Raw genomic sequence first — 54,454 nt, forward strand, 5'->3', positions numbered from 1 at the left:
GACGACTCCACCAGACCGGCCTGGCCACCGGCTGAGCCGGGCCGGGCTTCGCCCGGCCGACACCGACAGGGACAACTCAAATCGCGACAGCCACCTGGGCCGAAGCCCATCATTGGCTCGCCTGGGCCGCCGGCGGCAGCACTGACCTCGACAACGCCGCCCTCCTCTGCAGCCATCACCACCACCGCGCCCACGACCCGGCATACGCCCACGAACGCCTTCCCAATGGCGATGTCCGGTTCACCAGACGCACCTAGGCCGACCGGTCAGAGCCAGCCCACCAACACACTCCCCGACCCGGCGCGTCTGCCCCACCAAAACCGGTCGAGTCGGCGTGTCTGCCCCACCAAGAGCCGTCGGGTCGGCGCAACTGTCCCGATTCTGGCCGCAGGTCCGGCGGGCACATGCGCCGACTCGACACGAACGCGTGGAGCAACGGTGTCGCGACCGACCTTCAACGCCTTCCCGCCCTGCTCCCATCACACCACGGCGCCCATGACCCTGCGTACGTCCACGAACGCCTACCAACGGCGACATCCGGTTCACAGACGCAGATGGTGGCGCGTCCCAGAAGTGGGACTCGGGCACAGACCGTGCGGACGTGGGCGCGGAGCCGGGGCGGGCTACGCCCGGGTCGCTCCAGCATCCCGGGTGCCCGACGACGGTGAACGCCGGCGGCCGACGACCTCACGGCACCGGCAGGACCGTGCGGTCCCAGGTCGTGTTCACGATGATCGCCGCCGACGCGTAGAGCGCCACGAGGGCGTCCAGGATCAGTACGTAGCCGGCGGTCCGGCCGAGACCGGCGCTGCCGAGGAACGACCCGAAGGCCGCCAGGTAGAAGACCCCGGCCAGGAGCACGAAGATGACGATCGTGGTGGTGTTGGTGCGCAGCGCCGCCAGCAGCATGTAGGTCGTGAACAGCGCCCAGGCCAGCAGGAACATCCCGGTGATTGCGGCCCCGCCTGCGGTCACCATCGGGCCGTAGAACTGCACCAGCAGCGCGTAGGAGAGCCAGAACCCGGCGTACGCGGTGAACACCAGGGCCGGGAACGTCTCGCCACGCCGGAAGTGGACCAGGCCGGCCACGAGTTCGGTCGCGAAGCCCAGAGCCAGCGCGAGGGGCAGGACAGCGGGCAGGGCGGCCGCGTCCACGATCCCCGACATCACGGTCGCCAGGACGAGCGCCGAGATCCCGAAGCTGGCCAGTCCGAGCGGGAACGGGTCGCCCCACGTCGTCGGTGCGGTGCCTGGCATGCTCTCTACTGCATCGATGGATGTGTTCGTCATCGGTTCCTCCAAGGGGTTCAACCGTCGTCCGGCTGGGCCACGGTTCTCACAAAGTAGTGACGCACGACACACCGACGGACCCGCCGAGCGGGCGGTAGCGCACCTGCCCGCGGGTAGCCCTCCAGCGCGGTTGCGTGCGGCCGACGGACAGGTCGGACCGGGCCTTGACCAGGCCTGACGCGGCGCCGGGAGGACGACGGCTCGTCCGCGTCGCCGACGGACAGGTCGCTACCCGGAGAGGCGCGATCAGCGGTCGGTGTCGATGATGAGCCAGCCACCGTGGTGCTCGACGACCCGGTGCGGGTGTCCCGAGGCCGCGCCCCAGGCGGCGAGGTCGTCCAGCGACACCGTCCGGACGTGTCCCCAGGTCTCGTCGGGCTCGTCCTCGAGGGGTACGGCGATCACGACCCGGCGGCGCGCGACCCGGATCGCCTCGGCGACCGCCCGGTCTCCGGGGCCTGGCTCGATGTGCTCGAGCAGGTGGATCAGCAGCACGTTGTCGGCGGCGCCGTCGACCCACGGCAGCCGGGTGGCGTCGGCGGGGCGTGTGCTCAGCGGCACCTCCAGCCGGGTCGCGGCGGAGCTCAGCAGCGCGACGGTGCCGGCGGAGAGGTCGGAGGCGGTCACGTCCCGTCCCGCGGAGGCCAGTCGCAGCGAGAGGAAGCCGAAGCAGCAGCCGACCTCGAGGACCGAGCCTGGGGCCAGCTGCTGCTCGACGAAGCGGTAGACGGGGGCGTACTCGGCGATGGTGCCGTGGGCGACGGCCTCCGGCCCGGGCCGGTGCAACGCCTGCTCCACGTGCCGCAGGGTGTTGCGGTAGAACGCCGCCCAGGCCTGCTCCGGCTCGGGTGCGCTGCTGACCACGACACCGGTGAAGAGCCGCTCGAACAGGTCCGGACCACGCAGCCACCCCGGCTGGAAGAGCTCCTCGGCCAGGAGCCCGGAGAGGTCGTCATCGATCTGCTCCGCCCGCAGGCAGTGGACCAGGTGGACCTGGTGGCCCTCGCGGTGCACGTCGAAGTGGCGGGTGCGGATCGTCCCGAGATGGCGCCGCGGGCGCGGACCCCGCCAGGCCGTGACGCTGACGACCTCGTCGCGGTAGACGCCCGCCTCGGGCCCGGGTCGCAGCGCGTCGATCACGGCCAGCTCGCCGGGCGGGACGGTCATCGGCCGACCGACATCGTCTGGGTGACGTTGTCCAGCCCGCGCAGGTTGCGGACGACCTGGACCTTGTCGCACCACTCGGCGTACTCCGGCAGGTCGCAGCCACCGAGCGCCCACGAGTAGCGCGGCTCCGGGGTCAGCCAGATCGTCGACCGGGCGCGCCGGGTGAGCTCCTCGAAGGCGGCGAAGCCCGGATCCTTGCCGTTGCCGCGGCCGTCGCCGAGGATCACCAGCGTGGTCCGCCGGTTCACGGCCGAGCCGAACTGCTCGAGGAACTGCTCGAACGAGGAGCCGTAGTCGGAGTCCGCGTCCACGTCGAGCACCCCGCCGGCCGGCAGGCCGGACAGCACCAGGGACAGGGCGTCCTCGATCCGGTGCTCGGCGAACAGGTCGGTGATCTCGACCAGGTCCTTCACGAACGCGAAGGAGCGGACGGAGGTGGCCACCGACTGCAGGCTGTGCAGCAGGTGCAGCGTGAAGCGGGCGGTGGAGCGTACGGACAGGGAGACGTCGCAGAGCACGAGCAGCCGTGGCCGGTCGTGCGCCTTCGCGACGGTGACCGGGCGGAACGGCACCCCGTCGTACTTCATGTTGGTGCGCATCGTGCGGCGACCGTCGACGATGCCGCGGGCGGCGACCGTACGCCGCGGGCGCGGGGCTCCGTGGAGCTTCCTGAGCAGTCGTCGCAACGACTCCTCCAGTGCGGCACGGTCGTGCTCGGCCACGGTCTCGGCCTGCGCCGCCTGGATCTCGCGCGACTCGATCTCGCGCCCCATGCTCATCAGCCGCTCGAGGTGGTCGCGGATCCGCTCGGGAAGCGTCGCCAGCCACGGGGCCAGCGCATTGCGCAGCTCCGCGAGGGCTGCAAGGGCATCGTCGTCGTCGATGCCGCCGTCGGGCTCGCGTTCCTCGAGCCAGCTCAGCAGCGCGATCTCCTCCTGCACCGACAGCTCGGTGTCGAGCTGCATCCCGGCATCGCGGATCAGCTCGCCCGGGTTGCCCGGGTTGTGCATCCGGCTGGTCGAGAGCTGGACCCGCGCGGCCTCCCCGGGGCTCGACTTCGGGTCGTTGGAGAGGACGATCTCGTCGGTCAGCGCGGCGATGTCGATCTTGTTGGCCTCCTGGTGGAGGTTGTAGCGCTGCGCCATGTCCTCGGGCTTGAAGTACTCCTTGATGTCGTCCGGCTTGCCGTGGCTGTGCCCGTCCTCCGGCACCTCGCCCGGCTCCTCGGAGAGCGTGAAGTCGGTCAGCTGCCCGTCGTCGGAGAGGTCGTCGTGGGTGTGCCCGTGCTCGTCCTCCTCCTCGACGACCGGCCGCAGCCCGAAGAACCGGTCGAAGACCAGGTCGAAGGTGGCCAGGTCGCGGCGGTCCTTGACCAGGCTCGCGGTCAGCGCGGCGTGGAGCAGGTGGCGCTGCTCGAGCACTCCGGGCTGTGCGACCGCGTGCATCGCGTCGATCACCTCGGCGGTGCTCACGCGTACGCCGTAGAGCCGGAGCAGCCGGATGAAGCGGTGCAGTGCGGTCTCCATGTCGGGCCTCGATCCCGCCTCAGACCGGACGCTTGCGGGTCGACGGGAACGCCCGGGTGCCCTGGCTCGTGGACACCGCAGGTGCCGTACGCGGCCCGGTGCCGCCGGCGCCGCCGTAGTAGCCCGCGTTGTGCCGCCCGGGCTGGTCCTTCGCCTTCCGCTCGGCGCGGCCGTCGACATCGTCATCGCTCGGGTCGGCAGCCGGGGTGTGGGAGTGCCCGTGACCATGCCCGTGACCATGGCCGTGCAGGTGGTCGGGCACCTCGGCGTTCGGGTCGACCAGCCGCGGCAGCGCGTCCATCACCCGCTTCAGGTCGCGCTCGTACTTCACCACCACGTTGAGCGTCGTGGAGAGCACATCGGCGGTGAGCTCCTCGACGCCGAGCACGGCGAGCGTACGAGCCCAGTCGACGGTCTCGGAGATGCTGGGCGCCTTGCGCAGCTCCAGCTCGCGGATGCCCCGGACGATGTCGACCAGCCGCGCGGCCAGCGAGTCGGCGAGCCCGGTCTCCTTGGACCGGATGATCTCCAGCTCGCGGGCCGCGTCGGGGTAGTCGAGGAAGAGGTGCAGGCAGCGGCGCTTGAGCGCGGCGGAGAGATCGCGGGTGTTGTTCGAGGTCAGGACGACGTACGGCATCGTCTTGGCGGTCACCGTGCCGACCTCGGGGATGGAGATCTGGAACTCCGCGAGCAGCTCGAGCAGCACCGCCTCGAGGGCCTCGTCGGCCCGGTCGACCTCGTCGATGAGGAGCACCACCGGGGTGTCGGAGTCGATCGCCTCGAGCAGCGGCCGGGCGGCGAGGAAGCGTTGGGAGAAGAACACCGAGTCCTGCTTGGCGATCCGCTCGACGGCCTCGTTGAGGTCCGCGGCGTCCTCGACGACCTGGCCGATCTTCTCGCGCAGGATCTGGGTGTAGAGCAGCTGCTTGCCGTAGTCCCACTCGTAGAGCGCCTTGGTCTCGTCCTGGCCCTCGTAGCACTGCAGCCGGATCAGGCGCCGTCCGGTCGCGGTGGCGAGGCTCTCCGCCAGCTGGGTCTTGCCGACGCCCGCCGGGCCCTCGAGCAGGACCGGCTTCTCCAGCCGGGTCTGCAGGAACACCGTGGTGGCGAGCCGGTCGTCGGCGAGGTAGCCGCACGCCGCCAGCTGGGCGCGGGTGTCCTCGACGTCGGTGAAGCCCTGGGTCGGTTCGGTGGTGGTCGACACGTGCACTCCTCGAGGTGGTGGGTGGGGCCGAGGTGGCGGACCCGGTCACCCCGGGCCCGCCACGCTCGTCTGATCAGCTGGGATCGATCAGCCGAGCAGGTCGTCCAGATCGCCGTTCAGGCAGTGGTCGACCACCGGACGGACGGTCTCGAACGTGCACTCCTTGGCGTTGCCCGGCGTGCAGGCGTCACCGAGGACGTGGTTGGTGATCCGGTCGACGTCCGCGGCGTCGCCGACGATCGTCGGGGCGTTCTCGTAGTAGGCGGTCGGCCCCTGGCCGAGCCGGTTCTTCGAGTACGTGTCCTTCGTGACGTCCACGAAGCGCTCGGTGATGCCGACGTCGCGCAGCAGCCGGATGGCGGCGGCGAGCGCCGCGTCGGCGGCCTGCACGTCGGTCATCCCGTGGGTGTCGACGCCCATCGCGCGGGCGATGTCGGCGAACCGCTTGTAGTGCGTGGGCATGTTGAACGCCCAGACCCGCGGCAGCGCGATCGCGTTGTTGAGGCCGTGGTGGGTGTCGTAGAAGGCGCTCACCGCGTGGCTGATCGAGTGGATGATGCCGAGGCCGCCGGAGTTGAACGCCTGGGCGGCGATGTACTGGGCGTACATCATCCCCTCACGGCCGCCGAGGTCCGTGCCGTTCCAGACCGCCTGGCGCAGGTTCTCCGAGGTCAGCTTGATCGCGTGCAGCGCGTTGCCGAGCGAGGGCTGGAAGTTGATCCGGGAGACGTACGGCTCGCTGGCGTGCGCCAGCACGTCGAAGCCGCACTGCGCGGTGTAGTCGACCGGGCAGTCGTAGTAGAGCACCGGGTCGTCGATCGCCAGGCTGGCCACCGAGGCGTCGTCGAAGGCGACGTACTTGTGCGGGTTGTCGGGGTCGGTGGTGGTGTCGGTGATGACGTACGCCCAAGACGTCTCCGAACCGGTGCCGGCCGTGGTCGAGACCGCGATGTGCGGCGGGTTCTTCGGGTTCTCGGACATGTTGAAGCCCTCGAACTCGTTGACGTTGCGGCCGTCGTGGGCGACCGAGATGCGCGCGCCCTTGCAGGCGTCGTGCGACGAGCCGCCGCCGATGGAGACGAACGAGTCGCACTCGTTCTCCTGGTAGAGCTTCACCGAGTCCATGACGTTGTAGTCCTTGGGGTTGGACTCGACCTTGTCGTACACGACGACCTCGAGGCCGTGGTACTTCATCGACTCGACGATCTTGTTGACGATGTCCGTGCCGCGCAGGCCGGACGTCATCACCAGGGTCTTGCGGAAGCCCATCTTGAGGGCCTCGGGACCGATCATCTCGTGGGCGCCGGGGCCCATGAGAGCACGGGGGAACGGGTGGAACTCCTTGATGGGGAAGGGCTTGAGTAGTTCGTCGACCTGCATGGCAAACCTCCGTTGGTGTGTGACGCTCAGCACATTAGGTACGGCGAAAGGGCCGCGAACAGGCGAGGAACGGGAAACAGCCCGGCCCGGGAGGGGCCTACCTACCCGTTGGGAGAGGTGCCTCCCTGGCCGGTCTTCTGGCCGGTCTTCTGGCCGGTCTTCTGGACGGGTCGGCGCGGCAGCAGACAGGTCACCGAACGGGCTCTGAACGCGCCTGCCCAGAGCCCTGCGCCGTACGCCATGTCGTCCAGCCGCCGGGCCAGCGGCCGGTATCTCGTGCCGGGGTTGTCGACCTGGGCAACGACCACGTCGACGACCAGGGAAGCCGCCAGGGCACGCCGGACGAGCTTGCTGTGCGGGGCCAAGAGCAGCGTCAGCGGCCACCAGTGCCGCAGCAGCAGCGCGGCCTTCTGGCGGACCGTCCAGCCGAGGCCCTGGGCGCAGAGCTGGACCGCGAGCCGGTCCCGTCCGGGGGTCTCGGGCAGTCGTCTTCGCAGCGAGAGCGTGCCGTAGGCGATCCCGGCGGCGGCCACCGGAAGCGACCACCGGCGGTGCACCATCAGCGCCGCCGCGGTGACCGCCATGCTCGCCGTCATCACCGCCGGTGCACCCTTGCGGCCGTGCCGCACCGCGAGGTCGGCGCCACCGGTGCCGTAGAGGTACTTCCGGCCCAACCAGCCGCTGACGGTGGTGCGGGTGTCGTGCCAGGCCACCTGCTCGGGGTCGTAACGGACCACCTCGCCGGCCTCGACCAGCCGCCAGACGAGGTCGACGTCCTCGCCCACCCGCATCGACTCCTCGAAACCGTCCCCGAGCCGGGACGTGCGGCCCACCAGGCAGGCGCTGGGCAGCCAGCCCACCGCGGCGCCGGGGCGTACGACGCAGGCCCGGGTGCCGAGCGCGAGGGAGGAGTCGTCCTCGTCGAAGCGCTCGAACCAGCGCGGGGCCCGGCTCCGGGCACGGCTGCGGACCAGCGGCGCCACCAGCGCGACGTGGCTGTCGGCGAAGTGGCGGGAGAGTGCCAGGAGCGTGCTCGCCTCGACCGTGACGTCGGAGTCGACGAAGGCGACGTAGGGGGTGCGCACCGCCCGCAGGCCCGCGTTGCGGGCGCCGGCCGGGCCGAGGTTCTCCGGCAGCCGGATGATGCGCGCCCCGTGGCGGCGGGCCACCTTCTCGACCGCATCGGGATCGTGGGAGTCGTCGTCGACGACGATGCGTTCGAGACCGGCCAACGGGCCGAGAGCACGGTCGAGCTGGTCGGGCCGGTCACGAACCGGGATCACGACGGTGAGCGCGGCCGGGTCCACCCCGGGGCCGCTGAGCACGGGATCGGCCAGGTTGCCGTCGACGAGCCTGGCCGCGAGCGCCTCGGTGGCCGCGTCGACCACCGTGATCTCGCCGTCGTCGAGACGGGCCAGTGCGGCGTCGGTGAGCCGGACGGCACGCAGCGGCGAACCACCGACCAGCAGCCGCCGGTCGATGCGGCGTACGTCCTCCCGGACTCGGACCCGGAAGCCGATCGGGAATCTCACCCCACTGCCACGCCGCCGGGAACCAGCACGTCCATGGTGGTCTGCTCGATCATCAGGGCGAGCGCCTCGGCTCCCTCCTCCGCCGTGGCGCCCGTCGGGTCGCCGAGGACGCCGTTGGCCGAGACCGCCGCGACACCGCCGGCCCGCATCGCCGGGAGGATCTCGGCGAGCGGCCGGGTGTCGCCGGGCTCGGCCAGCGCCAGGCGGACCGACTCCGGGCGCAGATGCAGCATCAGCGACGTCTCGGTGCGGCCCGCGTGCAGGTCGAACTCCTCGGTGCGGCACGGCAGCCAGCACGCCGACTGCCCCTCGAAGGCGAGCTGGTTGACCGCGCTGGTCAGCGCGGCCGCGTTGCCCCCGTGGCCGTTGACGAGCACCACCCGTTCGGCCCAGGTGCGGGCCGAACGGACGAGCTCGACCACGACCAGGTGGAGCGCATCGCTGCCGATCGACACGGTGCCGGCGAAGGACTGGTGCTCGCCGCTCGAGCCGATCGCGATCGGTGGCGCCACCCAAGCGGGGGCACCCTGCTCCGCGAGCCGCTCGGCCACCCCCTGCGTGACCGCCGTCGCGATGGTGGTGTCGGTGTCGAAGGGCAGGTGCGGCCCGTGCTGCTCCAGCGATCCGACGGGCACCAGCAGGACCGTGCCCCGGTTCACCTGCGGCCAGGTGGCATCAGCCAGCGTGTACATGGAAGCCGTCCGGGACGAGCAGGTGCTCCGGCCGCAGCTCGGCGACCGACCCGAGCGCGAGCCCGCGCAGCGCCGAGTCGATGCCGCCGCTGAGCACGTCGAGGACGTTCTCGACCCCGGCCTGGCCGTTGGCTGCCAGCCCCCACAGGTAAGCCCGGCCGATCAGCACCGCCTTCGCCCCGAGCGCGAGCGCCTTGACGACGTCGGAGCCGCGGCGTACGCCTCCGTCCATCACCACGTCGACCTGGTCGCCGACGCGGTCGGCGATCGGCTTGACCATCCGGATCGCGGCCGGGGTGCCGTCGAGGTTGTTCCCGCCGTGGTTGGACACCGAGATGCCCGCGACCCCGGCATCGACCGCGCGGAGCGCGTCGTCGACCCGGCTCACGCCCTTCAGCACGAACGGCGTGCCACTGATCTGGTGCCACTGCTCACGCATCCAGGCGACGTCGTCCCAGGTCGGCGGTGGGGTGGTCATCCACTCGTAGTAGGCACCGAAGAACGTCGGCGCGGTCCCGCCCGGTGGGGCGAGGTTGGGTGCGGTCAGGTCCGGGAAGGAGCCCGTACGCCCGAACTGCCACGCCCACCGGGGCCGGGCCGCCACCTGCGGCGCCAGCCGCATCATCGTGCGCAGATCGACCTTCTCCGGGATCTCGGGGCTGCCCCAGTCGCGGCCGATCGAGAACGACCAGTCGAGGGTCGCGATCAGTCCCTGGGCGCCGGCGGCATGGGCGCGCTGCATGCGCTGGACGATGGTGTCGCGGTCGCCGGTCCAGTACATCTGGAAGAACGTGGTCGCGCCCGTCGCCGTGACCTCCTCCACCGACCGCGAGGCGAAGTTGGAAAGCCCCATGATGGTGCCCCGGGCAGCGGCTGCCCGGGCGACCGCGACCTCGCCGTCGGGATCGACGGCCTGGACCCCGGTGGGGCTGATCAGCACCGGCAGCGGGACGGAGTGGCCGAACACGGTCGTGCCCAGGTCGCGCTTGGCGTGCTGTCCGACGACATGGGGCGCCCAGCCGAGCTCGGCGAAGGCGGCCTGGTTGTCGGTCATGCTCTGCCCGCGCTCGGAGCCGGCGACCAGGGCGCCGTAGACCGGTTTCGGCAGCCGGCGGCGGGCTCGTTCCTGAGCCACCGCGACCGACTCGAACCACGGGTTCTTCTTCCAGGGGTTCTCGAGCTTCACGACAGGTCACCTCCGGCGAGCGGGTCTTCGTTGCAGGCCGAGACGGGGCGCCGCCTGGTGGCCCCGAGATTGAGCAGCACCGGTGCGTTGCGGCTGGCCTGGCTGCGGGAGTGGTCCTTGCTCGCCTGCGGGACGAGCCGGTCGCCGGCGAGCGCCGTCTCGCCGTAGCCCTGGACGCACTCCGGGTCGGGGCCGTCCAGCGGCAGCCCGGTGAAGAACTTGGCGGCCATGCAGCCGCCGCGGCAGGCGTCGAAGTGCTGGCACTTCGTGCAGGCGCCACCGGTCTGCGGCGAACGCAGCTCGGTGAACAGCGGCGAGGACCGCCACACCTCGCCGAAGCCGCCCTCGCCGAGCAGGTTGCCGGCCAGGAACTGGTCGTGGATCGCGAACGGGCAGGCGTAGACGTCGCCGATCGGGTCGATCAGGCACACCACCCGCCCGGCGCCGCACAGGTTGAGACCCGGCAGGGACTCGCCGTAGGCGGCCAGGTGGAAGAAGGAGTCGCCGGTGAGGACGTCCTCGCCGTGCGCCATCAGCCAGTCGTAGAGCTCGCGCTGCTGCTCAGGCAGCGGGTGCAGCTCGTCCCAGACGTCGGCGCCGCGGCCCGAAGGACGCAGCCGGGTGAGGCGCAGGGTGGCGCCGTACTCGTCGGCGATGGCCTTGAAGTCGTCGAGCTGGCCGATGTTCTCCCGGGTGCAGACCACGGAGATCTTGGCGTCGGAGAAGCCCGCGTCGCGAAGGTTCCTCAACGCGAGCAGCGCGGTGTCGTACGAACCCGCTCCGCGGACCCGGTCGTTGACCTCCGCCGTCGCGCCGTCCAGGGAGATCTGTACGTCGACATAGTCGGTCGAGGCCAGGAACGCGGCCCGCTCGGGAGTGATCCGGAAGCCGTTGGTGGAGAACTTCACGCCGACCTGGTGGTCAACGGCGTACTCCACGAGCTCCCAGAAGTCGGGGCGGATCGTCGGCTCCCCGCCGCCGATGTTCACGTAGAAGATCTGCATGCGCTGCAGCTCGTCGATGACGGCCTTGCACTGCTCGGTGCTGAGCTCGCGCGGGTCGCGCCGGCCCGAGCTCGAGAGGCAATGGGCGCACTCGAGGTTGCAGGCGTACGTCAGCTCCCAGGTCAGGCAGATCGGGGCGTCGAGGCCGAACTCGAACTGTTCGACGAGACTGCCGCCTTCGGGACGGCCCTGGGGAGTGCTGGGGCGTTCAGGTGCGATGGTCACGCTGCCTCCTGGTGGCGGGGGCGGATCATGTCGGTCTCGGCGAGGGCGCGGAGCGCCGCTGCGTACGCGTCGTGCTGCTCGGGCGGGATGCCGGCCGCGTCGAGCGCGCTGCCGAGACGGGGGTGCTGCTCGAGGAGCCGGACCACCTCGACCAGCTCCGGACGCTTCAGGAAGGTCAGCTTCCGGTTGCCGAAGTGGTAGGCGAGGGCCCCGAAGGGCTCGGGACGCAGCGCCACCGAGGGCGAGAGTGTCCACGGCTCCTCGAGCATGCGGTCGGACATCAGTAGACGCCGCACATTCCGTCGATCGAGACCTCCTCGATGAGGTCCTCGGTGGCGACGTCGCTGGCGATGTCGACCGGGTTCGACTCGTTCTGGGGTTCCATCTGCTGCTCCTCTCACGTTGTGACCGTTCGCACGTTAGTGACGGCGTGAGCGGAGCAACCTCCCCGATCGGAGAGTCTTGCGGGCAGGATCAGAGAGGCGATCAGCCCGCGGCGTACGCGATGACCTGCTGACCGATCGTCGAGAGCCGGCCCTCCTCGACCACCAGCTCCCAGCCGTGCCCCACCTCCGCGGGCACGAACTCCGAGGACGTCGCCTCCGCCAGCGCCTGGGCGGCGTCGGCCTCCTCGGCCCCGTCGGTGTCCTCGGAGATCGCGATCAGGCCCGGGGTCGTGATCGTGTCGGCGACCGAGGCCAGGTCGACCCCGGCCCAGGTCGACGGTCCCGACAGGTCGACCCAGCCGTCGACCTCCACGCCGGCGGCCACGGCCCGCACGGTCTGGCTGCCGCCCATGGAGGCGCCGACCAGCACGACCGGGACGTCCGGCCACTGCTTCTCGACCTCGCTCAGCACGGCCCGCACCTGCGGCACCGGGTCGTCAGGATCCTCGATCCCGCAGTCGGCACCGCCGTAGCCGCACTGGTCGTACGAGATGCCGGCGACTCCCTGGAGAGCGGCCAGGATCGCGAAGTCCCCCCACCCGCAGCGGTTGCCGTCGGTCTGGTGGAGCATCACCAGCACCGCCGACGGCTTCCGGCCGTCGGGCGGCCAGAACCGGATCGCCGGGAGCTCGAGCCCCTGCGCCGAGACCTGCATCGGCTCCACCCCGGCGTCGGTCTTCGGCAGGAAGCAGCTGCCGAGCTCACCGGTGATGTAGGGACCGTCCGTCGGCAGCACGGGACCCGACTCCTTCGCCGTCCCGTTCGCTGTCCCGTTCTCCGCCCCGCACCCGGCCAGCAGCATCCCGGCGACCGCTATGCCGGCCGCTACGCCCTTCAGGCTCCTCATATGTCAATATTGACATATGGCAGATCCGGGCGCAGCCACTTCCAACCTCGCCTTCGCGATCCTCGGCCTGCTGGCCAGACGGGCGAGCACCGGCTACGAGGTCGCACAGCGGATGCGTCAGCCGATCGGTTACTTCTGGACCGCCCGCCACTCGCAGATCTACCCGGAGCTGAACCGCCTCGATGCCGCCGGGCTGGTCGAGCACGAGGTCATCGACGGAGCCGGCCCGCGACCGACGAAGCGATACCGGACCACCGCGGCCGGGCAGGACGCACTGGCCGCCTGGGTCGTCGGCGACCTCGAGCCGCAGCCCGTCCGTGACCTCGAGGTTCTCCGGCTGTGGTCCGTCTGGACCGTGGACCCCGCCGCCGCCGACGACCTGGTCGGCCGGCTGGAAGCGGCTCATCGAGGCGCCCTCGACCGTTACCTCGAGGAGCTGGCCGAGATCTCCGACGAGCCGGGGGCCCGCGACCCCTCCAACCCGCTGTTCGCCAGCCGGATCACGCTCGAAGGCGGCATCCGGTCGCAGCGTACGGCCTTGGAGTGGTGTGCCTGGATGCGCGCGGAGTTCGCGTCCGCCGAGCGACAGGGGTAGCCGCGCGCATCCCGGCGAAGCTCAGGCCGAGACCGTGCGCAGCGCGATGATCGCCACCGAGACGACCGCGAGGACGGCCGCCGGAGCGATCCCGGGTTCCCGCACGCGCAGGTGCGCGATGACCGCGCCGAGAAAGTACAGCGTCGTGCCGATCGCAGCCGCGACGCCGAGCGGCCACCAGAACAGGCCGATGATCAGCCCGGCCGCGCCGGCGATCTCGAGCAGCGCCAGGATCGGCACGATCCGGGTGGCGCCGACCTTCTCCATAGCCTCGGCCAGGGCGGGGTTGCGGCTCAACTTTCCGTACGCCGAGAACAGCAGCAGCAGGGCGAACAGGATGCTCAGGACGAGCGTGGCGATGAACATGGTGGGTCTCCTAGATGATCCGGACTGATGTCTCCGGTATAGAAAGCGGGGAGTAGTCCCCGGTATTCCCAGGACCGTCGTAGGCTGGCGCCATGGGGTGCCCGAAGGATCACGACGAACACCCAGACCGACCCCCGGCTCGACCCCGTCGGCCGGCTCGGGCCGAGCGGCGCGACAGCATCCGCAACCGTGAGCGGATCATCGCGGCAGCTCAGGCCGTCTTCCAGCGCGACGGGATCCACGCGCCGCTCGACCACATCGCGGCCGAGGCCGGCGTCGGCTCCGGCACCCTCTATCGGCACTTCCCCGACCGCCTCGATCTATGGGCGTCGGTCCTCACCGAGCCCCTGCAGGCTCATCTCGCCACCGCCCAGGCGGCCTTGGCCGCCGACGACCCATGGGACGGCCTGGTCGCCTATCTCACCTCCAGCTGCGAACTGGAGGCCGCCACCTCCGGCTACCTGAACCTGATGTCCACCCACTTCGAGGGCGGCTCCGAACTCGCCCTCCTGCGTACGGAGATCCAGCGGGCCACCGAGGCCGTGGTGCTCCGCGCGGTGGACGCCGGCGTGGTCCGCTCCGACCTGGTGCCCGAGGACCTGCTCTTCGTCATCCTCTCGCACAGCAAGGTCGTCGAGGTGACCGGAGCCGCCGCTCCCGAGGCCTGGCGGCGCAACCTGGCCTTCTACCTCGACGCGTTCCGCCCCGAGGGCGCCCACCTGATCGATGTCCCGCCGCTCACCCCGCGCCAGGTCCTGCTCAGCATGCTGGTCCCGAGCGCCCGGTCACGGCGTCGCGGCCGGGCGACCTAGAGGGACACGAGGAACCGCTCCAGCAGGCGGCGCTCCTGCGCTTCGTCGTCACCGGGCTCGGTGAGGAACGACAGGATGATGCGCAGGACCCAGTCGGCGAGGTCGGGATCCTCCTCGTCGGAGGCGAGGAAGGCCTCCGCGGACCCACGGATGATCGGGGAGTCGCGGAGCACCTCGCGCAGAAGGGTGCTGTCCCCGGCGTACCAGGCGGCGAGGTGGGGCCGCTCGCGCACGGCCGCGAGGCAGGCGAGGACGGCCTCGACGACGCGGCGGCGGGGGTCGGTCACATCGGCCGCGACCTGGGCGACCTGCTTGGTGATCAGCCGCGCCTCGCGGTGGGCGAAGGCGTGGATCAGGGCCTGCCGGTTCTCGAAGTAGCGATAGAGCGTCGCCCGGGAGCAGCCGGCCGCGCGGGCGACCTCGTCCATGCCGGGCTTGTCGACACCGCGCTCCACGAAGAGCGCGCCCGCGGCGTCCAGGATCCGCTCGGCGGCGAGCTCGGTGCGCTCCGTCTCCAACCAGCTCATCCGGTCACCTCGACGCGGAGACTGACGGGCCTGCGTACGTAGCTCCCCGGCGCCCACGCCAGGGAGCCGTGGTCGACGGTGAAGGACGGCATCCGGGTGAGTATCTCGGTGAGGGTCACCCGGCCCATCATCCGGGCCGCTGCGGCACCCAGGCAGTGATGCGCGCCGTGGGCGAAGGTCAGGATCTGCCGGGGACTCCGGGTGACGTCGAGCTCCTCGGCGTCGGCACCGAAGGCGCGGGGGTCGCGGTTGGCCGCTGCGTAGCAGAGCAGCACCTTCTTCCCGGCGGGAATGGTGACCCCGTGGAGCGTGACGTCGCGGGTGGTCGTGCGAGCGAGGCCCTGGACGGGCGAGGTGAGCCGCAGCAGCTCCTCGACGGCGGCCGGGACGTCGTGCCGCGCGAGCTCGCGCTGGTCGGGCCGGTCCGCCAGCAGCGGCAGGCCGCCACCCAGCAGCCCGGTCGTCGTGTCGTTGCCGCCGGCGACCATCGTGAAGGCGAACGCGAGCACCCGCAGCAACCCGGCGTCGTCGTCGGCCTCTCCGGCGGCGACGAGGTGGGAGACGGTGTCGTCGCCGGGCTCCCGGCGGCGTCGGTCGATCAGGGCGGCGAAGTAGCCCATGAGCTCGGCGGCGGCACCGGCTCCGATGCTCTCGTCCTGGGCCGCGTTGGCCGCGACGATCGCGTCGGTCCACACGTCGAAGCACGCCCAGTCCTCCTCGGGAACGCCGAGATAGTGCGCCACGACCATGCTCGGCAGCGGCTTGAACAGCTCCTCGACGATGTCACCGCCACCGACCGCCCTGATCGCGTCGACGCGCTCGATGACGAACCGGGTGACCCGTGGCGTCACGTCCTCGACCTGCTTGGGCGTGAACCCACGGTTCACCAGCTTCCGGAAGGCGGTGTGGGCCGGCGGATCGGTCATCACCATCGGCGGGTTGTCGGCGAGCCCGAGCCGGTCGAGCTCGTCGCGGGCCGTGGTCAGCCCTCCGGACGAGCTGAACGTCTCGTGGTCGCGCACCGCAGCGTAGACGTCGTCATGCCTGGTCAGGACCCAGTAGTCACCTCGCGCGACGTGGTGGACCGGGTCGTGCTCGCGCAGCGCGGCGTACATCGGCCAGGGGTCGGCCCAGGAGGGCCCGGTCGGAGGAACGTACGCGGCGATCCCGTGAGACACATCTCGTGACATGTCTCACAGAATCAACACTTCGGATCAGTTTGTCAACGGTGGCGTCCCGGCGAGCGCGACGCCGTGGCGCTGGTTCACGGAGAGGATCGCCTCCATCGAGTCCTCGACCGGGCGGTCCGCCGGGACGGAGCTGGCGAAGTCGGCGAAGAACCGGCCGGCGGCGTTGCCGGTGGCGATCGCGAGGAACCGGGCGGAGTCCCCGACGACCTCGAAGGTGCTCGGCGTACCCGCGGGGAAGATCACCATGCCGCCCGGCTCCACGTCGTAGCGCGCACCGTCGACGAAGGCGGTGACCCGCCCCTCGAGCAGGTACAGGACGCCGGTCCACGGCGAGACGTGCGGGGGCGCCGGGGGCGCGGCCGGTGCGACGACCTCGAAGACCTCGAACGCTCCGAAGCTGTCCTTGACGGCGGTCTTCGCGATGTGATCGCCGTCGATCATCACGTAGTGCTGGCCCTCTCCGGGCGGGATGTGGGTGGTGCTCATGGCTCCTCCTTCGGTTGGGTGCCTCTCAGCATCCGCCGCGGGAGCAGGCACGGCGCGAGTAGTGCGCTACTCGACTCCGAGGACGTCCGTCAGCGCGGCCCGCTCGGAGACGCCGAGCTTGTGACCGGCCCGGTAGAGGTGCCCCTCGACGGTCCGCACCGACAGGGTCAGCCGGGCGGCGATGTCCTTGTTCGACAGGCCGCGGGCGGCCAGCGCGGCGATCTCGCGCTCGCGGACGGTCAGCGGCAACGGCCGGGCGGCGACCCCGAGCGCCAGTGTGCGTGCGCCGGACCTCTCGGCCAGCTTCTCGGCGACCGCCGCCGCCGTCAGGGCCGAGCCCTGCCGTCCTGCGCGGCGCCGCACCTCGGCGGCCTGCGCCGCGGCATCGCCCGCGGCGACGAGATCGCGGAGCCGTTCCCAGGCGTACGCCGCCCGGAGCAACGCGTCACCGTCCTCCCCGGCCCACGCCCTGGCGTGGGCCAGCGCCGCCTCGGCACGGGGGCCGAGCCCGGCGAGCGAGGCCAGGCGACGCATTGCCGTCGCGGTCGCACCGCCGAGCTGGACCGCGGTCTGCCAGGCGAGGACCTCGTACGCAGGCGAGCCCGCCTCCCGGGCCAGCTCGGCCGCGGCGACCGCGTGACCGACCGCCTCGGTCGTCGCCCCCTCCGCGGCCGCACCCCACGCCAGCGCGAGCAGGTCGTCGGGCAGGTAGAGCTGGTACGCCGGATGGTGCCCGGCAGCGACGCCGGCCAGAAGCGGGGCGGCCTCCGCCGGTCGACCGGCCTGGGCGAGGGCGGTGGCGAGCAACGTACGGCACCGGAAGCCGAACTCGTGGCCAGACCCCTCGAACCCCGCCCATGCCTCCCGCAGCGGGAGCAGCGCGTCGCGTACGCGGCCACCAGCGAGTGCGGCGTGACCTGCGACGACGAGGCCCATCAGCCGAGCCGGCCCGGGCAAGTCGGCCGACGCCGCGCGCATCCGCCGGGCCAGGTCGGCGCCTCGGTCCGGGGTGCCGGCGAGGCGATGGCCGAGCACCTGGAAGTCGGCCAGACCGAAGCCGGGGATGACGGTCGGCACCCGGTCGGCGGTCAGCCCGCCCACGACCGCGGCTTCGTCGAGGAGCTCGCGCTCGCCGGTGACGGCGGCCACCGCGGAGGCGGCGCTGGCGACCAGGATGCCGGCCAGGTCGTCGGGAAGGTCGCTCCGCAGCAGCTGCGGAGCGCGATCGAGGACAGCTGCGAACTCGCCGCCGGCAACATCCAGGACGAGCGACATGGCAGTGACATGCGCCGGTGCCGCCCCGGTCGCCTCGGCTGCGGCCAACGCCCGACCGGCCTCCTCGGGGCGACCCATCGTGAAGAGCAGATTGCCGGCGCGGTGCAGCTGCACCAGCGCGAGCGTCCCGGGATCCGGCGCGCCGGCGACGACGTCCGCGTGGATCGCCTCGGCCTCCTCGCCGCGACTGAGCCAGGAGAGCGCGGCGGCATGCACCACCCGCGCGCCGAGGTCACCGGTGGCAGCCGCCGCACGGGCCAGCCGCTCGGCCAGCGGCAGGTCGTACATCCGGGTCGCCGCCTCCGCGGCCCGGAGGAACAGTGCCGGCTCCGGCGGCAGGTCGGAGTCGAGGGTGAGCACGGCGCGTGGGATCGGGTGGGGATCGGGGTCCAGGGTCTGCGCCACCCGGCCGCGGAGACGACGTGCGCGCAGGGTGCCCATCGCGGCGCGGCGTACCTCGCCGTAGAGGGGGTGCGCGAGCCGCGCGACCACGCCGTCGGTACGCACCAGCCCGCGGTCCTCCGCCTCCTCGAGATCCTCCGCCGAGGTCAGCGCGGACAGCGTCGGGACCGCCACCGGCTCGGCCAGGGCGACCACGTCGACGACGTCCCGCACCCCGGCCGGGAGGTCCCCGATCTCCCGATCCAGCAGGCTCGCGAGCTCCGGCGAGATCGCCGGCTCGCTGGTCCAGCGCCAGATCCCGGACGCCGCGGTGAAGCGTCCCGCAGACACCTCGCCGGCCAGCAGGTGCCGCAGGAACAGCGGGCTGCCCTGGGTCAACGTCCACAGCCGATGCGCGGAGGCGGTGTCGACCGGGCCGCCGAGCACCCGGGCGATCAGCCGGGTGCTCTCCTCCGCCTCCAGCGGCGCCAGCTCCAGGCGGGGGAGATGGTCGTCCTTCCACAACGACGTCACGATGTCGGGCGCGGTCTCCCCGGTACGCAGCGTGATCAGCACCGGCGCCAGCCGCCGCGCCACCACCCGGTGCACCACGATCGCGGAGTGCTCGTCCAGCAGGTGGGCGTCGTCGACGGCCAGCACGAGCGGGAGCTGCCGGGCGAGCTGGTCCAGCGCCCTGCCGATCGTCTCGGCCGCCTCCCCGGGCGGCACGTCGAGCAGGCCGGCGAACGCGCCCAGGGGGAACGGGCGGGCGGCCGTGCTGCCCTGGGCGAGGACCACGGTCTCGCCGCGGCGTACGGAACCGGTCAGGGCCTCACGGGCGAGCCGGGTCTTCCCCACCCCCGCCGGACCCACAACGATGACGCCCGCCGCACCGGGCCGGATCGCCGTCGCCACCTTGCGCAGCTCGTCGTCCCGCCCGGTCAGCGGCCACGGCCGCTCCATGGCATGAGGCTAGCGACCCGGTTCCCCGCGCGCATCACTCAAAATGCGGGCATCCCGGCGGCCCGGAACGTCTGCATGCGAATGACGCGGCGTCAGAGTCCCGACGGCTCGGTCTCGTACTCGGGCTCGTGGGGTGGCGCTTCGTGGTGGAGCGGCCGCAGCGCGCTGGTGTGCTCCAGCCAGATCAGCGCGTCGTACCTCTGGCCCATCACGGTGGATACGTAGTTCCCGGTCTCGCTCCGGGGTTCGTAGACCACTCCGATGGCACGGTGCCCGCGCGGAACAGCGAGCCAGTGACCGCCGCGGTCCTCGGGGAAGATCAGGCAGGCCGGCTGACCGAGCGTGCGGTGCAGGAGATCCTCGTGGCTGCCCGGAATCGCCGCGGGGACGTCGAACACGACCTCGGGCTCACCCCACCCGGACGCCGCCAGGACCGTCCCCCGGTGTGCGGCGAACCCGACGAGGGCCACACCGTCGCGGGCATGACGCTCTCTGAGCAGCTGTCCCACGTTGACCATCCCGGCACGTGCCATGTCGGTGGCCCGGGCATCTCCGATGTGGGTGTTGTGCTCCCACAGCAGCCCCTTGGCCTCTGGTCCGAGGTGGTGGGCGATCCGCGCGGCTGTGCTCGCCATGTGGTGGTCACGGATGTTCCAGGACATCCGGTCGCCGCGGACCATGGTCCGGTAGTAGCGCTCGGCGTTCGCGGCGACCTCGGCGTTCTGCCACGCGTCGAACGCGCCTTCGTCGTCCGGCAGACCGGGCACGACGGTGCGCCGGCGGACCGCTGCGAGCGCGGCCACGACCTCGTCCTCGCACGATTCCGGGACCAGGCGCGTAGCCCACGCGTACTGATGTGGGTCCTCGCGGTAGGGCACAAAGCACTGCCAGGCCTGAAGGGCTTGCTCCACGGCTGCCGGGGCGTGCTCGTACAGCCAGGCGATGAGCTCGCGCAGGGAGTCCCACAGCGAGTAGAGGTCGAGCCCGTAGAACCCGACCCGTCGCTCCCTTGGCCGGGCGAGATTCCAGGCACGCAACCAGTCCAGGAAGTCGGCGACGTCGCTGTTGGCCCACATCCAGGTCGGCCAGCGCTCGAACCCGGCCAGGACCTGCGAGGCCGTGAGGTCGGGACCGGTCATGCCGCGAACCCAGCGGTTGATCCGCCAGCAGTCCGGCCAGTCGCCCTCCACCCCGATCCAGGTGAAGCCCTTCTCCTCGATCAGCCGGCGACTCAGCTCCGCCCGCCACCGGTAGAAGTCGTGGGTGCCGTGCGACGCCTCACCCAGGCACGCGAAGCGCATCGGACCCAGACGCTCGACCAGCGGGTCGAGATCGGACAGTCCCCTCAGCGGAAGCGCCAGATCCCGAATCTGCGTCCGAGCCTCACCGTCGACCGACTCGCTCATCGGGTGGCCGCCCGTGTCGTCCTGCGGCGGTCGTCCGCCGTGAGGTGGTGGCGGAACCAGTCCCGGGCGAGCAGAGCGGCCTCCGCCAAGGCACCCGGTTCCTCGAACAGATGCGTCGCGTCGGGTACGACGCTGACGCGGCTCGGACCAGCCAGTCCCGCGGCCGCCTCTTCGTTGAGCTTCAGGACCGTGGTGTCGGCGCCACCGACGATCAGCAAGGTCGGCGCCGTCACCGACCCCAGCCGCGGCGCGGCGAGATCGGGCCGCCCGCCACGAGACACCACGGCGGCGATGCCCAGATTCGAGTCGGCTGCGGCCCACAGAGCCGCGCCGGCCCCGGTGCTGGCGCCGAAGAGACCGACCGAGGCCCCGACTGCGTCCGGTCGGCGCCGGACCCAGCGGACCGCCGCGCCGAGCCGATCGGCCAGCAGCTCGATGTCGAACACGTTCGCGCGGTCGCGCTCCTCCTCCGGTGTGAGCAGGTCCAGCAGCAACGTGCCCAGGCCGGCGTCGTACAGGACGGAGGCGACGTACCTGTTGCGGGGGCTGTGCCGGCTGCTGCCGCTGCCGTGTGCGAACACCACCACGCCCGCGGGGTGGTCCGGCAGGTGCAGATGCCCCTGGAGTACGACCCGGCCGGCCGGGATCTCCACGTCGATGTCACAGTCAGCCGCCGCCGCGACCGCGCGCTGCCGCTCACGCCGCGACGCCTCCGCGAGCAGCGCGACGACCTCGTCATCACTGGTCGGAGAGAAGTCTCGGTAGTGATAGCCCACTGCCAGGAACGGCTCGGGGGTCTCCAGCACAACCACGTCGTCGGCACCGGCGATCCCCTCGCGTACGTCGGGCGGACCGACCGGAGCGGCGAGAACAACGCGTCGAGCGCCCTTGTGGCGCACTGCCTCACAAGCGACCCGCGCCGTCGCGCCGGTGGCGATGCCGTCGTCGACGATGACCGCGACCCGTCCGGTGAGGTCGAGCGGGTCACGCCCCCGACGCAGCCTTCTCACCCTCGACTCCAGCTCGGATCGCTCACGGGCCTCGACCAACTGCAGCTCGTGATCGGTCACTCCGGCGTGGGTGATCAGTGGCCGGTCGAGCACCTCGTAGCCACCTTCGCCGATCGCACCCATGGCCAGCTCGGGCTGGAACGGCAACCCGAGCTTGCGAACCACGATCACGTCCAGGGGCGCGTGCAGCTGCTGGGCGACCTCGAACGCGACCGGCACGCCTCCCCGCGGAAGGCCCAGGACCACCGCATCCTCTCCGCGCAGATACGCCAGTCGCCTGCCCAGCCGCCGGCCGGCGTCGACGCGATCCTCGAAGTCCCTACCCGCGCGGTGAACCATGGCTGACCTCCCCACCGCTCGTCGCCTCCACCGATCGTGGATCCCATCGGGCGCCGCCGGGCAGAGACCTTCGGCCCGCGCATCACGGACGATGGCCACCATCCCTGAGACGCGGGGCCGAAGGCCCCGCCCGCTAGAACGGCTCGATCGCGAAGCGCCCCCAGGCGACGAAGATCATCGCGGCGAGGAACACGAGGTCCCCGACCAGGTCCTTGTACTCGCTGCGCCGGATGCGCTCGGTGATCGCACCGGCCATGTAGAGCGCCATGCCCGACGCCGCGACCGGCACCAGCACCGGCGCCACACTCACCAGCCCCGGCAGGACCAACCCGACGCCGCCGAGGACCTCCACGACGCCCATGAACCGCACGTTGGCGGGCGTGAAGTCCTCGGGCCAGTGCAGCTTCGCGGCGTACTTCTCATAGGGCATCGTCAGCTTGACGATGCCGCCGGCGATGTAGCCGAACGCGAATACCCCGGCGACGATCCACAGCGCGATGTTCATGATCTCTCCACATGTTCGATTGGTTCCGATGTTCACCCCCTCTGACGGAACATCGGATCGATCTGTGACATCGCCACCGGCCTGCCATCGCGAGCCCGCCACCGTCGTACGCGAACTGCCCGACCCCGCCGTTGGAGGGGCCGGGCAGTCGCCCGAGCGTCGGAAGCCGGCTCAGGAGAGGGAGAACGTGGCGACCCGGACACCCGGGCTGAGCACGAGGTAGACGTCGCGTACGCCCGAGACATCGGCGAGCAGCGTGTCGACGCTCACCTGGTTGTAGTCGTACTCCCCACCGGTCGCGGCTACCGGCGCGCTCGCCAGCAGCTGTCCCGTCGGCGAGCCGAGCCGCACCTCGAGCGTGCCGGCACCCTGGGTCCCCTTCGCCACCGAGGCCGTGAACTTCGTCGGCCGGTCGAACCCGGAGGCTGCGAACTTCACCCACGCCTGCTGGTCTCCAGCAGCGACGGAGGTGCCACGCTCCTTGGTGGTGGGGACGAGCAGCGCGTCGTCGTAGTCGTCGAAGTTCTCGGCGTTCGTCGCGACCGCCAGGTCCCGGGGCGGGATCACCTCACCGTCCACGCGCACGGCGGTGGTCTGCCGGATGTCCTCCGCGGAGGATCCCACCATCAGGTCGTAGGTCGAGCGCTCGACCGCCCACCGTTCGCGAGTGACGTCCCAGTGCGCCAGCTGGTCGGCGTCGATCCGGAAGCGGACTGTGCGTGTCCGGCCCGGAGCCAGCGTCACCCGGCTGAAGTCCTCGAGCTCCTGCAGTGGGCGAGCCGTCCGGGAGGTCCGCTGGTGGCTGTAGAGCTGGACGACCTCCGCACCGGCTCGGGACCCGGTGTTCTTGACGTCCACGGTCACCGTGATCTTCCCGTCCTTGCCGACCCGCTTCGAGTCGACCCGCAGGTCGGAGTAGCGGAAGTCGGTGTAGGACAGGCCGTGCCCGAACGGGTATCCCGGCTCCCCCTCGAAGTAGAGGTAGGTCTGGCCGGTCTTGACGATGTCGTAGTCGAAGACGTCCTGGGGGAGGTCGGCGTCGGAGCCGTACCACGTCTGGGTGAGGCGGCCCGAAGGGTTGCTGTCACCGAAGAGGGTGGCAGCAACCGCGTTGCCCGTCTCCGAGCCGGCGTGCGTGGTCCACAGGAATGCGCCCGGGTCTTCGTCCATCGTCACGGGATAGCTGGACTCCAGGACCACGGCGGTACGGGGGTTGGCCTCCTGCACCGCGTCGACGAGGTCCTGCTGGCTACCGCCGAGCGCCATGCTGGCCCGGTCGTGGATCTCCCGCCCGTAGACGAACGGGTTGCTGCCCACCACTGCCACGACGGCGTCCGCCTCGGCAGCTGCCTCGGCGGCCTCCGCGGCGCCGTCGCGAAGGACCTCCCGCTCGAACCGGGCGGCCTGCGCCTTCGTGCCGGTGCCGACGGTGCCGTCCGCGGCGACGGTGACGTAGTTGCCGAGTGACCACCAGCTCTCGTTGGTCTCGTAGCCGACGTACCGGAGCAGGACGGTTCCGTCGGGCTGCTCCTCGAACTCGAACTGCTGCTGGACGTACCAGCCGGTGGGGGTGGTGGCGCTCGTGTTGAACGGCCCGAAGCTGCCGGTGAGGTAGCGGCCGTTGTCCGCGTTGCGCAGGGTGGCCACGTCGGCCATCCACTCGTTCACGTCCCACTGGGCGGCTTCACCGGGCTCACCCTGGGTCGCGACGACCTGGTCCGTGCTGCCGGTCCCGGTGGCACTGAGGTAGCGCCCGCTGGTCGTGTCACGCAGGGCGACCCGGTCGAGGCCCTCCACGCCGGTGACGACAGCGCCATCGCCGAGGCGTTCCCGGATCCCGTCGAGCGGGGTCACTTCGTAGGGCATCGTGCCGCCGTACCAGTCGCTGAAAAGCGTGTCGGCCAGCGGGCCGACGACCGCCACCTTCTTCGTCTTCTTCGGGTTGAGCGGGAGCAGGTCGTCGTCGTTGCGGAGGAGCACGACCGCCTCCTCGGCAGCCTGCCTGTTGAGTCGCCGGTGAGCCGGGCTGTTGAGGACGTCCGGTGAGGTTCCGGCGTACGGGCCGCCGTCGGGGTCGAAGTGGCCGAGCCGGCAGCGGATCGTCAGGACGTGAGTGACCGCCTGGTCGACGTCGGCTTCGGTGATCAGGTCCCGAGCGAGGGCGTCCCTGAGCGTCGCGATCATCGGCTTGCTGTCACTGTCGTCGACGACGAAGGAGTCGAGGCCCGCCTTGAGCACGTGGGCGTAGGCCACCGTCTCATCGTCGTAGAAGTGCTGTGCCTGGGTCACCGCGTGAGGTCCCCACGCATCACTCACGTTGTAGAGCGTCTCGTCGGTCCAGGATCGCACGTCCTCGTTGAGGGCGCGGTCCACGTGTGTGGGGCGGCCGTTGACCTCGTTGTACGAGGCCATCACGCCGGTCGCCGCGTCGGCTTCGATGGCCGGCCGGAAGGCGGCGTACTCGTACTCGTGACGAAGCTGCGCACGGACGTTGGACGAGCCGGCGCTGCGGTTGGTCTCGTTGTTGTAGGCGTAGAAGTGCTTGAGCACCGGCGCGGTCCTCAGGTAGGTCGGGTCGTCTCCGGAGAGGCCCTTGCCGTAGGTCGTCGCCATGTCGCTGGTGAGGGTCGGGTCCTCGGAGTAGCCCTCCTCGTTACGGCCCCAGCGAGGGTCGCGAAGCAGGTTGACCACCGGCGCCCAGAGCTGGAGCCCCCATTGCCTGGGGTTCAGTTCGTTGTAGGCGCGGGCCTCTTCGCCGACGGCCGAGCCGACGCGGCGCACGAGTCCGGGGTCCCACGTGCTGGCCAGGCCAACAGCCTGGGGGAAGACGGTCGCGCGATCCGCGAGCACCTGCTTCCAGCCGTTGTCGATGTCGTTGGACCAGGCGACCCCGTGCAGGGCCTCGGTGCCGGCCTTGAAGTAGGGGATGTCCAGGCGCGGGATGGCGACCTGGGACTGGTGCAGCAGTGACAGCTTCTCGTCCAGGGTCAGCCGGCCCAGCAGGTCGTCGACCCGCTGCTCGACCGGCAGCTCCGGGTTGCGGAAGGGCATGTCGTCGAGGTCCTGGCTCACCACCATGGCGGCAGCAGCGGTGGGTGCAGGCGTGGTCATCACAGGAAGCAGGACCAGGGAGGCTGCGAGGACGGCTATCAGGCACCGGCGACGGGGCGTCAGTCGACTCATTTTCTCTCCTTGTGAGGAATGCGCCGACGCCCGGTGCGACGACACTTCGTCATCGAAGCGCTTCGACGATTCAAAGGTAGGGATCGGCACCATGTGTGTCAACGGTCACACTTTCCCTTTCCCTCCAGGCTCAGACGTCGAACTCATCTGGCACGATGGCGAAGGAGCATTTCGACGAAACGGTTCGACGATCGATTCGATGATCCGGCGGAATGAGGAAACCCAGGAGGAGGCGCCATGACCACGATCGTCGACGTCGCGAAGGCGGCCGGCGTCTCGGTCAGCACCGTGTCGTACGCGCTGAGCGGTAGGCGGCCCATCTCCGCCGCGACCCGTGAGCGGATCCAGGTCGCGATCGACGAGCTCGGATACCGCCCGCACGCAGGGGCGCGCTCGCTCGCCAGCCGGCAGACACGGGTGATGGCGCTGGTTGCGCCGCTGCGCTCCGATCTCTACGTGCCCGTGATCATGCAGTTCGTAGCGGCCGTGGCCACAGCCGCGCGCGCCCATGACCACGACGTCCTGCTGCTGATGAACGACGAGGGCCCGGCTGGGCTCGAGCGAGTCGCGGGCGGGTCGATGGTCGACGCCTTCGTGGTGATGGACGTCGCCACGAACGACCCCAGATTGCCCGTCCTGCGCCGGCTCCGCGAGCCCACGGTGCTCATCGGGCTGCCGGCCCGGGCCGACGGCTTCAGCTGTGTCGACCTCGACTGGGAGGCCGCCGGCCGACTGGCGGTGCAGCACCTGGTGGACCACGGTCACACCGCTGTCGCGCTCGTCGGACCGCCGCCGGCCGCCTACGAGCGGGGAACGACCTACGCCCACCGGTTCCGCACCGGCTTCGAGGTTGCGGTAGCCGAGGCCGGGATCCACGGTCTTGCCGTTCCCTGCGAGCCGAGCCATGACGGGCTCGCGGCCAGCCTGGCCCGGGTCGACACCGAACAGCCGGACACCACGGGCTTCGTGGTGCACAACGAACCAGTCGTGGGGACCCTGCTCCATGCTCTCAGGGCAACAGGTCGCGAAGTGCCGCACGACGTGTCGGTCCTCGCAGTCGGCCCGCACGAGCTGGCCGAGGGGCCGGCGGTCACCTCGATCGGCATACCGGCCGACGAGATCGGCGCACTGGCGGTGGAGATGGCGGGCGACCTCCTCGCCGGCCGGAGCCCACAGACCAGGCTCGTGGCCCCGTGCCTGGTCGAGCGCGACAGCTGCGGACCCGCGCGGGCGTGACACTCGACGCCGAACAGCCGCATCAATCGCCTGGCACGTCCCACCGCGTGGGCGGGGCCGGGAATGCTGAGAGGCCCCGGGTCAACGACCCGGGGCCTCTCAGTTACCCACGTGCGCGAGGGGGGAGTTGAACCCCCACGTCCTTTCGGACACACGGACCTGAACCGTGCGCGTCTGCCTATTCCGCCACTCGCGCGTGCAACAGAGGAAACGTTAGCCCACACGCGTCCGCCCGCCCAAAACGACGGCACCCCGGCCGCCTTGACGCTGGTGGTCACCGGATCGTGGGAGGATCGAAACCACGCAGAATGCGGGAAGTGGCAGATCCCCTGGGGTGCACCGATACGATCGGGCCGAATCCGGGGGCCATTGCGCCCGTACGCGACCGACCAACCAACCTGACCGGCCCACCCGGCACCCTGAGAGGAGCGCAACCACGTGAGCGGCCTGCAGAAGTTCGAGCAGAAGCTGGAGCAGCTCATCTCAGGCGCTTTCGCCAAGGCGTTCCGGTCCGAGGTGAAGTCGGTGGAGATCGTCGCCGCGCTCCAGCGCGAGATCGACAACAACGCCCAGGTGCTCAGCCGCCAGCGGCGCCTGGTCCCCAACGACTTCTTCGTGGAGCTGTCCTCCAGCGACCTCGGCAAGCTGGAGTCCTACGGCCCCCACCTCAAGGAAGAGCTGAAGCGCCAACTGATGGACCACGCCGAGGCGCAGGGGTTCGTCTTCCCCGGCCGCGTGAGCATCGAGTTCGGCGAGGCGAAGGACCTGACGATCGGCCGGTTCCGGGTGCGCAGCCGCGCCCAGGCCGCCGTCTCCGGCGCCGACATGAGCGACACCCAGGTCAGCCGCGCGCAGGCCTACCTGGAGATCAACGGCACCCGGCACCCGCTCCACGGCAACCTCGTCGTGGGCCGAGGCACCGATGCCGACCTGCGCATCAACGACCCGGGCATCAGCCGCCGCCACATCGAGTTCCGCTCGAAGCAGGCCGGCGACCGTGTGCGCGTCGAGGTCTACGACCTCGGCTCGACCAACGGCATGCTGGTCAACGGGCAGAAGATGGCGAGTGCCACCCTGGACGACGGCTCTCAGGTGCGCATCGGCACCACCGTCATCACCGCGCACATCGTGGAGGAGCGCCGTTGAGCGAGCTGACCCTGTTTCTCATCCGGGTCGCCTATCTGGCGATCCTGTGGATCTTCGTGCTGGCCGCGCTGTCGGTGATCCGCTCCGACATGTTCGGCGCGCGGGTCACCAACGCCTCCGCCGGCCAGCCCGCGGCCCCGCCGGCTCGCGGCAAGGCTGCCGCGGCGAGGGCACCGCGGCGCGGCGTACCCACGCATGTGGCCGTCACCACCGGCTCCAACGCCGGCGTGACCGTGCCCCTCTCGCAGGCCCCCATCGTCATCGGCCGCGGCAGCGATGCCGCGATCATCCTCGACGACGACTACGCCTCCACCCGCCACGCCCGGATCGCCGTCTCCGGCGACCAGTGGTTCGTGGAGGACCTCGGATCGACCAATGGCACCTACATCGGGTCCGTCCGGATCAATCAGCCGACCGCCATCTCGCTCGGGACCCAGGTGCGGATCGGTAAGACAATCCTGGAGCTGCGCAAGTGACCGCTGCGACCGACCCCACCCCCGACCCTGCTGCTCATCCCGGTTCTGCCGACGGCCGACCCTTCCGCCTCGAGTACGCGGCGGTCTCGGACGTCGGCCGGGTGCGCAAGGACAACCAGGACAGCGGGTACGCCGGCCCCTGGCTGCTGACCGTCTGCGACGGTGTCGGCGGCGCCGCCCGCGGTGACATCGCCTCCAGCACGGCCGTCCAGCAGCTGCGCAAGCTCGACGAGGAGCCCGCCCCCGGCCTGGTCGACGACGACCTGATCGGCCTGGTCTCCCACGCGCTGCACATGGCCCACGACGAGATCGGCCACCTGGTCGACCACGACCCGACGCTCAACGGCACCAGCACGACCTCGACGGTCGGCCTCTTCGACGGCGCCAAGCTGACCGTCGGCCACGTGGGCGACAGCCGCGCCTACCTGCTCCGCAACGGCGCGATCCACCAGGTCACCCACGACCACACCTTCGTGCAGACGCTGCTCGACGAGGGGAGGATCACGGAGGAGGAGGCCAAGACCCACCCCCACCGCAACCTGATCCTCAAGGCCCTCGACGGCACCCGCGAGCTCGAGCCCGACCTGTTCATCGTCGACCTCGCCGCCGGCGACCGGCTGATGTTCTGCAGCGACGGCGTCTGTGGCTACGTCGACGACCCGCGGATCGCCGACATCCTGGCGACCGGCACGCCCGAGTACGCAGCCGTCGAGCTCGTCCGCGTCTCTCTCGACTCCGGCAGCACCGACAACGTGACCTGCGTGGTCGCCGATGTGGTGCCCAGCGACACCGTCCCGTCCCCGGGCCTCGAGGCCCAGATGGTGGGTGCGGCGGCCGAGCTCAGGAGGAGGACCACCAAGACCGGCCAGATGACCGCCCTGTTCCGCGGTCACCGGATGGGCGACACCGGCGAGCTGGACCCGATCGACGAGGAGATCCCCGACGGCGCGATCGCCGCCGACCCGGAGGAGATGCGCTACGCCCTCCAGGCGCCGGCCAAGCACCCGCGGCTGCGCTGGACGTTCGGCCTGATGGCCGTCCTCGGCGTCGTCTGGATCGCCGTCGCGACCGCGTTCGTCTGGTCGCAGAACCAGTGGTACATCGGCGAGCAGGACGGCAACGTCACGATCTTCCGTGGCGTACCGACCACGATGATCGGCTTCGACCTCTCCGAGCCCTACCAGACCTCCGACCTGAAGGTCGCCGACCTCGCCGAGACCTATCAGCACCAGCTCGAGGACGGCATCCACAGCAAGGATCTGGCCGGCGCCCAGGAGAAGGTGCAGTCGCTGGCCGACCAGAACGCCGCCGACGCGGGAAGCGGGTCATGAGCGGGTTCACTCCGGCGAGCTCGATGCCCGTGTTCGTCCACCGGTCACGCCGTGGGGCGGAGCTCATGCTGCTGATCCTGGCCCTGGCGGTCGGGATCGGTGCGTACGCCGCGGTCGGCCTCGGGGTGCAGGAGAAGGTCCCGGTCGACATCGCGGGCTACGGCACCTGGCTGGTCGCGCTCCTGGTGGCAGCCCACATCGGCGTACGTCTGCTGGCTCCCTACGCCGACCCCGTGCTGCTGCCGCTGGTGGCGATGCTCAACGGTTTCGGCCTGGCCGTCATCCACCGGCTCGACCTGGCCGCGGGGGCGAGCGAATCCGACGCCTTCGCCCGTCAGCAGCTGATCTGGATGACGATCGGCGTGGTGCTGTTCCTGATCACGCTCTTCGTGGTCCCCGACCACCGGATGCTGCAGCGGTTCACCTACACCGCCGGCCTCGGCGCGGTGGTCATGCTGATCCTGCCGATGCTCCCGATCATCGGTAAGCAGATCAACGGCGCACGGATCTGGATCAACCTCGGGCCGGTCAGCTTCCAGCCCGGTGAGGTCGCCAAGGTGCTGCTGGTGATCTGCTTCGCCGGCTACCTGGCGGTCCACCGCGACGCGCTCGCCCTGGCCGGCCGCCGGTTCGTCGGCATCGACCTGCCGCGCGGCCGCGACCTCGGCCCGTTGCTGATGATGTGGGTGATCAGCCTCGCGATCCTGGTGCTGCAGCGCGACCTCGGCTCCAGCCTGCTCTTCTACGGCCTCTTCGTGGTGACGCTGTACGTGGCGACCGAGCGCAAGGGCTGGATCGTCGTCGGCGGTCTGCTCTTCGCCGGCGGTGTCTTCGCCGCGTTCAGCCTCTTCAGCCACGTCCGCGTCCGCGTGCTGACCTGGCTGGACCCGTTCAAGTATTACCCCGTGGGCGACGATGGCGTGACCTCATCGGGCCAGCTCGTCGAGGGCCTCTTCGGTATGGCCTGGGGCGGCATGATCGGCCGCGGCTTCGGCTCCGGCGAGCCCTGGCGGGTCCCTTACGCCAACTCCGACTTCATCTTCCCGGCGATCGGCGAGGAGCTGGGTCTGACCGCGCTCCTGGCGCTGCTGCTCTGCTACGGCCTGATCGTCGAGCGCGGCCTGCGTACGGCGATCGTGGCCCGCGACGACTTCGGCAAGCTGCTCTCCGTCGGTCTGGCGACCTCGGTCGCGCTGCAGACCTTCGTGGTCGTCGGTGGCGTGACCGGGCTCATCCCGCTGACGGGTCTGACCACACCGTTCCTCTCGTATGGTGGATCTTCGCTGGTCGCCAACTGGGTGATCGTGGCCCTGCTGTTGCGCGTCTCGGACCAGTCCCGCAGACCGCTACCGACGGCGCCGTCCGATGAGGACCTCGCCGCTGAGGAGACCCAGATCGTCAAGCTCGACAAAGGGGCGTTGAACAAGTGAGCGAGCGCCAGCGAGTGAACCTCGAGCTCAACACGCGGCCGCGTCCGTACATTGGCGCTTGCGCTACGGAGGTGGTCGCGTGAACCGCCCCATCCGCACGCTGAGCGTCGGCTGCCTGATCCTGTTCGTGGCGCTGATGCTGAACCTGACGTACGTCCAGTTCTTCAAGGCGAGCTGGTACAACGCCCGCGCCGACAACCGCCGGGTCACCGAAGCGGCCTACTCGCAGCAGCGCGGCGACATCCTGGTCGGCAAGAAGGCGATCGCCACCAGCAAGCCGAGCGACGACAAGTACGAGTGGCAGCGCACCTACCCAGGCGGCAAGAAGTACGCCCCGATCACGGGTTTCATGTCCTACTCCTACGGCCAGACCGGGATCGAGAGGTCCCAGGACTCCGTGCTGTCCGGGCAGGACAACAAGCTCTTCACCAACCGCCTCGTCGACCTCGTGACCAACTCCGAGCCGGCCGGCGGCAACGTCGAGCTCACCATCGACCCGAAGGTCCAGGACGCTGCGTACCAGGGCCTGACCGCGCTCGGTGACGACGTCCAGGCTGCCGCGGTGGCGATCGACCCGAAGACCGGCCGGATCCTGGCGATGGCCTCGACCCCGACCTACAACCCGGACAAGCTGGCGACCCACGACTTCGGCGCCGCGAAGAAGTCCTACGACCAGCTCGCCGGCGACGACGACGAGCCGCTGCTCAACCGCTCCATCCAGACCGCGCTGCCGCCGGGTTCGACCTTCAAGCTGGTCACCGCGGCAGCCGCGATGGAGAACCTCGGCAAGGACCCCGACAGCAAGGTCTACGGTGGCGCGCTCCTGGACCTGCCGCAGAGCGACAAGGACCTTCCCAACGAGAGCGGCGGTTCCTGCGGCGGCGACCAGATCACGCTCACCCGCGCGCTCGAGGTCTCCTGCAACACCGCCTTCGGCTCGCTCGGCATCGATCTGACCAAGGAGCAGCTGGACGACCAGGCCCGGAAGTTCGGCTTCGGCCAGAAATACCTCACCGACCTGCCGAACCAGGCCACGAGCACGCTCGCGGACGAGCTCGACGACCTCGACAGCCCGCCCTTCCGCGCCTACAGCGCGATCGGGCAGTACAACGTCAAGGCGACCCCGTTGCAGATGGCGATGGTCTCGGCCGGCATCGCCAACGGCGGAACCGTGATGAAGCCCTACATCGTCGACCGGGTGACGTCGTCCTCGCTCGACGTCATCGACCAGGGCAACCCCACCGAGATCGACGACCAGCCTGCGGTGTCGAACGAGACCGCAGAGGGCCTCACCCAGATGATGGTCAGCACCGTCGAGAACGGCACTGCTGCTCCGGCCGCGATCGACGGCGTGACCGTCGCCGGCAAGACCGGCACCGCGCAGAGCTCCAAGGAGCGTGCGCCGTACGCCTGGTTCACCTCGTTCGCCCCGGCGGAGAACCCGTCCATCGCGGTTGCCGTGATGGTCCAGAAGAGCGGCACCGAACGCAGCGAAATCGCCGGCGGACGGCTGGGCGGCCCAATCGCGAAGGCCATGATGGAGGCAGCGATCTCATGAGTCGTTACGTATTCCACGAGCTCATCGGCACCGGCGGGATGGGCGAGGTGTGGCGGGCGACCGACACGACCCTCAACCGCGAGGTCGCGATCAAGCTCCTCAAGCCCGAGCACGCCGAGGACCCGATCGGGCGGTCCCGGTTCGAGTCCGAGGCGAAGCATGCCGCGGCGCTCCACCACCCCAACGTGGTGGCCGTCTACGACGTCGGCGAGATGCCGACCGCCTCCGGCCTGATGCGACCGTTCCTGGTGATGGAGCTGGTCGACCACAAGCCGCTCTCCGAGCTGATCCGGGACGGTCGTCCCTTGGATCCCGAGGTCGTACGCGACCTGCTCGGCCAGGCCGGCGACGCCCTGGCCGCCGCGCACCGGGCCGGCATCGTCCACCGCGACGTGAAGCCCGCCAACCTGCTGATCACCCCGCAGCGCAAGGTGAAGGTCACCGACTTCGGCATCGCCCGCGCCCAGGCGTCGACCGGCATCACCGGCACCGGCCAGGTCATGGGCACCCCGCAGTACCTGAGCCCCGAGCAGGCTCGTGGCGAGAAGGCCACCCCGGCCTCCGACGTCTACTCCCTCGGCGTGGTCGCCTTCGAGTGTCTGGCCGGCTACCGGCCGTTCCAGAAGGAGACCCCGGTCGCTACCGCGATCGCCCACCTGCACGACCCGGTGCCGCCGCTGCCCGACCACGTCCCCGCCGATCTGGCCGCGATCGTGATGAGGAGCCTGCAGAAGGACCCGACCCTCCGCTACGCCGACGCGGCCGCGTTCACGGCCGCGATGATCGGTCACGGCGCTGACGCCAACGCCGATGCCACCACCGTCGTCGCCGCCGCGCCGGGTGACGCGACCGCGACGTCGGTCATGGACCCGGTGCCCTCGCCCGGTTCCACCCAGAACTTCGTCGGCATGCAGGGCGGCGCGGGTGGCCTCGAGGGTCCGCCGCCGCCTCGCTACCAGGACCCCTACGACCGTTACGACGACGAGGAGGACCAGCGGCCCTGGTACAAGAAGCCGTTCAACATCGTCGTGCTCGTGATGCTCGTGGCCGTGATCATCGCGATCATCTGGATCATCTCGACCCTCGCCGCCGATCCGGAGACGCCTCCGGCCAGCGATGCGTCCACCACCCCGTCGGCCTCCGCCACTCCCACCCCGTCGGAGAAGGCCGAGGACGAGCCGAAGGCCGTCGAGATCGACGAGGACGACTACATCGGCCGCAACGTCGACGAGGTGCGCTCCGAGCTGAGCGATCTGGGGCTGACCGTGAAGGTTGCCGTCCAGGACAACGACGGCAGCAACGAGCCCGACACCGTCTCCGGCCTCGACCCGACCCGCAACCTCTACGAGGGCGACCCGATCACCATCCGCTACTACGGCGAGCGCCCGGTGGTCGAGCCCACTCCCACCGAGGAGACCCAGGACCCGGAGGAGACCCAGGACCCGACCGACGGCGAGTCCTCCGACTGGGGCATCCCTGAACTTCCGGGCGACGAGAACACCGGTGGCAACGGCAACGGAGGCGGCGGCAATGGCTGAGGGAGCACTCCTCGCCGGTCGTTACGAGGTCGGCGAGCTCCTCGGCCGTGGCGGGATGGCGGAGGTCCGCAAGGGCACCGACCACCGGCTCGGCCGTGTCGTCGCGATCAAGCGGCTGCGGATGGACCTCGCCAGCGACGCGACCTTCCAGGCCCGGTTCCGGCGTGAGGCGCAGTCCTCGGCCAAGCTCAACCACCCCTCGATCGTGTCGGTCTACGACACCGGTGAGGAGAAGTCCGACGACGGCGTCGCCCAGCCCTACATCGTGATGGAGTACGTTGCCGGCCGCACGCTGCGCGACGTACTCCGTGAGGGTCGCAAGATCCTGCCCGAGCGGGCGCTGGAGATCAGCTCCGACGTACTCAACGCGCTCGACTACAGCCACCGCAACGGGATCATCCACCGGGACATCAAGCCGGGCAACGTCATGCTGACGCCGGCCGGTGACGTGAAGGTGATGGACTTCGGCATCGCCCGGGCGCTCAACGACGTCCAGTCCACGATGACGCAGACCGCGGCCGTCGTCGGCACCGCGCAGTATCTGAGCCCCGAGCAGGCCCGTGGCGAGCAGGTCGACGCCCGCTCCGACGTCTACTCGGCCGGCTGCCTCCTCTACGAGCTGCTCACCGGCCGCCCGCCGTTCGTCGGCGACTCGCCGGTCTCCGTGGCCTATCAGCACGTACGCGAGCAGGCCCAGCCTCCCTCGGCCCACGATCCGTCGCTGCCCCGTGAGCTCGACGCCATCGTGATGAAGTCGCTGGCCAAGCGGGTCGAGGATCGCTACCAGTCCGCGCAGGCGATGCGCACCGACATCGAGCGCTACCTCGCCGGACGCCCGGTCCAGGCCACCGTGCCACCGAGCATCGATCAAACCCAGGTCGCCCAGGACCGCGCGCTCGCGGGTGCCCCTTATGGCGGCGACCCCACCAACGGCGGCTACTACCCGCCCCAGAACGACCGGGCCGAGGGTCCGCGCCCGTGGGTGCTCGTCCTGCTCGGTCTCGTCATCATCGGCCTGATCGCGGTGGGTGCCTACTTCCTGCCAGCGGCCCTCGGTCCGCAGACCACGCCCGCGCCCGACGTCACCGGCCTGACCGAGGAGAAGGCGAGGGCCGAGCTGAGCGCGGCCAAGCTGAAGGGTGAGGTCAAGCGGGAGCCGAGCGACACCGTCGCCGTCGGCGTCGTGATCTCTCAGGACCCGCCCGCCGGCGAGGACGTCGAGGAGGGCAGCACCGTCACCCTGACGGTCTCCACCGGGCCACCCAACCGGGAGATGCCCAACGTGATCGGGATGCCGCAGAAGACAGCCAAGGAGCTGCTCGAGGGCGACCCCTACAACTTCACGGTGAAGATCGAGACTGAGGAGTCCGACGAGGACAAGGGCACCGTGATCGACTCCGACCCGGTCGACGGACAGAGCGTGACCACCGGCAAGAGCACGGAGGTCCTCCTCACCGTCTCCAAGGGCCCGAAGAAGGTCCCGAACGTCGTCGGGAAGACCGCGGAGCAGGCCGAGGAGATCCTCCGCAACGCCGGCTTCAAGCCCGTGCGCAAGGACGAGCCGAACACCGACAAGCCCAAGGGCACCGTCGTCGAGCAGACGCCGGGCAAGGGCACGCCGCTCGCGCAGGACGGCGAGGTGATCATCTTCGTCTCGACGAAGGAGGACGCCCTGCCGAGCTGTCAGACGCTGGTGCCCGGGACTGACCCGGCCAACCCGTCGGCGTCGGCCACCCAGACCGCCGATCCGGGCGACCCGCCCACGTGTGACCCAGCGCTGCCGCCGAGCAGCCCGGCGTCGCCGTAGGCGCCCAGCCCTCGCCGGAGCCCCTGTCTCACTTGCCCTGAGGCAGGGGCTTCGCGTATTTCACGTCGAGCAGGCCGTCGTAGGCCGGCGCGGTGAGGTAGGTCAGCGGCTTGAGGAACCAGCCGATCTGGACGTTGGGGTCGCGGGCGTCGGCCCGGTAGTTCTGGACGTGCTCGTCACGGTCGATCGCCGCCTGCAGACGGTCGGGGTCGCCGACCGCCTCGATGACGTACGGCTGGGGGTAGGGGACGCCGTCGAGCTGCACCGTGCTGCCGGAGCACTTGATGCCGGTGGTGGTGATGATCCGCTTGCCGGCGATGGTGATCGCCTCGGCGCCACCGGCCCACAGCGCGTTGACGACGGCCTGGATGTCCTGCTGGTGCACGACGAGAGAGTTGGGGTCGTCGCCGGTGTAGCTCTCCTGGACCTCCGAGGGCGCGTCGCCTAGCACGATCTGCATGCCGGCGCCGCTGCGGTCGGAGGTGCCGGCCGGGTCGGCCAGCCTCGCGGACTGGTGCTGGAGCTTCTTGACGTCCTTGTCGGTGACGCCGCTGGTGAGCTGGTCCACCTGGCTCTGCAGGTCGGCGAGCTGGGCCTCGAGGCGGTTGTAGCGGATCCGCTCGCCGTCGACGAGCGTAGCCAGGTCCTCGTAGCGGCCCGGACGCAGGTCGGTGCCGTCCGCATTCACGAAGCTCACCGCCAGCAGACCGCCACAGAGCAGCACCACGATGGGCGTACCGAGCCTCCAGGAGGTCACGCGGGACCAGCGCTTTGGTTTAGGTGTGGGGTTCGCCTGGGTTCCGGAGCTCACGACCATTAGGGTATGCGCAGCAATCACATTTGTCTGAGGAGCATCACCCGTGGCCAAGCTCAAGCTCTCGAAGAAGAGTGATCTCGACCTGCCCAAGGATCCGATCTTCACTCCCCGCTTCGGGATCGCCCTGTTGCTGATCGCCCTCGGCATCGGCTGGATCGCCTACTACTACACCGGGGTCCGCCCCAACGAGATCGGTGGCGACTTCACCGGGCCGAAGCCGGTGCAGAAGCTCGAGGGCTGGAACTATCTGATCGGCTTCGTCCTGCTCTTCCTGGGCCTGGCCGTCTCCGCTCACCCGAAGACCCCGCTGGGCCGCGGCCGCGGCGTCGTGGTCGGCATGCTCGGCTGCTTCGTGATCGGCCTGATCTGGATCTGCGTCTTCTACGTCTTCGCCAACGACCACCTGGACAAGATCTGGGTCTTCAACGACCTGGGTCAGAAGAACCTGCTGGTCGGCATCGGCTTCATGGCGGTGGGCTTCACCTTCGCCACGAAGTGGGAGTGATCCCCTCGTTAGACCCCGAAAGAGGCGCAACCCTTGCGGTTGCGCCTCTTTGCGTTACACGGGTGTAGTTCTCCACAGGGTCTTCCACACCTGTGGATTTGTCCACGGCGTGAAAACGCCCCGAAAACTCCTGCCCCGAAGGCGTCAGAACACCAACATCCGTACGCCGACAAGGGCAAGCAACGCCAACGTGAAGCCACCCAGAGCGGCCCACTGCAACGGCGCCTTCCGGTCGGCCCGGAGCGAGGTGAAGATGCCCGCGACGACGAGACCGCCGATGAAACCACCGACGTGGCCCTGCCAGGAGATGCCGGGCCCGAAGAAGGTGATCCCCGCGTTGATCAGGAGCACCGGCAGCAGCGGTGAGAGCGACTGCCCGGCCCTGACGAAGAGCACCACGAGGACGCCCAGGAGGCCGAAGATCGCGCCGGAGGCGCCCACGGTCGACCCGGCCGGCGTCGCCGCCCAGGCCACCAGGACGGAGCCCGCCAGGCCGGAGATCAGGTAGAAGACCAGGAACCGCAGTCGGCCCACGATCGGCTCGAGGAACGAGCCGAGCAGGTAGAGGGACAACATGTTCACGGCCAGGTGGATGATCGAGACGTGGGTGAACGTCGAGGTCAGCAGCTGCCAGACCGCGCCGTCGTCGACCCCTGGCATCCAGCTGTAGCCGCTCGCCCGGCAGACGCTCTGCGGCACCACGAATCCGCCGTCCGGCGTCATGCAATAGCCCTGCAGGCGAATCGCGAAGAAGTCGGCGATCCGCGACCCTGAGCCGCCGGTGAGGGTGATGCTCAACCAGACCAGGACGTTGAGGCCGATGAGCGAGATGGTCACCGGCAGCGCCCGGAAGCCGATCCGCGCGCCGGTGAAGCGCTTGGGCTGGCGTACGGACTTGTGGCCTTCCCTCACGCACTCGGGGCACTGGAAGCCGACCGAGGCGCTGGCCATGCAGTCAGGGCAGATGGGACGCCCACAGCGCTGACAACTGATGTGAGTCTCACGGTCGGGGTGTCGGTAGCAGACCGGCACCCCGACCGGGGCCGTCTCGGACAATCAGCCCTCGACGATCTCGACCGTCTCGATGACGACCGGCTCGACCGGTCGGTCCATCGCACCGGTCTTGGTGCCGGAGATCGAGTCGACGGCCTTCTTCGACGCCTCGTCGGCGACCTCACCGAAGATGGTGTGCTTGAAGTTCAGCCACGGCGCCTGGCCGGTGGTGATGAAGAACTGCGAGCCGTTGGTGCCGGGGCCGGCGTTGGCCATCGCGAGCAGGTAGGGCTTGTCGAAGGTGAGCTCGGGGTGCGGCTCGTCCTTGAAGGTGTAGCCCGGGCCGCCCGTACCGGTCCCCAGGGGGCAGCCGCCCTGGATCATGAACCCGTCGATGACGCGGTGGAAGCCGAGACCGTCGTAGTAGGGGACGCCGGAGCGGCCGGCGTCGTCCGTGTACTCCTTGGTCCCCGTCGCGAGGCCGACGAAGTTGGCGACCGTCTCGGGAGCGTGGTTGGGGAACAAGGTGATCGTGATGTCACCGTGGTTGGTGTGGAGGATGGCCTTCTGGTCAGCCATGACCTGCCCTTCCGACATTGGGATTGGTACGGGATGTAACTCCTCGATCCTCCCACAACGCCGGTCGCAGGCGAGACGTCAGGAGGCCGCGCCGTCGGCGAGCAGGGGAGCGATCCGGTCGGCCACGCGGCGCTCGACCCAGAAGATCAGCCCGGGGACCAGGCCGGCGATCATCATCAGCAGGAACTCGGGGATCGTCCAGCGGGCCTTCTGGGTCAGCAGGAAGGCGACGATCACGTAGATGATGAAGACCCAGCCGTGCGCGACCCACAGCGGCGTCATCGTCTCGCCGAAGGACTGCAGCGCGTTGCCCTCGGGGAGCAGATACTTGAACAGCGAGCAGATCGTGCCGACGAGCAGCAGGACACCGACGACGTACGCGAGCACCTTGTAGGTGCTGAACAGCTTGTTCACGCGTCTGAGCGTACGCGCAGATCCTGAGTGGTTTTCTCAGGGTCTTCTTCGTCGCTGTCGCCCTCGTCGTCCTCGTCGTCGGGCCGGGGGCGCAGGGTGTCCCGCACGTAGCGCCACCACACATAGATCCCGAAGATCCCGAACAGCCACCACTCGATCGCATAGAGCAGGTTGCGCAGCCCGGTGGTGGCCTCCGGCTCGGGCAGCTGCGGAGCGGGCACGTCGGCGACGTCCGTGGAGCCGTCGTTGACCGGCATCGAGCTGGCCGGCCAGTTGTCCTCGACCGGCGAACGCACCACGTAGGCGCTGTAGAGGTCGTAGCTGGTGCGCGAGATCAGGTCGGAGACGTCGAGCTGCGGGAAGACGTTGTCGGACTTGCGGTCGTCGGCGACGTTCGTCCAGTCGCTCGGCTGCAGCCAGCCGGTGATCGTGACGTGGCCGCGCGGCGCGGGCGGCGCGGTGCCGACCTCCGGCGTCCAGCCGCGCACGACGTAGACGGCCGACGAGCCGGTCTCTCCATGGTGCGGCTCGACGAGCACCGGGGTGACGGCCCAGAAGCCCACCTGAGAGCCTCGTTCCATCCCGTCGATGAAGATCGTCTCGTCGGGCATCCAGATCCCGGAGACGGTCACGGGACGGCCGATCTGCTCCCACGGGAAGGCGTCGTTGGGCCCGATCAGGTCGGTGAACGCCTTCGGCTTCGCATGCACCAGCTCCGCGACCTGGTCCTGCTTGTCCTGCTGGCTCGACTGGTACTGCCATACCCCGAGCAGCACCGCGCCGGTCACGAAGATGACCATCAGCGCGTGCGCGCCCCACAACCTGGGGGAGAAGGCACTGCGCGGGGGACTGGTCTGGGCGGCCATAGCAACTCCCAGAGTACGGGGCAGGGCGGGGCCCCTCAATCCGGCGTCGAGTCGAGCGTCGTCCAGCGCGCGTCCTGGCAAGGCGGAGGAGGGAGGCGGCCCGGGGTTGGCCGTCGACCGACGACAACGCCGCCAGGGCGCGTGATGGGCGGCGCTCGGGCCGGCGCATCCGGATTGAGGGGCCCCGCCCTAGTCGCAGACCGCGAATGGGACGGGTTCGCTGGTCACCAGGGTGGCGGCGGTCACCGGGCTCTTCACCCGGAACCCGATCCGCCCCGTGGACGGGTCGGCGACACCGTGGGTGAAGACCTTCTTGTACGCAGCGACCCGATCCCCCAGCTTCAGCCGGACGAACAGGTCGTCGCGGTCCTCGCCGAGACGCAGTGTGGCCAGCCCGCCACCGAACTCGACCGAGTAGGCCTCGACCGGCGCCAGCCTGGTCTTCTCCTTCGGCCCGCCCTCGGCGCACCCCTTGACGACGTACGTCGAGGTGGCCGGGCCGCCGGCGACGGCGACCATCGCCTCCTGGGCTGCCCAGTTCTCGGCGTCCGGGGTCGCGGTGTTCTTGGTGATCAAGTGGGTCTCCGGGTCGAACTTCGCGCCCTTGAGCGGGCCGACACCGGCCTTGATCGCGTGCCCGGGCTTCACCCGGTCGGCGACCTTGATGACGAACCCGTCGTTGCCACCGCCGGTGAACCTGGCCTCCCAGGCCACGTCGGCCGCACCCCACCTGTATTTCTCCCGCAGGCGCTGGTCGACCCCACGCAGCAGACCACCACTGACCTGGGCGGCCGCCTTGTCGGCCCGGCTCCACAGGTCACCCTGGTCCGCGGGGCTCGACCTGCTGGTGACGTCCTCGAGCCCGAAGAGCGATTTCACCTCGTCGTAGTCGGTCACCGCCAGCGTCTTCGCGCTCTCCGGAACGAGCGTCATGGCTGCTTCGACGGGGTTCATCGTCGCGGCGTACGCGGGGTAGGTGTTGTCCGTGGCCGCGGCCTCCGGCTTCTTCGGCTCGCTGTCGTCCCCGCAGCCGACCAGCGCAAGCGCCAGCCCGACGGCCAGCACGGAACCACCCCATCGCCTCACGTTCACCACAACGAGTATTCCGGATCCCCGTCACGGTATACGGCACATCCGTCCCACTGAGCGGCCGCCGGCGCCTACCGGGACCGTCGTGAAATAGATGGAGGCCGCAGGCAGATTGCCTGCGGCCTCCGGGATCCCGAGCGTCAGCGACCAGCGCCTGTGAGCTCAAGGGATGCGGGGAGCGGCTCGAGCACCGGGTCGATGATCCGCGACGAGGCCTCCGACCGAGCGACCCGACTGCGGCGCAGGTCCTTGACGGTCGTGAGGCGGCGGAGCCAACGGTCGGTGCCGTCGTAGCGAGCCGTGAAGGGCTTGCGGCCGTGCAGCGCACGGTGGTTGTCGACGATGAGGATCTCGCCGGGAGCCAGCGCGACGTCCTCGATGTTCGCGGAGAGCTCCATGATGAGCAGCTGGAGAGCGCGGTCGGCCTCGACGTCGCCGGGCAGAGCGGCCATGTAAGGCGGGTCGAGCCGGACGTCGGGGGCCTGCGGGGAACCAGAGAGCACCGCGGTCGGCGCGGCGAGCAGCTCGCCCTCGTTGACCCCGGCCTCGCGGAGGTTGCGCAGGTGCTCGTCGTCGGGGTGGATCACGTAGCGCGGCTCGAACAGCGGAGCGTACTCAGGGCCGGTCACGTCGATCGAGCTGATCCCGACCGCGGTGGTGGGGATCATGTCCTCGTTGCGCAGCGCGATCAGGCCGAGGTGGTCGCAGCGGAGGTTGCTGAAGGCGTCCTCGATGTGCAGGTCGAGCACCACGTCGCTGCTGTGTCCGGTCTGCAGGCTCTCCTGCTTCTGGATCGGCAGGATGTTGTTGACCAGCTGGCCACCCTGCAGCGAGGACCAGGAGACGGCATCGCCGAGCTGCGCCATGATCAGGGCGAGCCAGAAGTCGGCCATGTGCGGCGCCTGGGCGTCGGGGTGGTTCCAGTGGGGCGGGGTCGGGCCGGCAGTCACCGGGAGTCCGCTGATCACCAGGGCGTCGGTGGCGTCGCCGTAGCGGAACGCGCGGATCGCCCGGGCGACGCTGGCGGGAAGCTCACCGCCGAGGAACGGCGCGGTCTCGAGGAACTCCGAGGAGACCGGGCTCTGGAACCGGGAGAGCAAGGACTCCGACAGCTCGGCTGCGGCCTGGGACTCTGCCGGGGTCATCTCGACCCGGGTGACTACGGACTCTGCGCCCACAACATTGACCTTTCGGACTTTGCGGTGGAGGGGTTTCGTCAGAAGCGTTTTCTGGCGCCCGCACCAAAGGGTTTCCTAAGTTCGGGACCACTTTGTTCCGCCGTACGGAATTCAAACGAGTGATAGGTCCAAATATCGAGACGATAGGTATTAGGCCCCTTGCGCAATCGCATCGAACCTGTTTAGGGAATGTATCTCCGATGCGGCCTGCCAGTTACCAGAAAATTGCCGGTCTGGCGCGGTTTTTCGAAGTTTCACGGCCACCATCGGCTGATGGATCACTGATACGGATCGACGAGCTCCCGCAGCGAGGTGAGCGCCTCGCGCAGAGCCGAGGCCAGGCGGGGACCGAGGTGGTCGTTCCACTCCTGCTCGACGCCCATCACCACCTCCCGAGCGCGATCCGCGGCAGCCTGACCCGCCGCCGTGAACCGGATCAGGCGCGCGCGGCCGTCGGTCGGGTCCGGGACCCGCTCGACCAGTCCCTTCCGCTCCAGCGCCGCGACCAGCATGCTCGCGGTCTGCTTGGTGACCTGCGCCTGCTCGGCCAGATCGACAAGGCGCGAGCCGCCCTCGGCGATCCGCTGCGCGAGTCGGGCCTGAGCGACGGTGATGTCGTAGCCGGCCTCCCGCATCGCGGAGATGACCCGTTCGTCCATCGCCCGGTAGGCGATGAGCATGAGCGTCGCGACGTCCATCGATTCCCTTGACACTGTCCGGCAGCCTGGTCAATATAGTCAGTAAGACTGACTATCATACCGCTCGCCGGTGTCCAGACAGCCGTCTGTTCACGGGGTTCCGCCGGACGCGTGTTGCTTCCACGATCTCCACAGCCCCGCTCCTCGCGGCCCGTCCCGAGCAGGTCCCCATGAACGCAGTCGCACAGCTCAGTGCCGGCATCTCCGCCGTGATCCTCATCGCCGTCTTCCCCTTCGAGGCCTTCCTCATCGACCGCCCCCAGGTCCAGCGGTTCCTCGGGATCGAGCCGCACGGCCTCCGCAACGTCCACCTGTGGTCGTTCTGCATCGGCGCCCGCAACGCCCTCGCCGGCGTCGGCACGCTCATCGGCCTCTGGATGGTGAACTTCGGCGACGAGCCCACCGGCGTCACCGTCGTGGTCGTCACCTGCATCTACATGCTGCTCGCCTCGCTGTTCATGGGAGTGGCCGACGCCCTCGGCTACTGGCTTCCCCGCGGTGGCAGCGTCAGGGGCACCATCGCCTCTGCTGTTCTGCCCGCGGTCGCACTGATCGCGATCGCGATCTGATAGCGCGAACCCCCGCCGGCCACTACGCTCCGAAGCATGGGCGCCGCGATCATCTCGGGACTCTTCGCCGTGGTGCTCGCCGGCCTCGCCTGGGGCCTGCAGAACGGCAGCAGACGGGCGCGGCTCCTCTCCCGGATCGAGCGCTACACCCAGATCCTCAAGGACCTTCCCTACGGACATCCCGCACGTGCACATCTCGACGCAGCTCTTGCCACCGAAGCCGCGCAGCTGCGTGACCTGACCGGCTCACAGGCTCCGCAGTTTCCCGTGCCCGGCTATCAGCCGCCGTCGTACGCTCCGGCCCCACTCCCCAACAGTCCGTACGGACCGTACCCCGGCCCCGCCACGATGGATGACATCTTCGGGCCAGGCCCGGCGCCTGGTCAGGCCACAGAACCGGACCCAGAACCGACTCCCGCACCGACTCCCGCACCGACTCCCGCACCGGCGATCGAGCCAACGTCGCCGACGATGCGGAGACCTGCCCGCTCGTCCCGGTCGCTCCAGACGTACGCCTCGTTGGCACTCGGCCTGCTTGCCGGCGGGTTCGCGATCTTCGCGACCTGGCTCGCCATCGACCAGCTGATGCGGTAGTCGGTTCGACGATCTGTTCATATTCCTTGACAGGCATATTCCATCTGAGGCATGTTTGACAGGTGCCCACCCGTGACATCTTCAGCGTGATCGCCGACCCGACCCGTCGGCAGATCCTCGACCTGCTCTGCCAGCGAGAGATGGGGGTGGGCGAGCTCGTGCAGACCCTCGGGCTCGCCCAGCCGAACGTGTCCAAGCACCTGCGGACCCTGGGTGAGGCAGACCTGGTTCACGTACGCATCGACGGACCGCGCCGTCACTACCGGCTCCGTCCCGATCGGCTCCGGGAGCTGGAGGAGTGGCTCGCGCCGTACCGCCGGATGTGGGCCGACCGCCTGGACGCCCTCGAGCGCCACCTGGACCAGCTCGATGACCCTGGCCACAAGGAGGACTGAGAGATGACCACGACGACCGGCCCCATGGGCGAGGTGATCCGCGACGGCGAGCGGACCGGCCTTCGCTACGTACGCACGCTGCGCCACTCACCCGAGAAGGTGTGGCGGGCCCTGACCGAGCCGGACGGCCTGCGGCACTGGTTCCCGACCGACATCGTCGGCGAGCGTGTCCCCGGTGCGCGGCTGAGCCTCCCGTTCTGGCCCGAGGGCCTGGAGCTGGCGAGCACCACCGAGGCGATCGAGGAGATGGGGGTCGACCCGGACAACCACGTCTCCGAGGGGGAGCTGCGCGTGTGGGACCCGCCCCGCACCTTCGAGTTCACCTGGGGGATGGACGGCCGTACGGACCTGACCGACCTGCTCCGCTTCGACCTCGAGCCCACCGACGACGGCACCCGCCTCACCTTCACCACCTGGCTAGGCGGACCCGCCGGCAACACGGACACCGCCGTCGGCTGGCACGTCTGCCTCGACCAGCTCACCGGCCTCCTCGACACCCCAGGCTCACCGACCGAAGACGCCGCAGCCGTCGTCGTCGAGCGCGTCATGGCCCAGGCCGACGAGCTGCGCCCGGCGTACGCCGCCCTGATCTCGTCGTAAATCAACGAAACCGCAGGTCACCCTGCGGTTTCTGTGGTGGAGCGTAGGGGACTCGAACCCCTAACCCCCTGCTTGCAAAGTGTCGGCGACACCATCGCTGAGCCTCGTCTGAGCGCTGCCCTGGGCCACTTTGGAGCGTTGTTCGGTGCTGTACTTCGCCCTCGTTGCTGTACTTCTCTGCTGTACGTCCACCTCAGTCTCGGGCGGCGCCTGGTCGTCGTCTTCGCTCTAGCTCTCAAGCACGCTGGGGCGGCAGGTGGCAGGTGTAAGCGCCGGGTCTTCCCGAGAGTGGCCCCATCGGCGGGGGTCTGGGGGCTTGCCCCCACGCTGCCCAAGATCCTCGAGCTAGGAAGCGTCGCGGGGAGTGTCACCACCGGCAGCAGCGCCTACCTCCCCCTCGTCATCAGCGGAAGAACTGGACGCGCTCCGGTGTGATGGTGAGGCACTACGGTTTCCGCATGGATCCACGCGAGTTGCAGCCGGCGGAACTGCTCGGTCGAGTGCTCATCGACGTCGACTCATCGTGGCTGCTCGATCACTCGACCGGGGTGCGTGAGTTGATGGATGTGTGGCTGACGTTCGAGGGGCTCGGGCAGATTCGGGTCCACACGCTGTCGGGCCTTCGATTGCACCTTGGTCCGCCACCGGACGCGTTCGACATGCCGGATCTGGAGTGTTCGTACGAACGCGGCCATCTCGCGCCTGCGCTGGTTGGTGAACTGGTTGGCCATCGGGTTATTGGCGTTGGGTTGCTGGCCGAGTTGGCTGGCGAGCCGTTTCCGCCCGGGATGGTGTTGGAGTTCGAGAGTGCGGTGCTTGCGTTCGTGGATCGGGGTGACGATCTTGCGATTGGTCCGTGGCCTGATCCGGATCGGTGGCGTGGCCTGAGCTGGGCGGGGGATGTTCGGCTGTAGCGAGTGGATGGGATGGGTGTCTTGGTCTTCGGGCCGAGGCGCTCTTCTCGTTTTGGCCCATAGCCGGCGGGACGGGGGTGCGCGTAGGGACCGGCCGCCAGGCCGCATGCCCGGAGCGCGGGGGTCCCTGGCCCGCCGGCGGCGGGCCAGCGCGCGGAGCGCGCCTTGAGTCAGTAGAGAAAGTTCTCACGCCATCCGGCGGCGGTTGCCAATTGTCGCCCTGAGGACGCCTGCCCGTTGCTATGTTGCTGCACATGTCCAGTGCTCCGGTCGAGATGAGCGTTCACACAAAGAAGGCCTGGCCGGCCTCTCTGGTTGCGGTGCTGCTCGCTGTGCTCGCGTTGGTCGCTGTTGCTTTCGTGTATGTGGCGATGTGGGCGCTACCCGGAGTTCTGGTCGACGGAGACGCCTATAACCTGCCGAATGGTCAGCCCGATCATGCAGCCGCGCAAGACGCATACAACTCAGTAAGAGTTCCGATTGGGGTAACCACGGCGGCGTTCTTGGCTGCCGCCGCTGCGGCCGCTGGGGTCTGGATGAATGCTCGCACGGTGGCTGTCTCAAGAGAGAGTCTGGCGCAAGTGCGCGCCAACGACGAAGAACGACGTCAGCAGTGGCGGTCTGAGCAACTGCATTCGCGGTTCCTGGACGCGGCAAAACAATTAGGAGATGGGGCCGCTTCGGTGCGCCTTGCTGGTGTTCTGTCGATGGCTCGGCTCGCTGATGACTGGGAGGACCAGCGACAGTCCTGTGTGGATGTCCTCACGGCCTACTATCGGATGCCTCTGGACCGAGAGGATGTAGCCGAGCGGCAAGTACGGCGCTTGACCCTCGACGAGATCCTTCGACGGTTAACCATCGGATCCAGCCCCTCGTGGAGCGAGTGCCATCTGGACTTGAGTGGCGCCCTTATAGAAGGCTTGCGCCATCCAGGACCCGTTCGCATTACAAGCATGGTTATGGAGTCGGCAACGATCTCAGGATTCTCGTTCCTTGACCAAGTGTTCCTCGACGGGGCCATACACCTCGACGGGGCAACTATTGGCGAGTCATTTCGAATGCTCGCGACCATGGGGCCGGACGCTTCAATCTGGATGGCTGATGTCACGGTTGTGCCTAGCGCGCGCCTTCATGTCGGAATTTGGCGCAGCGATTCGACAGACAGAGATACACCGAGACCTGGATTTGTGCACGTAAACATGAATGACCTTGAAGTCCTACAGTGGGGGAAGGCTACTATCTCACTTTGGGGATGTTTCTCACACGAGCGGTTTCTTTATGGGAACTCGGTGTCTATAGCTGGCGGTGAATTGAGGCTAATCGCACGAGAAGGTGAGGTAGCCGCAGGAGCGGTTCAACTCCCTGAACTGAAGACGACGGGAAGTGGTCGAGTCCTCGTCAACGCTTCACTTGAAGAGAATGTTCGTGCCGAACTGGATACGTCGACCGCGCACGTTCTTGTTCTCGACAGCGAGGATCTAGGGACGGCGGATCACGATCCCCGGAAGCCCATCTTTGTGTAACACTTTGTGACGGGACGTGCCCTATCATCATGTGACGACGACGGCCAACGTCTTGTCGTCGTGGCACTTTGCGCGGGGTAGGTGCTCTCCTTGCGCGTCGGTCGACTCCCAATCCTGACAGCGCTGGAGGACCGCGTCGAGGTCATCGGCACTTGCGGCCGCAACCGCCGGCCACTCGTCTAGACCGAGATGTTCCATCGGCTTGTACGCCCCGTCCGTCGCTAGCACACACCACGGCACCTCGCCAGGCAACAGATGGCGCGTGAGCGCATGCTCTGCCGCCGCAGGGTCGGCCTCCGCAATCCAGTAACCACCTGGCTTGTTCCGATGTCGCAGCTGCTCGGTCTGGAGCGCCGCAAGGATCCGCCGGTGTTCGTCGTCGTATCCGTGCCCCTGCTCGAGTCGCGTCCGGTATGCCGTGCGCTCCGTACTCGCGAGCGGCCCGAGTCGGTCGTCTCGGATGACCTCATCCGGAGTCACAACTTGGCTATCCCCCAACACCAGCACGTCAGTTGTGGCATCGGCTCGCCTGCGGACAACAGCAACGGTGCTCGACGGGGCGCGTCCACCCGGTCTCAGATCGAGCGCAGTCGCCGTCGTCTTGATCGCGTCGGCCAGGAGCGCGGTAAGCGGCTCGTCGCTTCCGTCGATGAGGGCGGCCATCGTTGAGCCGAGGTGTTCGGCGTACGTCGATGCGGGCACGTCACGAGCTGCGAACGCTGATGCCCCGTCGAGCACGATGACGGCGTTCGACGTGACGAAGGCTCGGTCATCGCCGCTGGGTGGCTCGGGGTGCTGAGCAAGCGTTACGTGCATGGCCGGCTACCAGATGAACGGACCGGCAAGGAGGCTGCTGCCGGTGACCTCGACGTTGGCAAGGTCGTAGTCGCATCGGATGACACACGAGAACTCTTGATCCTTGGTCATCGCGTAGAGGTCACCGAGGTGGTTGGTCAGGTAGTCGACCGCACCGAGCGATCCCATTGTGTGGATGCCTGCGATGTGAACGACGGTGCGGCTTCCGATCCGGTGGCGAGCGAGGTACGCGATGTCCGAGTTGGTCGGCTGATCGTCATCGCTGGGTGAGCCATGGCGTACGCCCCCGGACTCCTCGAGGTACCAACGGTCGCCGGAGACGACGAATCCAAGGTGTGCATCGTCGGCCAGGTAGGTGGAGGCGATCGGGGACGAGATAGGGCCGCAAATCAGGACAACGTCACCCTCGGGTAGCGCCTCGGTCTCTGGCCCAACCTGGAAGGTGGAGACGGTGAAGCCGAGATCGGCCAGGAGCTTGCCTGTCAGGTCGCCTGACTTCGCGTCCTCGGCGGCGATGAGCGGCCGCTCGCGATCTGTCGTCTGCCAGCGCCACGGCACACCAACGGCGACGGGACCGACGCCGAAGAAGCCGCGCTCTGCGCTCGGGGCGCTCCCCCGGATCTGGGTGATCCGGCCCTTCGTGATTCCAAGGGCGCTCGCGATCTCGGTGTAGGTCATCTCGCGCTCGCGGTGCGCTTCCTCGATCGCCGCCTTCCGCAGACGCGCAAGTTCTGTCGAGCGCTGCTGGTAGAGCGTCAGCAGCTCCGTCGCACGCCGCCCACGACGCAGGGGGTCGGGGTCACGGCGTACGGCTTCGAACTCGTCTGAATCTGACTCTGGCACGCCGACGAGTTTAGACCCCTTGACTCCTCCTGGCGCATCCCGTACCTTCTTGTTTAGTCCCCTAAACCAAATCGGGGGTTTTCTTCAGGCCCGACTGTTTAGGGCCCTAAACACAAAGGACAAGAGCAATGGCTATGCCGCGACGTATGAGCGTGAAGTTTGAGGGACCGTTCCCGAACGGGGCTTACGTGGTGGGTGAGGTGACCCCGGTGCTGGACTTCAACGCGGGCAAGCGGCCGGACGGGTCGATGCCGCAGAAGATCGATGAGGAGTCCGGGCTGCCGGTCTGGACCGTGCCCGTGCTGGATGCGGACCCGGAGGCCCGCAAGAACGAGAAGACCGTCAACGTCAAGATCCTGGCGAAGCACCAGCCAGTGCCGCCGGCCAACGCCACGGGTCTGCCGTTCGTGCCGGTCGAGTTCATCGGCCTGACCGCGGCTCCGTGGATCGACACCAACGGTCCGCGTCCGCGTCTGCAGTGGTCGCTGATGGCCACCGAGATGATCGCCCCGAGTGCGACGGCCCCGGCGGGTGCCTCGAAGACTGGCACCAGCTCGACCTCCTCGAAGGCCGCCTGATGGCGCGGATCAGTTCGCACGAGGCGGCATGGGTGGCCGAGCTGCTGATCCTCCTGCCCCAGGTCGAGATCCTCAGCACCTCGGTCCACGCCGGGTCGATGAAGGTCGGAGAGGACCGGGTCCCGATGGTAGACCTCGACGTCTTGGTGCCCACGGTGGCCGAGGCTGCTGCCCTGGCCTCGGAGCTGGGCCTGTCCAAGGTTGGTCCCGGTGAGCCCCCGACCTTCTGGCACGAGTGGTCCGGGTGGGTCCACGAAGGCTCACGCGAAGCGGCATGCCGGGTCCGGGTCACCGCAGCTCACCCTGTCCCACCCGTCGGGGGACCCGCCCGGCTTCGGTCCGAGCCCAGGCACGAGGTAGCGGCGTGAGCCTCTATCTGGTCTGGATCGGTGATGGGTCCGACCCGGCGCACCTGGCCGGGCTCAACGCCGACTTCACCCTGTGCGGCGAGCCCAACGCGGGCAGCCGCTGGTCGTGGGACTACCCCGACCTGTCCACCCCGGTGTGCCCGGTCTGTCGCGGGAAGGCGGCAGGTCTATGACCACGGCCAGCACAGGCCGGCGCACACCCCACATTCGCCCGCTGGCCGTCGCGTTTGGGAAGGCGTGGCGGCTGGCGGGTCCCAACTCCAACAGTAAGAGCACTCGTAGCAAGGGAAAGGCAAGTCTGATGGTGACCGCACGACGCAAGGACCTGGACGCCTGGGCCGACATTCTCGGGGTCGACAACGACTCTGACGCGATGACGGCGCTGTCCAACTACTACGGCCGTCTCCTGACGGTCGCCGAAGAGCTGAACTGGTTTCAGAGGCGCTTCGAGACCTCCGGCGTGGTGGGCGGGGACGACATCCTCGTCTCCCTCAACGACGCCGCCACCGACACCCTCAACGCGGCCGATGGGCTCCGGCTCCTGCGCCGCTCCTTCGAGCGTCACGAAAGGGGTGTGGCGTGATGAGCAAGTTCCACAACACCAGCACCGAACTCGACGCCTGGGCGTCTGCTCTGGGTGCCCGCAACGACAGCGAGGCCATCGCCGTGATCACCCGGCTGCAGGACCGCATCAACGCCGCCGCGGCCGAACTGGAGGTCTGTCTCAAGCAGATGCCCGAGGGTGTCCGCCGGGCGAAGTTGACCTTCGAGGTCCTCTCTTGGTTGGCCACCGGCATCCAGAACGTCGAGGAGTCCGCCCATTTCCTCGGCCAGATCAAGCAGGCGTTCGCACGTCACGAGCGGGGTGAGTCGTGATGGTGAAGATCCGTCGAGACCTCGACTCCGTCGCGACCGCCCTGGGGGTCACCAACGACGCTGATGCGAGCGCGGTGCTGCGTCGCCTTGAAGTGCAGGCTTCCGACCTGGAGTCGGCTCTGCTTCGCCTGCACAACGCGGTGCCCCAACACGGTCGCCCCGTCACCGCGGTTGACGAGTTCGCCATCGGCATCCATGAGGCGTCCAAGAAGGTCCACGAAGCCTGGTGGCAGCTCATGGACATTCGTCTCTCCTTCGAGGCCCACGAGCGGGGTGAGTCCTGATGTGGGGCATCTACGGCGGGGGCGCTGGCCTACGCACCGACCTGGACGCCTGGGCCGATGCCCTCGGCGTATCCGATGACGACGCCGCGCTGAGTGCTTTGCGGCGGATCTCTAGCGACCTTAACGAGGTCACCATGCGCCTGGACCTGGTCCATGCCTCCATCGGCGGCGGCTCCTCGGTCTACAGCCTGGTCATCGCTGAGAACGTCCGGGCCTCGAAGACCTCGGCCTCGCAGGCGCTGACCGAGATCGGTCTGGTCGAGATGGCGTTCAAGCGTCACGAGCGGGGGGTGTCGTGATGAGCACCGTACGTACCGGCTGGATGGATGAGTGGGCCGACCACCTCGACGTCGACAACGACGCCGACGCGGTCATTGCCGTGCGTCGTCTTGCTGCTCGTGCTCAGGAACTGGAGAAGGAGCTGCGGGACCTGGCTCGCTCGGTTCCCGACCATGACGAGATCTGGGGCACCGACCTGGCCGCTGAGGCAGCAGAGGCGTCCTGGGCAACCCGGATCATCGCTGACGGGCTGCACCAGGTCGAGGCCGCGTTCCTGCGTCACGAGCGGGGTGAGCACTGATGGGGGACTGGATCGCGGGCAAGCTCCGCGCCGCAACGCTCAAGCTCCTCATGGCCCTCGTCTGGGTCCTGTGGTCGGTGGTCCGTCGCCCTGGCCTGGTCCTCCCGCTGGCCGTCGTCGGCTGCGCGATCGCTGCCTTGGTCGAGACCGCCGGACGTATCGGCTGGCTCCCCGTCGTCGGTCTCACCTCCGGCACCCTCGCCCTGATCGGTGGCGGGCTTGCTGCCTGGTGGCGCTTCGCCCCGGCGTCGTTCGCTCGCTTCGCGGGTCCTGCCGGTCGTTCGGCTGGCCGGATCGTCCGCAACTGGGTGGGTCGCTGGTTCTGGTACGGCCTGATGTGGGGCTTCTGGATGCAGCGCTGCGGGCTGACGACCACGGATCGTCACTCGGGCCGAACCTTGGCTCCTCGGCTGGTCAAGGTCTCCTCGACCCCGGCGCTGGACCGTCTCCTGGTCCGTCTGCCGGCGGGGATGGCTCCGGGTGCGCTGGAGGGCTGTGACGACAAGCTCGCCAACGCGATGCGAGCAGCTGAGGCACGGGTGAGGATCCACAAGCCTGGGATGTGCTGGCTGGAGTTGGAGAAGCGCAACCCGCTGACCAAGACCATCGGCGCTATCGACATCCCGACCGGTCCTGACGCGCTCGACGTGGCACGTCTGGACGGGCTCCACATCGGCTACACCGACCTGTTGGAGCCCTGGCGTCTCAAGGTCCGGGGCACTCACATCCTGCTCGCTGGCGAGTCCGGTGCGGGCAAGGGGTCGGTGACCTGGTCGACGGTCCGTTCCCTGGCTCCGTTCATCAAGGCCGGCCTGGTGCAGGTGTGGGCCATCGACCCCAAGGGCGGGATGGAGCTGGAGTTCGGTCGTGACATGTTCACCCGTTACGAACGTGACGACTACGAGGCCATGGCCAAGCTCTTCGAAGACGCGGTCGGAGTCATGGATGACCGCACCATCGACCTACGCGGGATCGCTCGCTCGTTCACGGTCACCCGGGAGACGCCGCTGGTGATCGTGCTGGTTGACGAGCTGGCCGACGTGACCGAGCTGAACGAAGACCGACAGATCCAGAACCGGATCGAGTCCGCGATGGGGCGGCTGTTGACCAAGGGCCGTGCTCCGGGGTTCGCGGTCATCGCCTGCACCCAGATCGTGACCAAGGACGTCGTGCGGTGGCGTGACCAGTTCACCACCCGGATCGCGCTGCGTCTGAAGACGTCTGGCCAGGTCGACATGGCCCTTGGCGAAGAGGCCCACAACGCCGGTGCCTACTGCGAAGCCATCCCTGAGCACCTGCCCGGGATCGGCTACGTCCACCTCGAAGGCCACAAGGAGCCCGTGCGGGTCCGCGCCGGCTACGTCACCGATGAGGAGATCAAAGACATGAACAAGCACTATCGCGCCGGCGGGATCGAACTGTTCCCCACCGGTCGACGCGACCAGCACACCACCACGACCCTCGATCCCCGCACGTCCGAGCTGGTTGAGGTCGGTAACCGTATCGGCCTGGCCGAGTCCGACCTGACCCCCGCCGCTGCGTCGACCAAGAACACGCGTCCTGGCGACAATCGGCCCCCTCGCGGTCCGGCTGCTCCTGGCGGCGCTCCTCGTACGCGGAAGCCTCGCCGGCCCCGCACCCGCCACGCTGAGACCCCCTCCGACGTCGTCGCCGGCCAGGTCGTCAGCTCGATCGACTCGACCGATGCGGAGGTGCGGTCATGACCTCCACCGACTGGATGGCAGACGGTGCCTGCACCACTCGCGAGGCTCGCGCACTGCCCTGGACGACCGACACCATCGAGCTGCCTGAGGTCATCGTTGACCTGATGCGGTCCACATGCGACGGCTGTGCCGTCCGTTCCACCTGCAACTCGTACGCCCTCAACGAGCGGGTTTCTGGAGGCATGTGGGCCGGAACCGATTGTGCCGCGCAGCCCGTCGACCTGCTCGAGCTGATTGACAGCCTGCCGAGGACGGTGGCGGCATGACGATGTGGGAGCAGCTCGTCCTCGACATCCCGGGCTGGGAGCCCCTCGAGGTAGCGCCGACACCAGCGATGCGTCGTGGTGAGCAGTCCCTGTTCCAGTGCTCGTGGTGCGGCTGCGTCGTCGTGCAGCCCCGCCCGATCACCCACCGTCTCGGTGCCTGCCCCTCGTGCGATCACGACCCGGTCGAGTGGTGGACCCAAGACGCTCTCTGCGCTGGGCTACGGGAGGTCTCGGCGTGACCCTGATCGCTGATGCTCCGGGCATCCACAGTGACGCATCCTCCTCGACCTGGGACAGCGACACAGCGTCGTTTCCTGGGTACGGGG

Annotated in this window: 61 protein-coding genes and 1 tRNA gene (1 of these 62 cut by a window edge); 30 read left to right on the forward strand and 32 right to left on the reverse strand. The window is 69.2% G+C overall.

Translation table 11 applies throughout. The features are described from left to right. Positions 1-80 precede the first annotated feature (80 nt). On the forward strand, positions 81-257 hold the full coding sequence (locus ACIA03_RS27805) for an HNH endonuclease (protein WP_396988844.1): 177 nt from the start codon (positions 81-83) through the stop codon (positions 255-257). Positions 258-687: 430 nt separating this feature from the next. Here ACIA03_RS27805 and ACIA03_RS27810 read toward each other — a convergent pair whose 3' ends face one another. The 12 genes from ACIA03_RS27810 to ACIA03_RS27865 form a co-directional block, all read right to left on the reverse strand. Continuing rightward, positions 688-1,290, reverse strand: a complete 603-nt coding sequence (locus tag ACIA03_RS27810) for an acetate uptake transporter (RefSeq protein ID WP_396988682.1) — start codon at positions 1,288-1,290, stop codon at positions 688-690. Positions 1,291-1,536: 246 nt separating this feature from the next. Beyond that, positions 1,537-2,457, reverse strand: coding sequence for a mycofactocin oligosaccharide methyltransferase MftM (gene mftM / locus ACIA03_RS27815; protein ID WP_396988684.1), 921 nt, complete (start codon positions 2,455-2,457; stop codon positions 1,537-1,539). Beyond that, positions 2,454-3,983 carry a VWA domain-containing protein gene (locus ACIA03_RS27820; protein WP_396988686.1) on the reverse strand — a complete coding sequence of 510 codons (1,530 nt, stop codon included), beginning with the start codon at positions 3,981-3,983 and terminating at the stop codon, positions 2,454-2,456. The genes mftM and ACIA03_RS27820 overlap by 4 nt, the downstream gene beginning before the upstream one ends. 19 nt (positions 3,984-4,002) lie before the next feature. Beyond that, positions 4,003-5,187: an AAA family ATPase gene (locus ACIA03_RS27825; protein WP_396988688.1), complete on the reverse strand. Its 1,185-nt coding sequence runs from the start codon at positions 5,185-5,187 to the stop codon at positions 4,003-4,005. Positions 5,188-5,274: 87 nt separating this feature from the next. Continuing rightward, on the reverse strand, positions 5,275-6,567 hold the full coding sequence (gene mdo / locus ACIA03_RS27830; protein WP_141791101.1) for an NDMA-dependent methanol dehydrogenase: 1,293 nt from the start codon (positions 6,565-6,567) through the stop codon (positions 5,275-5,277). 101 nt (positions 6,568-6,668) lie between these two features. Next, positions 6,669-8,099 carry a mycofactocin biosynthesis glycosyltransferase MftF gene (mftF, locus tag ACIA03_RS27835; protein WP_396988691.1) on the reverse strand — a complete coding sequence of 477 codons (1,431 nt, stop codon included), beginning with the start codon at positions 8,097-8,099 and terminating at the stop codon, positions 6,669-6,671. Continuing rightward, positions 8,096-8,791: a mycofactocin biosynthesis peptidyl-dipeptidase MftE gene (gene mftE, locus ACIA03_RS27840; protein ID WP_396988693.1), complete on the reverse strand. Its 696-nt coding sequence runs from the start codon at positions 8,789-8,791 to the stop codon at positions 8,096-8,098. Before mftE ends, mftF begins: the two co-directional genes overlap by 4 nt. After that, positions 8,775-9,977, reverse strand: a complete 1,203-nt coding sequence (mftD, locus tag ACIA03_RS27845) for a pre-mycofactocin synthase MftD (protein WP_396988696.1) — start codon at positions 9,975-9,977, stop codon at positions 8,775-8,777. Before mftD ends, mftE begins: the two co-directional genes overlap by 17 nt. Continuing rightward, positions 9,974-11,206, reverse strand: coding sequence for a mycofactocin radical SAM maturase (gene mftC, locus ACIA03_RS27850; RefSeq protein WP_396988698.1), 1,233 nt, complete (start codon positions 11,204-11,206; stop codon positions 9,974-9,976). Before mftC ends, mftD begins: the two co-directional genes overlap by 4 nt. Further along, a complete protein-coding gene (gene mftB / locus ACIA03_RS27855; protein WP_396988701.1) occupies positions 11,203-11,487 on the reverse strand; it encodes a mycofactocin biosynthesis chaperone MftB in 285 nt (94 codons plus the stop codon). Before mftB ends, mftC begins: the two co-directional genes overlap by 4 nt. Further along, a complete protein-coding gene (gene mftA / locus ACIA03_RS27860; protein ID WP_008355686.1) occupies positions 11,487-11,591 on the reverse strand; it encodes a mycofactocin precursor MftA in 105 nt (34 codons plus the stop codon). Before mftA ends, mftB begins: the two co-directional genes overlap by 1 nt. 101 nt (positions 11,592-11,692) lie before the next feature. Next, positions 11,693-12,499: an alpha/beta hydrolase gene (locus ACIA03_RS27865; protein WP_396988704.1), complete on the reverse strand. Its 807-nt coding sequence runs from the start codon at positions 12,497-12,499 to the stop codon at positions 11,693-11,695. Positions 12,500-12,515: 16 nt separating this feature from the next. On the opposite strand from ACIA03_RS27865, the gene ACIA03_RS27870 reads away from it, so the two are divergent. Continuing rightward, on the forward strand, positions 12,516-13,094 hold the full coding sequence (locus ACIA03_RS27870) for a PadR family transcriptional regulator (protein WP_396988706.1): 579 nt from the start codon (positions 12,516-12,518) through the stop codon (positions 13,092-13,094). A gap of 21 nt (positions 13,095-13,115) precedes the next feature. On the opposite strand, the gene ACIA03_RS27875 is transcribed toward ACIA03_RS27870, so the two are convergent. After that, positions 13,116-13,460 (reverse strand): DoxX family protein, encoded by a 345-nt coding sequence (locus ACIA03_RS27875; protein ID WP_396988708.1) that lies wholly within the window; start codon positions 13,458-13,460, stop codon positions 13,116-13,118. 92 nt (positions 13,461-13,552) lie between these two features. On the opposite strand from ACIA03_RS27875, the gene ACIA03_RS27880 reads away from it, so the two are divergent. Further along, complete coding sequence (locus ACIA03_RS27880; RefSeq protein ID WP_396988710.1) at positions 13,553-14,272, forward strand: TetR/AcrR family transcriptional regulator; 720 nt, start codon at positions 13,553-13,555, stop codon at positions 14,270-14,272. Here the strand turns inward: ACIA03_RS27880 and ACIA03_RS27885 are convergent. The 8 genes from ACIA03_RS27885 to ACIA03_RS27920 all read right to left on the reverse strand — a co-directional run bounded on the left by ACIA03_RS27885 (position 14,269) and on the right by ACIA03_RS27920 (position 25,537). Continuing rightward, positions 14,269-14,799: a TetR/AcrR family transcriptional regulator gene (locus ACIA03_RS27885; RefSeq protein WP_396988712.1), complete on the reverse strand. Its 531-nt coding sequence runs from the start codon at positions 14,797-14,799 to the stop codon at positions 14,269-14,271. The two genes, ACIA03_RS27880 and ACIA03_RS27885, sit on opposite strands and share 4 nt — an antisense overlap. Further along, complete coding sequence (locus ACIA03_RS27890; RefSeq protein WP_396988714.1) at positions 14,796-15,989, reverse strand: cytochrome P450; 1,194 nt, start codon at positions 15,987-15,989, stop codon at positions 14,796-14,798. Before ACIA03_RS27890 ends, ACIA03_RS27885 begins: the two co-directional genes overlap by 4 nt. Positions 15,990-16,013: 24 nt before the next feature. Next, positions 16,014-16,475 carry a cupin domain-containing protein gene (locus tag ACIA03_RS27895; protein ID WP_141791087.1) on the reverse strand — a complete coding sequence of 154 codons (462 nt, stop codon included), beginning with the start codon at positions 16,473-16,475 and terminating at the stop codon, positions 16,014-16,016. Positions 16,476-16,541: 66 nt separating this feature from the next. Beyond that, on the reverse strand, positions 16,542-19,094 hold the full coding sequence (locus ACIA03_RS27900; RefSeq protein WP_396988717.1) for a LuxR C-terminal-related transcriptional regulator: 2,553 nt from the start codon (positions 19,092-19,094) through the stop codon (positions 16,542-16,544). A 92-nt stretch (positions 19,095-19,186) separates the two neighbouring features. Next, positions 19,187-20,500 (reverse strand): erythromycin esterase family protein, encoded by a 1,314-nt coding sequence (locus ACIA03_RS27905; RefSeq protein ID WP_396988719.1) that lies wholly within the window; start codon positions 20,498-20,500, stop codon positions 19,187-19,189. Further along, complete coding sequence (locus tag ACIA03_RS27910) at positions 20,497-21,849, reverse strand: phosphoribosyltransferase family protein (protein ID WP_396988721.1); 1,353 nt, start codon at positions 21,847-21,849, stop codon at positions 20,497-20,499. Before ACIA03_RS27910 ends, ACIA03_RS27905 begins: the two co-directional genes overlap by 4 nt. Positions 21,850-21,982: 133 nt before the next feature. After that, positions 21,983-22,354 carry a DoxX family protein gene (locus ACIA03_RS27915; RefSeq protein ID WP_396988723.1) on the reverse strand — a complete coding sequence of 124 codons (372 nt, stop codon included), beginning with the start codon at positions 22,352-22,354 and terminating at the stop codon, positions 21,983-21,985. A 171-nt stretch (positions 22,355-22,525) separates the two neighbouring features. Continuing rightward, on the reverse strand, positions 22,526-25,537 hold the full coding sequence (locus ACIA03_RS27920) for a glycoside hydrolase family 3 C-terminal domain-containing protein (protein ID WP_396988725.1): 3,012 nt from the start codon (positions 25,535-25,537) through the stop codon (positions 22,526-22,528). A gap of 237 nt (positions 25,538-25,774) precedes the next feature. On the opposite strand from ACIA03_RS27920, the gene ACIA03_RS27925 reads away from it, so the two are divergent. Next, positions 25,775-26,773: a LacI family DNA-binding transcriptional regulator gene (locus tag ACIA03_RS27925; RefSeq protein ID WP_396988727.1), complete on the forward strand. Its 999-nt coding sequence runs from the start codon at positions 25,775-25,777 to the stop codon at positions 26,771-26,773. Positions 26,774-26,885: 112 nt separating this feature from the next. Here the strand turns inward: ACIA03_RS27925 and ACIA03_RS27930 are convergent. Continuing rightward, positions 26,886-26,969, reverse strand: a tRNA-Leu gene (locus ACIA03_RS27930). A gap of 242 nt (positions 26,970-27,211) precedes the next feature. On the opposite strand from ACIA03_RS27930, the gene ACIA03_RS27935 reads away from it, so the two are divergent. From ACIA03_RS27935 to pknB, 7 genes are all read left to right on the forward strand, one after another. Continuing rightward, positions 27,212-27,919 carry an FHA domain-containing protein gene (locus ACIA03_RS27935; protein WP_160026076.1) on the forward strand — a complete coding sequence of 236 codons (708 nt, stop codon included), beginning with the start codon at positions 27,212-27,214 and terminating at the stop codon, positions 27,917-27,919. After that, positions 27,916-28,395, forward strand: coding sequence for an FHA domain-containing protein (locus ACIA03_RS27940; protein WP_396988730.1), 480 nt, complete (start codon positions 27,916-27,918; stop codon positions 28,393-28,395). The genes ACIA03_RS27935 and ACIA03_RS27940 overlap by 4 nt, the downstream gene beginning before the upstream one ends. After that, positions 28,392-29,726, forward strand: coding sequence for a PP2C family protein-serine/threonine phosphatase (locus ACIA03_RS27945; protein WP_396988732.1), 1,335 nt, complete (start codon positions 28,392-28,394; stop codon positions 29,724-29,726). The genes ACIA03_RS27940 and ACIA03_RS27945 overlap by 4 nt, the downstream gene beginning before the upstream one ends. After that, entirely contained in the window at positions 29,723-31,156 is a 1,434-nt protein-coding gene (locus ACIA03_RS27950; RefSeq protein ID WP_396988734.1) for an FtsW/RodA/SpoVE family cell cycle protein, read from the forward strand. Before ACIA03_RS27945 ends, ACIA03_RS27950 begins: the two co-directional genes overlap by 4 nt. A gap of 79 nt (positions 31,157-31,235) precedes the next feature. Further along, complete coding sequence (locus ACIA03_RS27955; RefSeq protein ID WP_396988736.1) at positions 31,236-32,714, forward strand: peptidoglycan D,D-transpeptidase FtsI family protein; 1,479 nt, start codon at positions 31,236-31,238, stop codon at positions 32,712-32,714. Beyond that, a complete protein-coding gene (locus ACIA03_RS27960; RefSeq protein ID WP_396988738.1) occupies positions 32,711-34,252 on the forward strand; it encodes a serine/threonine protein kinase in 1,542 nt (513 codons plus the stop codon). The genes ACIA03_RS27955 and ACIA03_RS27960 overlap by 4 nt, the downstream gene beginning before the upstream one ends. Beyond that, positions 34,245-36,059 (forward strand): Stk1 family PASTA domain-containing Ser/Thr kinase, encoded by a 1,815-nt coding sequence (gene pknB / locus ACIA03_RS27965; protein ID WP_396988740.1) that lies wholly within the window; start codon positions 34,245-34,247, stop codon positions 36,057-36,059. The genes ACIA03_RS27960 and pknB overlap by 8 nt, the downstream gene beginning before the upstream one ends. A gap of 28 nt (positions 36,060-36,087) precedes the next feature. Here the strand turns inward: pknB and ACIA03_RS27970 are convergent, their stop codons facing one another. Beyond that, entirely contained in the window at positions 36,088-36,876 is a 789-nt protein-coding gene (locus tag ACIA03_RS27970; protein WP_396988742.1) for a DUF881 domain-containing protein, read from the reverse strand. Between the two features lie 43 nt (positions 36,877-36,919). Between ACIA03_RS27970 and ACIA03_RS27975 the strand changes: the two genes are divergently transcribed. Beyond that, complete coding sequence (locus ACIA03_RS27975) at positions 36,920-37,381, forward strand: cell division protein CrgA (protein WP_396988744.1); 462 nt, start codon at positions 36,920-36,922, stop codon at positions 37,379-37,381. A gap of 144 nt (positions 37,382-37,525) precedes the next feature. On the opposite strand, the gene ACIA03_RS27980 is transcribed toward ACIA03_RS27975, so the two are convergent. The 7 genes from ACIA03_RS27980 to ACIA03_RS28010 form a co-directional block, all read right to left on the reverse strand. Beyond that, complete coding sequence (locus ACIA03_RS27980; RefSeq protein WP_396988746.1) at positions 37,526-38,332, reverse strand: rhomboid family intramembrane serine protease; 807 nt, start codon at positions 38,330-38,332, stop codon at positions 37,526-37,528. A 105-nt stretch (positions 38,333-38,437) separates the two neighbouring features. Continuing rightward, positions 38,438-38,953 (reverse strand): peptidylprolyl isomerase, encoded by a 516-nt coding sequence (locus ACIA03_RS27985; RefSeq protein WP_008355625.1) that lies wholly within the window; start codon positions 38,951-38,953, stop codon positions 38,438-38,440. Positions 38,954-39,031: 78 nt separating this feature from the next. Then, the gene (locus tag ACIA03_RS27990) at positions 39,032-39,367 is read right to left on the reverse strand and encodes a DUF3817 domain-containing protein (RefSeq protein WP_396988749.1); all 336 of its coding nucleotides are present in this window, start codon (positions 39,365-39,367) and stop codon (positions 39,032-39,034) included. Next, positions 39,364-40,233, reverse strand: coding sequence for an SURF1 family protein (locus ACIA03_RS27995; protein ID WP_396988751.1), 870 nt, complete (start codon positions 40,231-40,233; stop codon positions 39,364-39,366). Before ACIA03_RS27995 ends, ACIA03_RS27990 begins: the two co-directional genes overlap by 4 nt. A 189-nt stretch (positions 40,234-40,422) precedes the next feature. After that, entirely contained in the window at positions 40,423-41,325 is a 903-nt protein-coding gene (locus tag ACIA03_RS28000; RefSeq protein WP_396988753.1) for a hypothetical protein, read from the reverse strand. A gap of 137 nt (positions 41,326-41,462) precedes the next feature. After that, positions 41,463-42,500, reverse strand: coding sequence for a TauD/TfdA family dioxygenase (locus tag ACIA03_RS28005; protein WP_396988755.1), 1,038 nt, complete (start codon positions 42,498-42,500; stop codon positions 41,463-41,465). 278 nt (positions 42,501-42,778) lie between these two features. Next, complete coding sequence (locus tag ACIA03_RS28010) at positions 42,779-43,198, reverse strand: MarR family winged helix-turn-helix transcriptional regulator (protein WP_396988757.1); 420 nt, start codon at positions 43,196-43,198, stop codon at positions 42,779-42,781. Between the two features lie 170 nt (positions 43,199-43,368). Here ACIA03_RS28010 and ACIA03_RS28015 point away from each other — a divergent pair, with 170 nt between their 5' ends. From ACIA03_RS28015 to ACIA03_RS28040, 6 genes are all read left to right on the forward strand, one after another. Then, positions 43,369-43,767, forward strand: coding sequence for a DUF1304 family protein (locus tag ACIA03_RS28015; RefSeq protein ID WP_396988759.1), 399 nt, complete (start codon positions 43,369-43,371; stop codon positions 43,765-43,767). Positions 43,768-43,803: 36 nt separating this feature from the next. Then, complete coding sequence (locus ACIA03_RS28020) at positions 43,804-44,361, forward strand: hypothetical protein (protein ID WP_396988761.1); 558 nt, start codon at positions 43,804-43,806, stop codon at positions 44,359-44,361. A 62-nt stretch (positions 44,362-44,423) separates the two neighbouring features. Beyond that, positions 44,424-44,756 (forward strand): ArsR/SmtB family transcription factor, encoded by a 333-nt coding sequence (locus tag ACIA03_RS28025; RefSeq protein WP_396988763.1) that lies wholly within the window; start codon positions 44,424-44,426, stop codon positions 44,754-44,756. Positions 44,757-44,759: 3 nt separating this feature from the next. Further along, positions 44,760-45,356 carry an SRPBCC domain-containing protein gene (locus ACIA03_RS28030; protein WP_396988765.1) on the forward strand — a complete coding sequence of 199 codons (597 nt, stop codon included), beginning with the start codon at positions 44,760-44,762 and terminating at the stop codon, positions 45,354-45,356. A gap of 458 nt (positions 45,357-45,814) precedes the next feature. Beyond that, positions 45,815-46,270, forward strand: coding sequence for a hypothetical protein (locus tag ACIA03_RS28035; protein WP_396988767.1), 456 nt, complete (start codon positions 45,815-45,817; stop codon positions 46,268-46,270). A 254-nt stretch (positions 46,271-46,524) separates the two neighbouring features. Further along, complete coding sequence (locus ACIA03_RS28040) at positions 46,525-47,793, forward strand: hypothetical protein (protein WP_396988769.1); 1,269 nt, start codon at positions 46,525-46,527, stop codon at positions 47,791-47,793. 27 nt (positions 47,794-47,820) lie between these two features. Here the strand turns inward: ACIA03_RS28040 and ACIA03_RS28045 are convergent, their stop codons facing one another. After that, positions 47,821-48,609 carry a hypothetical protein gene (locus ACIA03_RS28045; protein WP_396988771.1) on the reverse strand — a complete coding sequence of 263 codons (789 nt, stop codon included), beginning with the start codon at positions 48,607-48,609 and terminating at the stop codon, positions 47,821-47,823. 6 nt (positions 48,610-48,615) lie between these two features. Continuing rightward, on the reverse strand, positions 48,616-49,452 hold the full coding sequence (locus tag ACIA03_RS28050; RefSeq protein WP_396988773.1) for a hypothetical protein: 837 nt from the start codon (positions 49,450-49,452) through the stop codon (positions 48,616-48,618). A gap of 146 nt (positions 49,453-49,598) precedes the next feature. Here ACIA03_RS28050 and ACIA03_RS28055 point away from each other — a divergent pair, with 146 nt between their 5' ends. From ACIA03_RS28055 to ACIA03_RS28110, 12 genes are all read left to right on the forward strand, one after another. Then, positions 49,599-50,030, forward strand: coding sequence for a plasmid replication, integration and excision activator (locus ACIA03_RS28055; protein ID WP_396988775.1), 432 nt, complete (start codon positions 49,599-49,601; stop codon positions 50,028-50,030). Further along, positions 50,030-50,398, forward strand: coding sequence for a hypothetical protein (locus ACIA03_RS28060; RefSeq protein WP_396988777.1), 369 nt, complete (start codon positions 50,030-50,032; stop codon positions 50,396-50,398). The genes ACIA03_RS28055 and ACIA03_RS28060 overlap by 1 nt, the downstream gene beginning before the upstream one ends. Further along, on the forward strand, positions 50,395-50,571 hold the full coding sequence (locus tag ACIA03_RS28065; protein ID WP_396988779.1) for a hypothetical protein: 177 nt from the start codon (positions 50,395-50,397) through the stop codon (positions 50,569-50,571). The genes ACIA03_RS28060 and ACIA03_RS28065 overlap by 4 nt, the downstream gene beginning before the upstream one ends. Positions 50,572-50,699: 128 nt before the next feature. Beyond that, positions 50,700-50,981 carry a hypothetical protein gene (locus ACIA03_RS28070; RefSeq protein ID WP_396988781.1) on the forward strand — a complete coding sequence of 94 codons (282 nt, stop codon included), beginning with the start codon at positions 50,700-50,702 and terminating at the stop codon, positions 50,979-50,981. Continuing rightward, complete coding sequence (locus tag ACIA03_RS28075; RefSeq protein WP_396988783.1) at positions 50,981-51,274, forward strand: hypothetical protein; 294 nt, start codon at positions 50,981-50,983, stop codon at positions 51,272-51,274. Before ACIA03_RS28070 ends, ACIA03_RS28075 begins: the two co-directional genes overlap by 1 nt. Further along, positions 51,274-51,558: a hypothetical protein gene (locus ACIA03_RS28080; protein WP_396988785.1), complete on the forward strand. Its 285-nt coding sequence runs from the start codon at positions 51,274-51,276 to the stop codon at positions 51,556-51,558. The genes ACIA03_RS28075 and ACIA03_RS28080 overlap by 1 nt, the downstream gene beginning before the upstream one ends. Beyond that, a complete protein-coding gene (locus ACIA03_RS28085) occupies positions 51,558-51,857 on the forward strand; it encodes a hypothetical protein (RefSeq protein WP_396988787.1) in 300 nt (99 codons plus the stop codon). Before ACIA03_RS28080 ends, ACIA03_RS28085 begins: the two co-directional genes overlap by 1 nt. Further along, complete coding sequence (locus ACIA03_RS28090) at positions 51,857-52,138, forward strand: hypothetical protein (RefSeq protein ID WP_396988789.1); 282 nt, start codon at positions 51,857-51,859, stop codon at positions 52,136-52,138. The genes ACIA03_RS28085 and ACIA03_RS28090 overlap by 1 nt, the downstream gene beginning before the upstream one ends. After that, complete coding sequence (locus ACIA03_RS28095) at positions 52,138-53,862, forward strand: hypothetical protein (protein WP_396988791.1); 1,725 nt, start codon at positions 52,138-52,140, stop codon at positions 53,860-53,862. The genes ACIA03_RS28090 and ACIA03_RS28095 overlap by 1 nt, the downstream gene beginning before the upstream one ends. Continuing rightward, complete coding sequence (locus tag ACIA03_RS28100) at positions 53,859-54,128, forward strand: WhiB family transcriptional regulator (protein ID WP_396988793.1); 270 nt, start codon at positions 53,859-53,861, stop codon at positions 54,126-54,128. Before ACIA03_RS28095 ends, ACIA03_RS28100 begins: the two co-directional genes overlap by 4 nt. Continuing rightward, on the forward strand, positions 54,125-54,367 hold the full coding sequence (locus ACIA03_RS28105; RefSeq protein WP_396988795.1) for a hypothetical protein: 243 nt from the start codon (positions 54,125-54,127) through the stop codon (positions 54,365-54,367). Before ACIA03_RS28100 ends, ACIA03_RS28105 begins: the two co-directional genes overlap by 4 nt. Next, positions 54,364-54,454 carry the start of a replication initiator gene (locus ACIA03_RS28110; protein ID WP_396988797.1) on the forward strand. The gene runs 1,529 nt beyond the window's last position, so 91 of the gene's 1,620 nt are visible here — the first part of the coding sequence; it begins with the start codon at positions 54,364-54,366; its stop codon lies beyond the right edge, outside the window. The genes ACIA03_RS28105 and ACIA03_RS28110 overlap by 4 nt, the downstream gene beginning before the upstream one ends.

Origin of the sequence: Nocardioides sp. NPDC051685, from assembly GCF_044453405.1 — a bacterium.
In the GTDB taxonomy this organism is placed as follows: Bacteria; Actinomycetota; Actinomycetes; order Propionibacteriales; family Nocardioidaceae; genus Nocardioides.

Excerpts from the sequence above, each read along its gene's own strand:
- ACIA03_RS27810 (WP_396988682.1), bottom strand. The coding sequence starts at position 1,290 with ATGACGAACACATCCATCGATGCAGTAGAGAGCATGCCAGGCACCGCA.
- mftM (WP_396988684.1), bottom strand. The coding sequence starts at position 2,457 with ATGACCGTCCCGCCCGGCGAGCTGGCCGTGATCGACGCGCTGCGACCC.
- ACIA03_RS27820 (WP_396988686.1), bottom strand. The coding sequence starts at position 3,983 with ATGGAGACCGCACTGCACCGCTTCATCCGGCTGCTCCGGCTCTACGGC.
- mdo (WP_141791101.1), bottom strand. The coding sequence starts at position 6,567 with ATGCAGGTCGACGAACTACTCAAGCCCTTCCCCATCAAGGAGTTCCAC.
- mftE (WP_396988693.1), bottom strand. The coding sequence starts at position 8,791 with ATGTACACGCTGGCTGATGCCACCTGGCCGCAGGTGAACCGGGGCACG.
- mftB (WP_396988701.1), bottom strand. The coding sequence starts at position 11,487 with ATGTCCGACCGCATGCTCGAGGAGCCGTGGACACTCTCGCCCTCGGTG.
- mftA (WP_008355686.1), bottom strand. The coding sequence starts at position 11,591 with ATGGAACCCCAGAACGAGTCGAACCCGGTCGACATCGCCAGCGACGTC.
- ACIA03_RS27865 (WP_396988704.1), bottom strand. The coding sequence starts at position 12,499 with ATGAGGAGCCTGAAGGGCGTAGCGGCCGGCATAGCGGTCGCCGGGATG.
- ACIA03_RS27870 (WP_396988706.1), top strand. The coding sequence starts at position 12,516 with ATGGCAGATCCGGGCGCAGCCACTTCCAACCTCGCCTTCGCGATCCTC.
- ACIA03_RS27875 (WP_396988708.1), bottom strand. The coding sequence starts at position 13,460 with ATGTTCATCGCCACGCTCGTCCTGAGCATCCTGTTCGCCCTGCTGCTG.
- ACIA03_RS27880 (WP_396988710.1), top strand. The coding sequence starts at position 13,553 with ATGGGGTGCCCGAAGGATCACGACGAACACCCAGACCGACCCCCGGCT.
- ACIA03_RS27885 (WP_396988712.1), bottom strand. The coding sequence starts at position 14,799 with ATGAGCTGGTTGGAGACGGAGCGCACCGAGCTCGCCGCCGAGCGGATC.
- ACIA03_RS27890 (WP_396988714.1), bottom strand. The coding sequence starts at position 15,989 with ATGTCACGAGATGTGTCTCACGGGATCGCCGCGTACGTTCCTCCGACC.
- ACIA03_RS27895 (WP_141791087.1), bottom strand. The coding sequence starts at position 16,475 with ATGAGCACCACCCACATCCCGCCCGGAGAGGGCCAGCACTACGTGATG.
- ACIA03_RS27900 (WP_396988717.1), bottom strand. The coding sequence starts at position 19,094 with ATGGAGCGGCCGTGGCCGCTGACCGGGCGGGACGACGAGCTGCGCAAG.
- ACIA03_RS27905 (WP_396988719.1), bottom strand. The coding sequence starts at position 20,500 with ATGAGCGAGTCGGTCGACGGTGAGGCTCGGACGCAGATTCGGGATCTG.
- ACIA03_RS27910 (WP_396988721.1), bottom strand. The coding sequence starts at position 21,849 with ATGGTTCACCGCGCGGGTAGGGACTTCGAGGATCGCGTCGACGCCGGC.
- ACIA03_RS27915 (WP_396988723.1), bottom strand. The coding sequence starts at position 22,354 with ATGAACATCGCGCTGTGGATCGTCGCCGGGGTATTCGCGTTCGGCTAC.
- ACIA03_RS27920 (WP_396988725.1), bottom strand. The coding sequence starts at position 25,537 with ATGAGTCGACTGACGCCCCGTCGCCGGTGCCTGATAGCCGTCCTCGCA.
- ACIA03_RS27925 (WP_396988727.1), top strand. The coding sequence starts at position 25,775 with ATGACCACGATCGTCGACGTCGCGAAGGCGGCCGGCGTCTCGGTCAGC.
- ACIA03_RS27950 (WP_396988734.1), top strand. The coding sequence starts at position 29,723 with ATGAGCGGGTTCACTCCGGCGAGCTCGATGCCCGTGTTCGTCCACCGG.
- ACIA03_RS27960 (WP_396988738.1), top strand. The coding sequence starts at position 32,711 with ATGAGTCGTTACGTATTCCACGAGCTCATCGGCACCGGCGGGATGGGC.
- pknB (WP_396988740.1), top strand. The coding sequence starts at position 34,245 with ATGGCTGAGGGAGCACTCCTCGCCGGTCGTTACGAGGTCGGCGAGCTC.
- ACIA03_RS27970 (WP_396988742.1), bottom strand. The coding sequence starts at position 36,876 with ATGGTCGTGAGCTCCGGAACCCAGGCGAACCCCACACCTAAACCAAAG.
- ACIA03_RS27980 (WP_396988746.1), bottom strand. The coding sequence starts at position 38,332 with ATGGCCAGCGCCTCGGTCGGCTTCCAGTGCCCCGAGTGCGTGAGGGAA.
- ACIA03_RS27985 (WP_008355625.1), bottom strand. The coding sequence starts at position 38,953 with ATGGCTGACCAGAAGGCCATCCTCCACACCAACCACGGTGACATCACG.
- ACIA03_RS27995 (WP_396988751.1), bottom strand. The coding sequence starts at position 40,233 with ATGGCCGCCCAGACCAGTCCCCCGCGCAGTGCCTTCTCCCCCAGGTTG.
- ACIA03_RS28010 (WP_396988757.1), bottom strand. The coding sequence starts at position 43,198 with ATGGACGTCGCGACGCTCATGCTCATCGCCTACCGGGCGATGGACGAA.
- ACIA03_RS28015 (WP_396988759.1), top strand. The coding sequence starts at position 43,369 with ATGAACGCAGTCGCACAGCTCAGTGCCGGCATCTCCGCCGTGATCCTC.
- ACIA03_RS28020 (WP_396988761.1), top strand. The coding sequence starts at position 43,804 with ATGGGCGCCGCGATCATCTCGGGACTCTTCGCCGTGGTGCTCGCCGGC.
- ACIA03_RS28030 (WP_396988765.1), top strand. The coding sequence starts at position 44,760 with ATGACCACGACGACCGGCCCCATGGGCGAGGTGATCCGCGACGGCGAG.
- ACIA03_RS28035 (WP_396988767.1), top strand. The coding sequence starts at position 45,815 with ATGGATCCACGCGAGTTGCAGCCGGCGGAACTGCTCGGTCGAGTGCTC.
- ACIA03_RS28040 (WP_396988769.1), top strand. The coding sequence starts at position 46,525 with ATGTCCAGTGCTCCGGTCGAGATGAGCGTTCACACAAAGAAGGCCTGG.
- ACIA03_RS28045 (WP_396988771.1), bottom strand. The coding sequence starts at position 48,609 with ATGCACGTAACGCTTGCTCAGCACCCCGAGCCACCCAGCGGCGATGAC.
- ACIA03_RS28055 (WP_396988775.1), top strand. The coding sequence starts at position 49,599 with ATGAGCGTGAAGTTTGAGGGACCGTTCCCGAACGGGGCTTACGTGGTG.
- ACIA03_RS28060 (WP_396988777.1), top strand. The coding sequence starts at position 50,030 with ATGGCGCGGATCAGTTCGCACGAGGCGGCATGGGTGGCCGAGCTGCTG.
- ACIA03_RS28070 (WP_396988781.1), top strand. The coding sequence starts at position 50,700 with ATGGTGACCGCACGACGCAAGGACCTGGACGCCTGGGCCGACATTCTC.
- ACIA03_RS28075 (WP_396988783.1), top strand. The coding sequence starts at position 50,981 with ATGAGCAAGTTCCACAACACCAGCACCGAACTCGACGCCTGGGCGTCT.
- ACIA03_RS28080 (WP_396988785.1), top strand. The coding sequence starts at position 51,274 with ATGGTGAAGATCCGTCGAGACCTCGACTCCGTCGCGACCGCCCTGGGG.
- ACIA03_RS28085 (WP_396988787.1), top strand. The coding sequence starts at position 51,558 with ATGTGGGGCATCTACGGCGGGGGCGCTGGCCTACGCACCGACCTGGAC.
- ACIA03_RS28090 (WP_396988789.1), top strand. The coding sequence starts at position 51,857 with ATGAGCACCGTACGTACCGGCTGGATGGATGAGTGGGCCGACCACCTC.
- ACIA03_RS28095 (WP_396988791.1), top strand. The coding sequence starts at position 52,138 with ATGGGGGACTGGATCGCGGGCAAGCTCCGCGCCGCAACGCTCAAGCTC.
- ACIA03_RS28100 (WP_396988793.1), top strand. The coding sequence starts at position 53,859 with ATGACCTCCACCGACTGGATGGCAGACGGTGCCTGCACCACTCGCGAG.
- ACIA03_RS28105 (WP_396988795.1), top strand. The coding sequence starts at position 54,125 with ATGACGATGTGGGAGCAGCTCGTCCTCGACATCCCGGGCTGGGAGCCC.